The sequence below is a fragment of the Sphingomonas sp. NFX23 genome (assembly GCF_049887795.1).
Taxonomy (GTDB): domain Bacteria; phylum Pseudomonadota; class Alphaproteobacteria; order Sphingomonadales; family Sphingomonadaceae; genus Sphingomonas.
The window spans coordinates 282604-339925 of sequence record NZ_JAGEKH010000001.1 but is presented as its reverse complement, the minus strand read 5'-3'; the positions used below and the strand labels follow the sequence as shown (position 1 = coordinate 339925).

Annotated in this window: 51 protein-coding genes, 1 tRNA gene and 1 pseudogene (1 of these 53 cut by a window edge); 27 read left to right on the top strand and 26 right to left on the bottom strand. The window is 65.9% G+C overall.

The genetic code is table 11. The features are described from left to right. A protein-coding gene (locus tag J4O76_RS01580; protein WP_426279877.1) for a DUF2490 domain-containing protein crosses the window boundary here: on the bottom strand, positions 1–250 show its beginning. 440 nt of this gene lie to the left of the window's left edge; the window shows 250 of its 690 coding nt (coding positions 1–250); its start codon is at positions 248–250; its stop codon lies beyond the left edge, outside the window. 272 nt (positions 251–522) lie between these two features. Here J4O76_RS01580 and J4O76_RS01575 point away from each other — a divergent pair, with 272 nt between their 5' ends. From J4O76_RS01575 to J4O76_RS01565, 3 genes are all read left to right on the top strand, one after another. Then, positions 523–1272: an RMD1 family protein gene (locus tag J4O76_RS01575; protein WP_235524791.1), complete on the top strand. Its 750-nt coding sequence runs from the start codon at positions 523–525 to the stop codon at positions 1270–1272. Between the two features lie 97 nt (positions 1273–1369). Beyond that, the gene (locus tag J4O76_RS01570; RefSeq protein ID WP_426279876.1) at positions 1370–1630 is read left to right on the top strand and encodes a hypothetical protein; all 261 of its coding nucleotides are present in this window, start codon (positions 1370–1372) and stop codon (positions 1628–1630) included. 228 nt (positions 1631–1858) lie between these two features. Then, positions 1859–3133, top strand: a complete 1275-nt coding sequence (locus tag J4O76_RS01565) for a methyltransferase family protein (RefSeq protein ID WP_426279875.1) — start codon at positions 1859–1861, stop codon at positions 3131–3133. Between the two features lie 108 nt (positions 3134–3241). Here the strand turns inward: J4O76_RS01565 and J4O76_RS01560 are convergent, their stop codons facing one another. The 3 genes from J4O76_RS01560 to J4O76_RS01550 all read right to left on the bottom strand — a co-directional run bounded on the left by J4O76_RS01560 (position 3242) and on the right by J4O76_RS01550 (position 5929). Next, positions 3242–4615 carry a glutamate--cysteine ligase gene (locus tag J4O76_RS01560; protein WP_426279874.1) on the bottom strand — a complete coding sequence of 458 codons (1374 nt, stop codon included), beginning with the start codon at positions 4613–4615 and terminating at the stop codon, positions 3242–3244. Between the two features lie 73 nt (positions 4616–4688). Beyond that, entirely contained in the window at positions 4689–5438 is a 750-nt protein-coding gene (locus J4O76_RS01555) for a 16S rRNA (uracil(1498)-N(3))-methyltransferase (protein ID WP_426279873.1), read from the bottom strand. Between the two features lie 329 nt (positions 5439–5767). Beyond that, complete coding sequence (locus J4O76_RS01550) at positions 5768–5929, bottom strand: hypothetical protein (protein WP_426279872.1); 162 nt, start codon at positions 5927–5929, stop codon at positions 5768–5770. Between the two features lie 82 nt (positions 5930–6011). On the opposite strand from J4O76_RS01550, the gene ubiA reads away from it, so the two are divergent. From ubiA to J4O76_RS01535, 3 genes are read left to right on the top strand one after another with little or no spacing between them, the layout of a single operon-like run. Beyond that, complete coding sequence (gene ubiA / locus J4O76_RS01545; RefSeq protein WP_426279871.1) at positions 6012–6953, top strand: 4-hydroxybenzoate octaprenyltransferase; 942 nt, start codon at positions 6012–6014, stop codon at positions 6951–6953. A 9-nt stretch (positions 6954–6962) separates the two neighbouring features. Next, positions 6963–8309, top strand: coding sequence for a TldD/PmbA family protein (locus J4O76_RS01540; RefSeq protein ID WP_426279870.1), 1347 nt, complete (start codon positions 6963–6965; stop codon positions 8307–8309). Between the two features lie 43 nt (positions 8310–8352). Next, positions 8353–9117, top strand: coding sequence for a 3'(2'),5'-bisphosphate nucleotidase CysQ (locus tag J4O76_RS01535; protein ID WP_426279869.1), 765 nt, complete (start codon positions 8353–8355; stop codon positions 9115–9117). A 6-nt stretch (positions 9118–9123) separates the two neighbouring features. Here the strand turns inward: J4O76_RS01535 and J4O76_RS01530 are convergent, their stop codons facing one another. From J4O76_RS01530 to J4O76_RS01520, 3 genes are all read right to left on the bottom strand, one after another. Continuing rightward, positions 9124–10257, bottom strand: a complete 1134-nt coding sequence (locus J4O76_RS01530) for a hypothetical protein (RefSeq protein ID WP_426279868.1) — start codon at positions 10255–10257, stop codon at positions 9124–9126. 405 nt (positions 10258–10662) lie between these two features. Then, positions 10663–11370 (bottom strand): hypothetical protein, encoded by a 708-nt coding sequence (locus J4O76_RS01525; protein WP_426279867.1) that lies wholly within the window; start codon positions 11368–11370, stop codon positions 10663–10665. A gap of 5 nt (positions 11371–11375) precedes the next feature. Continuing rightward, a complete protein-coding gene (locus tag J4O76_RS01520; RefSeq protein ID WP_426279866.1) occupies positions 11376–12587 on the bottom strand; it encodes a toxic anion resistance protein in 1212 nt (403 codons plus the stop codon). Between the two features lie 152 nt (positions 12588–12739). On the opposite strand from J4O76_RS01520, the gene J4O76_RS01515 reads away from it, so the two are divergent. The 3 genes from J4O76_RS01515 (at position 12740) to typA (ending at position 17003) form a co-directional block, all read left to right on the top strand. Beyond that, on the top strand, positions 12740–13753 hold the full coding sequence (locus J4O76_RS01515; protein WP_426279865.1) for a zinc-binding alcohol dehydrogenase family protein: 1014 nt from the start codon (positions 12740–12742) through the stop codon (positions 13751–13753). A gap of 336 nt (positions 13754–14089) precedes the next feature. Beyond that, positions 14090–15067: a hypothetical protein gene (locus J4O76_RS01510; protein WP_426279864.1), complete on the top strand. Its 978-nt coding sequence runs from the start codon at positions 14090–14092 to the stop codon at positions 15065–15067. 91 nt (positions 15068–15158) lie between these two features. Beyond that, a complete protein-coding gene (gene typA / locus J4O76_RS01505) occupies positions 15159–17003 on the top strand; it encodes a translational GTPase TypA (RefSeq protein WP_056051990.1) in 1845 nt (614 codons plus the stop codon). A gap of 425 nt (positions 17004–17428) precedes the next feature. Here typA and J4O76_RS01500 read toward each other — a convergent pair whose 3' ends face one another. Next, positions 17429–18094: a L,D-transpeptidase family protein gene (locus J4O76_RS01500; RefSeq protein ID WP_426279863.1), complete on the bottom strand. Its 666-nt coding sequence runs from the start codon at positions 18092–18094 to the stop codon at positions 17429–17431. 212 nt (positions 18095–18306) lie between these two features. Here J4O76_RS01500 and J4O76_RS01495 point away from each other — a divergent pair, with 212 nt between their 5' ends. After that, the gene (locus J4O76_RS01495) at positions 18307–18711 is read left to right on the top strand and encodes a hypothetical protein (protein ID WP_132737344.1); all 405 of its coding nucleotides are present in this window, start codon (positions 18307–18309) and stop codon (positions 18709–18711) included. Between the two features lie 108 nt (positions 18712–18819). Next, entirely contained in the window at positions 18820–19140 is a 321-nt protein-coding gene (locus tag J4O76_RS01490) for a DUF3297 family protein (protein WP_132737347.1), read from the top strand. Between the two features lie 279 nt (positions 19141–19419). Here J4O76_RS01490 and J4O76_RS01485 read toward each other — a convergent pair whose 3' ends face one another. From J4O76_RS01485 to ligA, 6 genes are all read right to left on the bottom strand, one after another. Then, on the bottom strand, positions 19420–21288 hold the full coding sequence (locus tag J4O76_RS01485) for an ABC-F family ATP-binding cassette domain-containing protein (protein ID WP_426279862.1): 1869 nt from the start codon (positions 21286–21288) through the stop codon (positions 19420–19422). A 477-nt stretch (positions 21289–21765) separates the two neighbouring features. Further along, a complete protein-coding gene (locus J4O76_RS01480; protein ID WP_426279861.1) occupies positions 21766–22782 on the bottom strand; it encodes a cell wall hydrolase in 1017 nt (338 codons plus the stop codon). Positions 22783–23062: 280 nt separating this feature from the next. Next, positions 23063–23860, bottom strand: a complete 798-nt coding sequence (locus tag J4O76_RS01475) for a LytR/AlgR family response regulator transcription factor (RefSeq protein WP_031393111.1) — start codon at positions 23858–23860, stop codon at positions 23063–23065. Continuing rightward, a complete protein-coding gene (locus J4O76_RS01470; protein WP_082441718.1) occupies positions 23857–25002 on the bottom strand; it encodes a sensor histidine kinase in 1146 nt (381 codons plus the stop codon). The genes J4O76_RS01475 and J4O76_RS01470 overlap by 4 nt, the downstream gene beginning before the upstream one ends. 138 nt (positions 25003–25140) lie before the next feature. Further along, entirely contained in the window at positions 25141–27699 is a 2559-nt protein-coding gene (locus tag J4O76_RS01465; protein ID WP_426279860.1) for a TonB-dependent receptor, read from the bottom strand. 208 nt (positions 27700–27907) lie between these two features. Beyond that, positions 27908–30031: an NAD-dependent DNA ligase LigA gene (gene ligA, locus J4O76_RS01460; protein ID WP_426279859.1), complete on the bottom strand. Its 2124-nt coding sequence runs from the start codon at positions 30029–30031 to the stop codon at positions 27908–27910. Positions 30032–30144: 113 nt separating this feature from the next. Between ligA and J4O76_RS01455 the strand changes: the two genes are divergently transcribed. Then, on the top strand, positions 30145–31116 hold the full coding sequence (locus tag J4O76_RS01455; protein WP_133020412.1) for an SDR family oxidoreductase: 972 nt from the start codon (positions 30145–30147) through the stop codon (positions 31114–31116). A 127-nt stretch (positions 31117–31243) separates the two neighbouring features. Next, positions 31244–31588, top strand: a complete 345-nt coding sequence (locus J4O76_RS01450) for a hypothetical protein (RefSeq protein ID WP_426279858.1) — start codon at positions 31244–31246, stop codon at positions 31586–31588. A 132-nt stretch (positions 31589–31720) separates the two neighbouring features. Here the strand turns inward: J4O76_RS01450 and recN are convergent, their stop codons facing one another. Both recN and J4O76_RS01440 read right to left on the bottom strand, forming a co-directional pair. Beyond that, positions 31721–33385, bottom strand: coding sequence for a DNA repair protein RecN (gene recN, locus J4O76_RS01445; RefSeq protein WP_426279857.1), 1665 nt, complete (start codon positions 33383–33385; stop codon positions 31721–31723). A gap of 80 nt (positions 33386–33465) precedes the next feature. Next, positions 33466–34365: an outer membrane protein assembly factor BamD gene (locus J4O76_RS01440; protein WP_426280390.1), complete on the bottom strand. Its 900-nt coding sequence runs from the start codon at positions 34363–34365 to the stop codon at positions 33466–33468. A 244-nt stretch (positions 34366–34609) separates the two neighbouring features. Between J4O76_RS01440 and J4O76_RS01435 the strand changes: the two genes are divergently transcribed. Both J4O76_RS01435 and J4O76_RS01430 read left to right on the top strand, forming a co-directional pair. After that, on the top strand, positions 34610–35434 hold the full coding sequence (locus J4O76_RS01435) for a class I mannose-6-phosphate isomerase (protein ID WP_426279856.1): 825 nt from the start codon (positions 34610–34612) through the stop codon (positions 35432–35434). Between the two features lie 301 nt (positions 35435–35735). Then, complete coding sequence (locus tag J4O76_RS01430; protein ID WP_426279855.1) at positions 35736–36911, top strand: glycosyltransferase; 1176 nt, start codon at positions 35736–35738, stop codon at positions 36909–36911. A 139-nt stretch (positions 36912–37050) separates the two neighbouring features. On the opposite strand, the gene J4O76_RS01425 is transcribed toward J4O76_RS01430, so the two are convergent. Genes J4O76_RS01425 through yajC form a run of 4 tightly spaced genes read right to left on the bottom strand, consistent with a single transcriptional unit; the run spans position 37051 to position 40361 of the window. Continuing rightward, positions 37051–37425, bottom strand: a complete 375-nt coding sequence (locus J4O76_RS01425) for an MTH938/NDUFAF3 family protein (RefSeq protein WP_426279854.1) — start codon at positions 37423–37425, stop codon at positions 37051–37053. Positions 37426–37432: 7 nt separating this feature from the next. Continuing rightward, positions 37433–38398, bottom strand: coding sequence for a protein translocase subunit SecF (secF, locus tag J4O76_RS01420; RefSeq protein ID WP_426279853.1), 966 nt, complete (start codon positions 38396–38398; stop codon positions 37433–37435). A gap of 14 nt (positions 38399–38412) precedes the next feature. Beyond that, entirely contained in the window at positions 38413–40017 is a 1605-nt protein-coding gene (gene secD / locus J4O76_RS01415; protein ID WP_107954621.1) for a protein translocase subunit SecD, read from the bottom strand. Further along, positions 40017–40361: a preprotein translocase subunit YajC gene (gene yajC, locus J4O76_RS01410; protein ID WP_056066746.1), complete on the bottom strand. Its 345-nt coding sequence runs from the start codon at positions 40359–40361 to the stop codon at positions 40017–40019. The genes secD and yajC overlap by 1 nt, the downstream gene beginning before the upstream one ends. Positions 40362–40531: 170 nt before the next feature. On the opposite strand from yajC, the gene J4O76_RS01405 reads away from it, so the two are divergent. Next, positions 40532–40840 carry a putative quinol monooxygenase gene (locus tag J4O76_RS01405; protein WP_426279852.1) on the top strand — a complete coding sequence of 103 codons (309 nt, stop codon included), beginning with the start codon at positions 40532–40534 and terminating at the stop codon, positions 40838–40840. Positions 40841–40933: 93 nt separating this feature from the next. Further along, a tRNA-Pro gene (locus J4O76_RS01400) sits at positions 40934–41010 on the top strand. A 210-nt stretch (positions 41011–41220) separates the two neighbouring features. Here J4O76_RS01400 and J4O76_RS01395 read toward each other — a convergent pair. After that, entirely contained in the window at positions 41221–43503 is a 2283-nt protein-coding gene (locus tag J4O76_RS01395; RefSeq protein ID WP_426279851.1) for an NADP-dependent malic enzyme, read from the bottom strand. 482 nt (positions 43504–43985) lie between these two features. Here J4O76_RS01395 and J4O76_RS01390 point away from each other — a divergent pair, with 482 nt between their 5' ends. From J4O76_RS01390 to J4O76_RS01370, 5 genes and pseudogenes are all read left to right on the top strand, one after another. Beyond that, positions 43986–44522, top strand: coding sequence for a glycoside hydrolase family 108 protein (locus J4O76_RS01390; RefSeq protein WP_426279850.1), 537 nt, complete (start codon positions 43986–43988; stop codon positions 44520–44522). An 88-nt stretch (positions 44523–44610) separates the two neighbouring features. Continuing rightward, a pseudogene (locus J4O76_RS01385) lies at positions 44611–44844 on the top strand (3TM-type holin); the annotation flags it as partial. Between the two features lie 205 nt (positions 44845–45049). Beyond that, on the top strand, positions 45050–45592 hold the full coding sequence (gene hslV, locus J4O76_RS01380; protein ID WP_056053053.1) for an ATP-dependent protease subunit HslV: 543 nt from the start codon (positions 45050–45052) through the stop codon (positions 45590–45592). A gap of 119 nt (positions 45593–45711) precedes the next feature. Next, positions 45712–47007 (top strand): ATP-dependent protease ATPase subunit HslU, encoded by a 1296-nt coding sequence (gene hslU, locus J4O76_RS01375; RefSeq protein WP_426279849.1) that lies wholly within the window; start codon positions 45712–45714, stop codon positions 47005–47007. 100 nt (positions 47008–47107) lie between these two features. Next, entirely contained in the window at positions 47108–47773 is a 666-nt protein-coding gene (locus tag J4O76_RS01370; RefSeq protein WP_426279848.1) for a nitroreductase family protein, read from the top strand. Positions 47774–47994: 221 nt separating this feature from the next. Here J4O76_RS01370 and J4O76_RS01365 read toward each other — a convergent pair whose 3' ends face one another. The 4 genes from J4O76_RS01365 to J4O76_RS01350 form a co-directional block, all read right to left on the bottom strand. Then, a complete protein-coding gene (locus J4O76_RS01365) occupies positions 47995–48261 on the bottom strand; it encodes a hypothetical protein (RefSeq protein ID WP_132896051.1) in 267 nt (88 codons plus the stop codon). Positions 48262–48318: 57 nt separating this feature from the next. Next, positions 48319–49752 carry a DEAD/DEAH box helicase gene (locus tag J4O76_RS01360; protein WP_426279847.1) on the bottom strand — a complete coding sequence of 478 codons (1434 nt, stop codon included), beginning with the start codon at positions 49750–49752 and terminating at the stop codon, positions 48319–48321. A gap of 225 nt (positions 49753–49977) precedes the next feature. After that, positions 49978–50712 (bottom strand): Crp/Fnr family transcriptional regulator, encoded by a 735-nt coding sequence (locus J4O76_RS01355; protein ID WP_243650061.1) that lies wholly within the window; start codon positions 50710–50712, stop codon positions 49978–49980. Positions 50713–50889: 177 nt separating this feature from the next. Beyond that, complete coding sequence (locus J4O76_RS01350; RefSeq protein ID WP_056066769.1) at positions 50890–51120, bottom strand: DUF6894 family protein; 231 nt, start codon at positions 51118–51120, stop codon at positions 50890–50892. Positions 51121–51271: 151 nt separating this feature from the next. Between J4O76_RS01350 and J4O76_RS01345 the strand changes: the two genes are divergently transcribed. From J4O76_RS01345 to J4O76_RS01325, 5 genes are all read left to right on the top strand, one after another. After that, positions 51272–52291 (top strand): fumarylacetoacetate hydrolase family protein, encoded by a 1020-nt coding sequence (locus J4O76_RS01345; RefSeq protein ID WP_426279846.1) that lies wholly within the window; start codon positions 51272–51274, stop codon positions 52289–52291. A 139-nt stretch (positions 52292–52430) separates the two neighbouring features. After that, positions 52431–53720, top strand: coding sequence for a thiamine pyrophosphate-dependent enzyme (locus tag J4O76_RS01340; protein ID WP_056053050.1), 1290 nt, complete (start codon positions 52431–52433; stop codon positions 53718–53720). A gap of 56 nt (positions 53721–53776) precedes the next feature. After that, positions 53777–54784, top strand: a complete 1008-nt coding sequence (locus tag J4O76_RS01335) for an alpha-ketoacid dehydrogenase subunit beta (protein WP_426280389.1) — start codon at positions 53777–53779, stop codon at positions 54782–54784. Then, entirely contained in the window at positions 54784–56184 is a 1401-nt protein-coding gene (locus J4O76_RS01330) for a dihydrolipoamide acetyltransferase family protein (RefSeq protein ID WP_426279845.1), read from the top strand. Before J4O76_RS01335 ends, J4O76_RS01330 begins: the two co-directional genes overlap by 1 nt. 15 nt (positions 56185–56199) lie before the next feature. Then, on the top strand, positions 56200–56415 hold the full coding sequence (locus tag J4O76_RS01325) for a hypothetical protein (protein WP_426279844.1): 216 nt from the start codon (positions 56200–56202) through the stop codon (positions 56413–56415). A gap of 119 nt (positions 56416–56534) precedes the next feature. On the opposite strand, the gene J4O76_RS01320 is transcribed toward J4O76_RS01325, so the two are convergent. After that, positions 56535–57299: an SDR family NAD(P)-dependent oxidoreductase gene (locus J4O76_RS01320; protein WP_426279843.1), complete on the bottom strand. Its 765-nt coding sequence runs from the start codon at positions 57297–57299 to the stop codon at positions 56535–56537. Between the last annotated feature and the right edge of the window lie 23 nt (positions 57300–57322).

The following is a 57322-nucleotide window of genomic DNA, read 5'->3' as shown; positions in this document are numbered from 1 at the left end:
GGCGGTAGCCGAATCCAAGCTCGACGCCCTTGGCCAACTGCCAGCCGAGGAGCGCACCGAATTCGGTGGTGTAGATCCCGTCCTGGCGGTCGCTGGTCCGCGCAATCTCCTCCAGCGTCACCCGCAATTTGGGTGCGATGGGAACGACCAAGTTGAGCTGCTCCCACGCCTGCGTATCCTGTTGCTGTGCCCAGGCGGGGGCGGCAACCAGCAACAGCGGCAAAACCGCCAGGGATGGAGCGCGAGACATTGCATGGTGTTGGCACGGCTTTGCCGATGCAGGCAATGGACTGGCGTCGCCTCGGTCCTTTTCATCGATTGCATGCCTGGCAACAATCGTGTGACGCTACGGTGTAGCTCGGCAGCCGCTAAATCGGTTGCGAGAAGATGTGTCTGAAACTGATAAGGCCGGCCCCATGGTTGTGACGCGACATGGTTGAAGGCGGATCGCTGCGAACGATAAGCGTCGGGATCAGGGAGGTGCTGGGTGCACCCCTGCCTGGCGAACCCGCCAGGGGCGACGTGCGAGCGCTTCTGCTGGGTACGCGTATCGATACCCGCAATTTGCAGGACTTCGCGGAGCCCGAGACCCTCAACCTGTCGGGGGTCGGGGCCGCGTTCGTCTTTCGCTACGGTGTCCTGGTGCTGATCGGGGCGGCGGTCGAAACCGAGCGTCGGTTCATCGAAACCCTGTCCGAGCACATCATCGATCCGCTGGCCACGCCCGAAACGGAAACCGCCTGGATCGAGATTTCCGCGGACCGCGAGGAAACGGTCAGCGCAGACGGACACATACGATTGAGGGAGGCGTCGCGGGAACGCTTGTTGCTGACGGCCACCGTCGTCGCCCGGAGCGTCGTCCTCGCGCGGGATGAAGGCCGTATTGCCGAAGCGTTCGATCGCGTGGAGCCGCTCATCAACGAACTGCGCATCCACGGTCGTGCGGTGATGCCGATCCGACGCGTCATGCAGAGCATCGGTGACGTTCTCGCGGCGCAGCACCGCGTCGTCGGCCGGGCGCAAATCTCCGAGAAGCCGGACCTGCTCTGGGATCATCCCGAACTCGACCGGCTTTACGGGCGTCTCGAAGCCGAGTTCGAACTGGGCGACCGCGCACGCGCCATGGAACGCAAGCTCGAGGTGATCGGCGACGCTGCCGAATGGCTGCTCGACCTGGTGCAGGACAAGCGCTCGTTACGGCTCGAGCTTGCCGTAATCGGGCTGATCGCGTTCGAGGTCATCCTCAACATCTACGAATTGTGGCGTCACTGACGACGACACGCCGCCGGACCGGGCTTTAGTCCGTTCATCGCACCACCTCGCGGGCGATAGCGCGACGAGTACCACAGAACCTGCGGCCCCGCCTCGCATGCAGACGATCGGCTCAGTTCGAGTGTTCGACGACCCAGCCCGCCGGCGTACTCCGCATCGACGTCTTGCAGTAGCGGCAGATGCTCGTATCCGCGCCGCGACCCTTGAAGATGGTGTGTCTGCGAGACCGACGATGTATGCCGATCATGCATTTGGCGCGTCCGATAAGTCTTTGAAACATCGCGATCTCCTCGATCGCAACGTAACGCCCGCCGGGACGCCCGCGATTAAATTCGCGGTCATTCAGGTCCCGAAATAGAACATCTGCGCTCGTGATCCACAGGAGGCCGCCGAGTCCAGATTGCCCCTCATATTCAGCACCGAGCGAGTTTCTCTTCCCACCCAGCCCTGCCCGCGCGCTGCGTTATTTCGGATGCGATGCTGCCATTGCCGATCATCCTAAATCGAGGGGGATGACCTTGCTTCTGACTGGGCGGCCAAACATGCTTCATGGCTTGCTTACCAATCCGCGCTACGGATCACCGCTATGGATCACGACGCTCAGCTTGCCGGTACGGCCGAGACCGACCCTCGCCCGCAGTCGGCGGTCAGTCACGGCGCGGGTCTGTCGGGACTCGTCGGGGTGCTTGTCTGGATCGGGGTCGCGCGACACTACGGCATGGACGGGCCATATTCGGCGCTCGTCAACGTCGTCGCCTGCGGGTTGCCGATGATCGTCTGGTCTTTGCTGGTCGACAAGGTTCATCGCAATCCCAGTACCGGGATCGACTGGTCAGCGGGCCGGCCGTGGCGCGAGACGCTCGACACCAGTCTGACCAAGCTGGCTGGCTTATGGGCGACCTGGGCGGGGATCGCGGTGATCTACGGTGCCGGGCGATTTTACTGGGAAGGCAATTTCGCGTTTGCGATGTGGTGCTTCACCAATGCCGCACCGATCCTGTTCGTCGCGTCGATCCCCTATGTGCTGTGGATTGACCGCTATCTCGTCGAGCCGCGCGACGGCGCCTGGCATCTCGGCGCGTGGTTGACCGGGCAGGCCGGCGTCGACCGCGAGGCGATCTACGGCCATCTGCGCGCATGGGGGGTGAAGACGTTCTTCCTCGCCTTCATGCTGGCGATCGTCCCGCCGGGCTTCGGTAATTTCGTCCGCGGCGACGTCGCGTCGGTGCTGCGTGATCCGGTCGCGCTGTCGGGCTGGCTGGTGACGCTGATGTTCCTGATCGACGTGGCATTCGCGACGGTCGGCTATCTGCTCACGTTCCGGCCGCTCGATTCGCATATCCGCAGCGCAAATCCGTTCGCCGCGGCCTGGATGCCGGCGCTCATGTGCTATCCGCCGTTCATCCTGATGACCACGGGTGGCCCGCTCGATTATCATCCGGGCACGTCGGACTGGGCATACTGGTTTCAGGGGCATCCGATCCTGCTGGCGCTGATCGGCGCGGTGCTGGTCGGGCTGACCGCGATCTACGCCTGGGCGACGATGGCGTTCGGCTTTCGCTTCTCGAACCTCACCAACCGGGGGATCCTGACGCATGGTCCCTATGCCGTGTCGCGGCATCCGGCGTATCTGTCGAAGAACCTGTTCTGGTGGATCTCGACGATCCCGGTGCTGACGCTCGGCAGCATGGTCGACGCGGCCCGTGCGACGCTGCTGATGGCGGCGGTCAGCGGGGTGTATTATTGGCGCGCGAAAACCGAGGAGCGGCATCTGAAGCTCGACCCGGATTACCGCGTTTATTTCGACTGGATGTCGCGCAACGGCCTGGTGCCGCGGTTGTTCGCGAAGCTGCGCGGCTAATTCCCCTTCCGCTTGCGGGAGGGGTTAGGGGAGGGGCTGACCTATGCCTCTAGCGCGACGTCCGCGGCCAATCCCTCCCCCGCCCTCCCGTAAACGGGAGGGGAGCAATCAGAAGCTGGCTTCGTCATAGACCTTCGACACGTCGCCGTTCCAGGCGCCGTTATAGCGCTCCAACAGCACTTCGGCGGGCACCTTGCCGCTCCGCACGATCTCCCGCAGCGGATCGAGGAAGCCGGTCTCGTTGTCGCCAGCCCGATTGAACCGCGCGCGCGCCGACAACCCGGCGCCCGCGATGTCGAGCACCTGGCCCGCGATATCACGCAGCGTGCCACCACCCGCGATCGGCGCGTTCAGCGCGAGCCTCGGCACCGCATCGCGCAACGCCTGGCGCTCGTCGATCGTCCAGTCCTTGACCAGGTCCCACGCCGCATCGAGCGCACCCTGATCGTACAGCAACCCGACCCACAGCGCCGGCAGCGCGCAGATGCGGTTCCACGGCCCGCCATCCGCGCCACGCATCTCAAGGAACGTCTTCAACCGCACCTCGGGGAAGGCGGTCGACAGATGGTCGGTCCAGTCGTCGAGCGTCGGCTTCTCGCCCGGCAGCACCGACAATTCGCCCTTGAGGAAATCACGGAACGAGAGGCCGGCGGCATCGATGTACTTGCCCTCGCGGTAGACGAAGTACATCGGCACATCGAGCGCGTACTCGGCGTAGCGCTCGTACCCGAAGCCATCCTCGAACACGAACGGCAGCATGCCGGTGCGATGCGGATCGGTGTCCGACCAGATATGGCTGCGATACGACAGCATGCCGTTGGGCTTGCCTTCGGTGAACGGCGAGTTCGCGAACAGCGCGGTAGCCAGCGGCTGAAGCGCCAGCCCGACGCGGAATTTCTTCACCATGTCCGCCTCGGACGCGTAATCCAGGTTCACCTGGATCGTGCAGGTCCGCAGCATCATGTCGAGCCCCATGCTGCCGACGCGCGGCATGTGCCGCAGCATGATCGCATAGCGCCCCTTCGGCATCGTCGGCAGTTCCGCGCGCGTCTTGTCCGGCCACATGCCGAGCCCGAGAAAGCCGATGCCGAGCTTCTCGCCCGCGGCCTTCACCTGCTCCAGATGGCGCCCGGTCTCGGCGCAGGTCTCGTGCAACGAGTCGAGCGGCGCGCCGGACAGTTCGAACTGGCCCGCGGGCTCCAGGCTGATGCTGCCGTCGGGCCCCGACATGGCGATCGCGTTTCCGCCCTCCATGACCGGCTTCCAGCCATATTGCTCCAGTTCGCCGAGCAACGCGCGGATGCCGCTCGGCTCGTCATAGGACGGCGCGTGGTGATCGCCGTTCGCATAGACGAACTTCTCGTGCTCGGTGCCGATCCGCCACGCGTCCTTCGGCTTTTCGCCGCCCGCGAAGCTGGCGATCAACTGGTCGCGCGACTCGATCGTCGGGCTGGTCTTTTTCGGAGCGGGAATCGTCGTCATCGCCGCGCCTTACGCGTCGATGAACGAGGGTGCTAGAGGGTATCCGGACCAATCGGTAGCAATGTCGTATCGATCATTCGTCGCGCCAATCTCCCGCCGCCGCCATCCACAAGGCAACGGCCGCCCCCGCCGCGGTTTCGGCGCGAAGGATCCGCGGCCCCAACCCGATGCCGACCGCGTTCGGATGCGCGCGAATCGCCTCGCGTTCATCGGCATCGAAGCCGCCTTCGGGCCCGATCAGGATCGCCGCCGGACCGGGCCGCGACCGCATCGCTTCCAGCGCCGGCACTCCGCCGGTCTCGTCCGCGAAGAACAGCGCGCGGTCCTCCGGCCAGTCGCGCAGCAATGCGGCGAGCTTCACCGGCTCGGCGACTTCGGGCAGCGCGGTGCGCCCACATTGCTCGGCCGCCTCGATCATCTGAGTACGGAGGCGTTCGGTATTAGGCTTGTCGACGATCGTCCGCCGCGTGACCACCGGCACCAGCCGCGCGACGCCAAGCTCGCACGCCTTCTCCGCCATCCAGTCGACCCGGCCCTTCTTGAGCGGGGCGGCACACAGCCACAGATCGGGCACGTCCTCGCGCGGCCGCAGCAACTCGGTCACGTCGAGCACCAGATCGCGCTTGCCGACGCTCGACGCCACCCCGAGCCACTCTCCGGTCCGATCGTCGAACAGCTTCACCGGATCGCCCACTTTCATCCGCATCACCCCGACGAGGTAGTGCGCGGCGGGGCCGTCGACGTGGAGCGGACCAGCCGAAAGCGGTGTATCAACGAAAAGGCGCGGCGTGGATTGCGGCGGCCAGGCTGGGGTTGCAGGCATAGCTCGCCTCTAGCAAATCCTCCCCGGCACGGGGAGGGGGACCAGCGAAGCTGGTGGAGGGGGGCTTCCACGCAAGAGGCGCTTGCATTTGGCACTTCCGTCAGCGTTACGCTCGCGGCGATCCCCCTCCACCCTTCGCCGACGGCGAACGGTCCCCCTCCCCGTGCCGGGGAGGATGGCACTTCTCGCTCCCCTCCCTGGAAGGGAGGGGCTGGGGGTGGGTTGGCTCGGAACTGCCGGCACGTCCGCCAAGCAGCCGACCCACCCCAGACCCCTCCCTTCCAGGGAGGGGAGAAGATTAGCGCTTCCGGCATACGCGACAAGTCAGATCACCGCTTCCGCCGCGCCCACATTTTCCGCGCGATCACCCAAGTCACAACCAGGACCACAACGCCAAGGATCAACACCCCTGCAACCGCCCCTGCGACCCGGAATATCCCCCAGAACAACGCCTCGACGAAGCGGCCGACCGCGACCGAGAGGCCGATCATGCTGGAGGGTCCGAACGCGTCACGCCTCACCGGTACCCGGCAAAGGCTTGCGCGCCAAACCCCGTCTTCCTACGCCCCCATCATGCAGACCAAGCCGAGCCACGCTGAAATCGTCCCCGACAGCGAGCACAGGGGTTTAGTCGGCCGCCTTCCGCCAACCCTCCGCGGCCTCGCGCTGCTCGCCCGCTTCGATCGCCCAATCGGCTGGTGGCTGCTCTTCTGGCCCGGCGCGTGGGGCGTCGCGCTCGCCGGTGGCGCAGTCAAGCGCTGGGACCTGATCCTCTGGCTCCTGCTCGGCAGCATCGCGATGCGCGGCGCGGGGTGCGTCTTCAACGACATCGTCGACCGCGACCTCGACGCGCAGGTCGCGCGCACCCGCGCCCGACCGATCCCGAGCGGCCTCGTCTCGATCAAGCTCGCCTGGGTCTGGCTCGTCGCGCTCTGCCTGATCGGGTTCGCCGTCCTGCTGCAACTCACCTTCTTCGCGGCGATCGTCGCGCTCGCCAGCCTCGCACCCGTCGCCGCCTACCCGTTCATGAAGCGCATCACGTGGTGGCCGCAGGCGTGGCTCGGCATCGTCTTCTCCTGGGCGCTACTGGTCGGCTGGAGCGACATCGCCGGCGCGCTGGATACGCCGATGTGGCTGCTCTACGCCGGGTCGATCGCGTGGGTGATCGGCTACGACACGATCTACGCGCTGCAGGACCGCGAGGACGACGCGATGATCGGCATCCGCTCCTCTGCGCTCCGCATGGGCAGCCACGTCAAGGCCGGCGTCGGCATCTTCTACGCCGCCGCCGTCGCGTTATGGGCCGCAGCCTTCTGGCAAGTCCGCCCCGACCCGCTCGCGATTGCTGCGCTCGTGCCCGTTGCGCTCCACCTTGCATGGCAGGTCGGTACCCTCAAACCGAACACGCATGAGGGCGCCGGCACCGCAGCACTGGCCCGCTTTCGCGCGAACCGTTTCGCCGGACTGCTGATGTTCCTAGCCTGCGTGGTTGTCGGCACGAGCCTGCATCCTTAAGTCGCTGATATGCTGACCCCAGACCAAGCCCGCGACCGCGCCCACGACATCGTCCAGCGCGCGAGGGCGGCGGGCGCCGACGCCGCCGACGCGGTCTTCGCCGCCGACGCCGCGCTCGACGTGTCGATCCGCCTCGGCAAGCTCGAGGATATCGGCCGTTCCGAAAGCGAGGACCTCGGCCTGCGCGTGTTCGTCGGCCAGCGGTCCGCGAGCGTCTCCACCTCCGACCTGTCGACAGTAGCGATGGATGCGCTGGTCGAACGCGCGGTGGCGATGGCGCGCGAGGCACCGGAAGATCCTTGGGCCGGCCTCGCCCCCGCCGATCGCCTGCTCCACGGCATTACCCCAATGCTAGGCCTCGACGATGGCGGCGAAGCCAGCCCCGAGCAACTCCGCGACGCAGCGCTCGAAGCCGAAGACGCCGCCCGCGCCGTCCCCGGTGTCTCGAACAGCGAAGGCGGCGGCGCCAGCGCCTCGCGCAGCGTCTGGGCGCTCGCCACCAGCCACGGCTTCGCCGGCGCATACGCCGCAACCGGCTATGGCGTCTCGGCCAGCGTGCTCGCGGGCGAAGGCGGCGGCATGCAGCGCGATTACGCGCACAGCAGCGCCCGCCTCCGCGCGCATCTCGAATCCCCCGAAGCGATCGGCCGCCGCGCCGGCGAACAAGCCGTCGCGCGCCTCAACCCCGGTCGCGTCGTCAGCGGCGCTACGACGATCGTCTACGACCGCCGCGTCGGCGGATCGCTCGTCGGCCACATGCTCGGCGCGATCTCCGGCCAGGCGATCACGCGGAAGACCAGCTTCCTACTCGATTCGCTTGGCAGCCAGGTGTTCGCGCACGGCATCACCATCCGCGACGATCCGCACCGCCCGCACGGCCTGCGCTCGCGCCCATTCGACGGCGAAGGCTTGCCCGTCTCCCCGAGCGACATCATCGAGGACGGCATGCTCGAACGCTGGTTGCTCGACTCCGCCTCGGCGCGCCAGCTCGGCCTCGAACCCACCGGCCACGCCGCGCGCGGTGTCGGCGGCGGGCCTGGCGTGTCGACGAGCAACGTCTTCATGGAGCCCGGCCATGTGCCGCTTGAAACGCTCATCGCCGACATCGTATCGGGCGTCTACGTCACCGAACTGATGGGCGGCGGCGCGAACGGCGTGACCGGCGATTACAGCCGTGGCGCCGCCGGCTTCCGCATCGAGAACGGCCAGATCACCACGCCGGTCGCCGAGTTCACGATCGCCGGCAACGTCAAGGACATGTTCCTCGCGATGACCCCCGCCAACGACCTCGAATTCCGCTACGGCGTCAATGTGCCGACGCTCCGCGTGGAGGGCATGACGGTGGCGAGTGGCTGACCGGTATCGAGGGCCGGAGAGGTCGCCGGCATGGCTGCGCGCTATGGCGGACGCGGTAGCGAGTGTCGCCGCAGAGGCTGGCGCGATGGCGCTCGACCGCTTCGACACCGACTTCCAGCGCTGGGAAAAGACTCCCGGCAGCCCGGTCTGCGAACTCGACATCGCGATCGACCGGATGCTCAAGGCGCGGCTGTCGACCCTTCTCCCCGAAGCCGGCTGGCTCTCTGAGGAAACCGCCGACAACGCCGACCGCCTGGCCCACGACCTGCTCTGGGTCGTCGACCCGATCGACGGAACGCGCGACTATATCCGCGCACGTCCCGGCTGGTGCGTCTCGGTCGCGCTGGTCGACCGTGGCAAGCCGGTGATCGGCATCCTCGAAGCGCCGTCCCGCGACGAACGCTGGCACGCGGTCGCAGGGCAGGGCGCCACGCGCAACGGCATCCCGCTGAAAGCCGGTAACCGCACCGACTTCCCCGGCAGCCGCACCCCGGTGGACGCCCTCCCCAAAGCCGACCGAGACCTCGTCATGGTCCACAAACCCAACTCGATCGCCCTGCGCATAGCCATGGTAGCCGCCGACGAAGCCGACCTCGTTGCCACCCTCCGCTGGGGCAACGAATGGGACATCGCCGCCGCAATACTCGTCGCGAGCGAAGCGGGGGCGGTAGTGACCGATGCACTTGGTGCGCCGCTAATCTTTAACAAGCCGCGCCCGCAGGCGTTCGGCGTACTTGTCTCGACGCCGGGAATACATGCATCGGCAGTCCAGCGCCTGGCGGACCGAGCCCGCGCGATCAACGGCTAGTGCCGGTCAGCGACTTGCCGTTATCGTCGTATCCGGTAGCGTCAGGTCGAGCACCTCCAGTTCGCCGGGGCCGGCCCGTCTATTGATTAGACTCCCGGTAGGCGTTTGATACGTGCCGCGCAGCGAGAACCGCTCGACCCTGTAGACGCCCCGCGCGCCCGCCGCTCCGTCCGTACCCGTATAGCGGCGCGCGGATACCTGCTTGACCAGATACCCCGCCCACCCCGTCGACCGCGATCCGCGCAGGATCTCGGCATCGTCCGTCTTGCCATCGGGCTTGATCCAGAACCCGATATCGACCCACTGGATCGAGCCCACATCGGACGATCTGGCCGACACCGGGTTCCTGAGGTCGAATTTGGCGGCCGCGTCCCGTGCCGCCGCCTCTGCCGTTGGTTCATAGGGAGGGCCCCAGATCAGCACCGGTCGGGTCGTCGTGTCGTGGCCGATCTCCCGCACCAACCGGTCGACTTGACCATCATCGGCACGTTGCGCTGCCAGTCGCAAGCGGACCACCCGCGACACCGATCGAAGCGCGGGGTCGGTCGCGGCGGGTCTTGCCTCGGCTTCGGCGAGAAGGCGTGCGGCCCCGGCGGGATCGTTCCGCGCGTTGGCCAGTTCGGCGCGACGCAATGTCGCCAGCATCGCCAACGTCGCGTTGCCGTCGGCAAGCGCCTGCCGTTCGACCGCGCGATAGGAAAGCTCGGCCGTGCGTCCGTCGCGCAGTGCCAGCCACATGTCGCCGGTGGCGAACGCGGCGGCAGTCACCGCGGGATCGTCGCGCGGTAAATTCTCGCGCAGCGTGCGAACTTGGCCACCTACCGCTTTCTTGAAGACATCCATTTCGCCGTCGTGCAGCGACACCGTCGCATAGGCTTCATATAGCGCCGCGACCGGCTTTGGTGCGATCGCGGCATTCTGCTTGTTGCGCGCAACCGCGGCAGCGAGCGTCCGCCTGGCCCGCTGATAGGCGCCTTGGCGGAATTGCTGTTCGGCAAACGCGATCGAGACCTGCGCATCGCGAAGCGGCGGGCAACCTTGTTCGACGCAGGCCTGGTATGCTTCGTCCAGACGTTTGCCCGACACGATGATGTCGGGTGTAGCAGCCTGCATCGCCAGCACGAAAAGCAACCCGATCATGGTCCAGCCTCCGGATCTATCAGGCGACATCGTGCATGATTCGGATCAACGATCAAAGTCTAAATTCATCGGGTCTGATTACAGTTCGTGGCACGCGCTTGCGCTACTGCGCGCCATTTTTCTCGTATTCGATCTTATTTCAGAAACGTGCGCGTCGCGAGATTGTCGAGGTCGCTGAAAGCCAGACGAGCGCTTCTCATTGAAACACCGGCCGATCGGCGAAATGCCAGCTACCTGAGCACGCGCTTGCCCTTCGTGCGGCTGGTCAGGTGGAATTGCAGGCAGCGGTCGCACCGATAGGCTCTGAGCGGTACGCGTCCGGTATCCGCCACTGCCAGCGCGTCGACCTCTAAGACAAAGCGTGCCTTTCGGCGGCAGACGCTGAGCCGGGTGCGCTTCACCGCCTCAATCCTTGTACTTCATCTCCAGGAATCGGCCGCGGGTCGACAAATTGTCGAGGTCGCTCTGCGCGAGGCGAGCGGTCATTTCGCCGATCTCCTGCTCGATCAGCTTCAACCCGTCGACCAGCTCGGCGTCGGGCGAGCGGCCGTTACGCGGGGTGGTGCGGAGCGACGCCGGCACCTTCTCGTAATCCTTGACGAAGGCGGGGAGCTGTTCGCCGATCAGTTTCCGGACGTCGACCGCTTCCTGCGTGTTCGCGTCGAGCGTCGCGAGCTGCGGGGTCAGCGTTTCGAGACGCAGGCCGATCCGGTCGACCAGGGTCATCGCCGGCGCGGGGAGGGCGGGGCGTTGCGCTTCGAGCCAGCGTTCGGTCTGCGCGGGGAGCGCGCGGATGTCGACCGCCGCGAGCCGCTCGGGCGTGGGTGCGCGTTCCGCCGGCCAGACCGCGAACAATACCGTGGCGGCGACCAGCAGCGCCATCACCAGCATCGCGCCGCCGATCCCGAGCGGCACGATCCAGCCGATCACCATCGCCGCGATCAGGATCGAGACGTCGGCGACCGCGATCCGGGTCAGTCGCTTGCCGATCGCCTGAGTCTGCCTTGCCCGCCCCCGCGATGGCGAGCGTGCGATGACGGTGCCCGTCCGGTCGTCGGAAATGCGCGACCAGGAGGCGCGGGCGCTGGCGATGGCGTCGTCGACTTCGCTCACGAGGGTTACATCGCCTCCAGCTTGAACGGGCTGGCGGACGGTCCGCCCAACTGCCCCTGCGTCGCGCCTTCAGCCCGCGCAATGTAGCCACGCGACTTGTCGACCTCGTTCGACAGCGCGCCAACCGTCACCTTCATCGAATCGAGCGCCTTCAGCTTGAACACATCGATCGCGTCCATCGTGTCGTAGATGTTCTGGAACGCGCGTTGCAGCGTTTCCAGAGGGATCGTCGCCGACGCCGCCTGCTCATGGATCTGCGCGGTCTGCGATTTGAGCAGTTTGCCGGTCGAGTCGATGATGTTCGCGGTCGTCGTGTTGAGCGCGGTGATCTGCTCCAGCACCAGCTTCTGGTTGGTCAGCGCCTGCGCCACCGTCACCGCGGTGCGCAGCGCGGAGACGGTCGTGGTCGAGGCGCGATCGACGCCCTTCACCAGCTCGACATTGTTCTTCTTGACCAGATCGAGCGCGAGATAGCCCTGCACGGTCACCGCCATCTGCGTCAGTAAGTCCTGCGTGCGCTGGCGCGTGTAGAACAGCGCCGTCTCGCGGATCGCCTTCGCCTTGGCCGGATCGGTGTGGTCGAGATCGTTGGCAACGTCCTCAAGCTTGGCGTCCATCGTCTTCGACAGGTGGATCATCTGCTCGAGCCGGCCCATCGCCGCCCACAAATTCGCGCGCTCGGTATCGATCGCGGCATTGTCCATCAGCAGCTCGTCCTTGCCCGAGCTGAGGCTCTTCAGGATCTGCGCGATGTGTGTCTGCGACGATTTGTAGCCGTCGAAATAATTGCGCATCTTGCCACCGAACGGGATGATCCCGAACAGCTTTTGCGGCGCGGTGAGGTTGCCCTTCTTGCCGGGATCGAGATCCTCGACGACGCGGCGCAGCTCGGCCAGATCCTTGCCGACCCCGGTCTCCTGATCCATCGCCTTCACCGGGCGATCGAGGAAGCGGTTCGACTGGCCGGCGGCGTCGCGGATTTCCTTCGCGCCCATCGCGGTGATCGCATCGACGCGCTTGCCGAATTCGGGCGAGTTGACGTCCTGCGCGACGAGATCGGTGACGAAGCCCGACACGCGCTCCTCCAGCTGCGACTTCACGCCGGCATCGACGGGCACCAGCCCGGACGCCTTCGCGGCCGCGACCGTGGGCACCGGATCGGGCGGGGTCAGCACCAGGCCCGGCTCTTCCGTCAGCGTGTTCGGGGTCGTCGCCATGCTCGTGTCTCCGTTCGGTGGGGCATCGTGGCTGCAACCCGCCCCGCATTCAAGTGGCGTATATAGATAATACACCGAGGCTTGCCAACAGTTCTCCTTGAAACCGGGCGGCCGCGTGGACAGCTTGGTCGCGCCATCACAGGAGTTCCAGCATGCGCGCCATCGGCTATACCAAGTCGCTCCCGATCGACGATCCGCAGTCGCTCGTCGCCCTCGATCTTCCCAAGCCTGAGGCTATTGGCCGCGACCTGCTGGTCGAGGTGAAGGCAGTGTCGGTCAACCCGGTCGATACCAAGATCCGCCAGCGTCGCGAAGATCCCGACGGCAAGTCGCAGGTGCTGGGCTGGGACGCATCGGGCGTCGTCGTCGCGGTCGGCGCGGACGTGACCGGGTTCAAGGTCGGCGACGAAGTGTTCTACGCAGGTGCGATCGATCGGCCCGGTACCAATTCCGAATATCATCTCGTCGACGAACGCATCGTCGGCCACAAGCCGCAGTCGCTCGACTGGGCGCAGGCGGCGGCGCTGCCGCTGACCTCGGTCACCGCGTGGGAGACGCTATTCGACCGGCTCGACGTGCGGAAGCCCGTCCCCGGCGCGGCGAACGCGATCCTGATCATCGGCGGGGCAGGCGGGGTCGGCTCGATCACGATCCAGCTCGCGCGGCAGCTCACCGATCTGACCGTGATCGCCACCGCGTCGCGCGACGAGACGCGCGGCTGGGTCGAGGATCTCGGCGCGCATCACGTGATCGATCACCGCAAGCCGCTCGCGGCGCAGGTCGAGGCGCTCGGGCTCGGCGCGCCGGGGTTCGTGTTCTCGACCACGCATACCGACGAACACATCGCCGAGATCGGCGAACTGCTGGCGCCGCAGGGCCGGCTGGCGTTGATCGACGATCCGAAGACGCTCGACATCGTGCCGCTGAAGCAGAAGTCGATCTCGGTGCACTGGGAGCTGATGTACACGCGCTCGCTGTTCCAGACCGCGGACATGGGCGAGCAGGGCAAGTTGCTCGACGAGGTCGCGCGGCTGGTGGATGCGGGGACGATCCGGACGACGCTCGCGGAGAATTTCGGGAAAATCGACGCGGCGAATTTGCGCAAGGCGCACGAGCGGATCGAGAGTCACACGGCCAAGGGGAAGATCGTGCTGGAGGGGTTCTAAGTTCGAGGAACGCCACCACCCCGGCGAAGGCCGGGGCCCAGTTGGAGGACGTTGCTGACGGGTCGCGGTACGCTGTTATTGCCACCTTCCCAACTGGGCCCCGGCCTCCGCCGGGGTGGATAGAATGGAGGGTGGGGCGTTGCAGGTCGCCGCCACCTAACGATCCTCCCCCGCAAGGGGGAGGTGGCAGGCTCTTGCCTGACGGAGGGGGAGGCGCGCCCCAACCTTTGTTCCGTGTCCTCCCCCTCCGTCACCTTCGGCGACACCTCCCCCTGGCGGGGGAGGATTGCGATATCCGCTCTGGCGCCCCGGCAAACACACGATACGCTGCGCCTCATGCTCCGCCCGCTGATCCTCGCGCTCGCCTTCCTCCCTGCGGCCGCCACGAATCGCCCCCCGCCAGCCGACCCGCTCACCGCCACGATCCACACCGAAGACGCCGACCGCTTCGCGACCCTCTTCGCCAAGACCAAGGGCAAGCCCACCGCCGCGCAACTCAAACGCGACTATCTCGACAAGGGCAGTTTCGGGATCGGCGTCTTCACCCCCGGCCGGATCGTCGACGCGGACAATCTCGCGCGTGCCATCGCCGCCAACCCGATCCGCTACGCGCAGGCGATCAAGACCTGTCTCCCCGCCGCCAAGGCCGCCACCGCCGATCTCCGCGCGATCTACCTCGGCCTTCACGGCGCACTTCCCGACGTGAAGCTCCCGCAAGTCTATATAGTCTTTGGCGCGAACACGTCCGGTGGCACCGCGAAGCCGGGCGCCCAGGTACTCGGTCTCGAAGTCCTCTGCCGCATGTCGCCGACGCCCGAGAAACTCCGCCAGACGCTCCGCCATTTCTTCGCGCACGAGACGGTGCATTCCTTCCAGCAGGACGCCGGGATGACGCTCGCCCGCGACCCGCTGCTCACCGCGATCCTGGTCGAGGGCGCCGCCGACTTCATCGCTGGGCTCGTCACCGGCGAGGAGCCCGACGCCGCCCGCGCCGCCTGGGCCACCCCACGCGAGGCCGAACTCTGGCGCCAGATGCAGGCCGACATCGCGCTCACCCGCAAGCTCACCGACAAGGACGATCCCGAGGAAGGCTCGCCCGAAGCCAAGGCTTACGCGCGCTGGATTGGTAACTACTCCACGCCGCCCGCCGGCTGGCCGCCCGAACTCGGCTATTGGATGGGGCTGCGGATCTGGCAGCGTTACTATGCCGCCGCACCCGACAAACACGCTGCGCTGAGGGCAATGCTGGCGGTCCGCGATCCTCGTGCTATTCTCGCCGCCGGAACATACAAGCGCCGCGGAGGTTCCCTCTAAAGGCGACGAAATGCCGCTGCGTCTTCCCGCGGCGCAACAATTACGCTATGGCGCGCGCCAACCCCGTTCCTCGTTTCAAGAGAATACATTCATGAGCCTCCGCAACGTGGCGATCATTGCGCACGTCGATCACGGCAAGACGACGCTGGTCGACCAGCTCTTCCGCCAGTCCGGCACCTTCCGCGACAACCAGCGCGTCGAAGAGCGCGCAATGGATTCGAACGACCTCGAAAAAGAGCGTGGCATCACCATTCTCGCCAAGCCGACCTCGGTCGACTGGACCCCTCCCGGCGAGTCCGAGAGCATCCGCATCAACATCGTCGACACGCCCGGCCACGCCGATTTCGGCGGCGAAGTCGAGCGCATCCTGTCGATGGTCGACGGCGTCGTCCTGCTGGTCGATTCGTCGGAAGGCGCGATGCCGCAGACCAAGTTCGTCACCGGCAAGGCGCTCGCACTCGGCCTGAAGCCGATCGTCGTCGTCAACAAGGTCGATCGTAACGACGCGCGCATCCAGGAAGTGCTCGACGAAGTGTTCGACCTGTTCGTGTCGCTCGACGCGAACGACGACCAGCTCGACTTCCCCGTGCTCTACGCATCGGGTCGCAACGGCTATGCATCGACCGACATGGACGCGCGCGAAGGCACGCTGATCCCGATGTTCGAGACGATCGTGAAGCACGTGCCGCCGCCCGCCGTGGAAGTCGCCGGCGTGCCGTTCACCTTCCTCGTCACGCTGCTCGACCGCGATCCGTTCCTCGGCCGCGTCCTCACCGGTCGCGTCAATTCGGGTACCGTGAAGACCAACCAGGCGATCCACGCGCTCGATAACGACGGCAAGATCATCGAGACCGGTCGCGCGTCCAAGATCATGTCGTTCCGTGGTCTCGAGCGTGTTCCCGTCGACGAAGCCAAGGCCGGCGACATCATTTCGCTGGCAGGTCTCTCGGTCGCCACGGTTGCCGACACGATTGCCGACATCACGGTGACCGAGCCGCTGCACGCGCAGCCGATCGATCCCCCCACGCTGTCGATGCGTTTTGCCGTCAACGATTCGCCGATGGCGGGCCGCGAGGGCAGCAAAGTGACGAGCCGGATGATCCGCGAGCGCCTGTTCCGCGAAGCCGAGTCGAACGTTGCCGTGAAGGTGACCGAGGCGGCCGACAAGGACAGCTTCGAAGTCGCCGGCCGCGGCGAGCTTCAGTTGGGCGTGCTGATCGAGACGATGCGCCGCGAAGGTTTCGAGCTGGGCATCTCGCGTCCGCGCGTGCTGTTCGGCGAGGACGAGAACGGCAAGAAGACCGAGCCGTACGAGACCGTCATCATCGACGTTGACGAGGAGCATTCGGGCACCGTCGTCGAGAAGATGAACACGCGTAAGGCCGAGCTGACCGACATGCGTCCGTCGACCGGCGGCAAGACCCGCATCACCTTCTCGGCGCCGTCGCGCGGGATGATCGGCTATCATGGCGAGTTCCTGTCCGACACGCGCGGCACGGGGATCATGAACCGGCTGTTCGAGAAGTACGGTCCGCACAAGGGCGCGATCGAGGGCCGCAAGAACGGCGTGCTGATCTCGAACGGTTCGGGCGAGGCGAACAACTACGCACTGGGCCCGCTCGAAGAGCGCGGCATCCTGTTCGTGGGCCACGGCGAGGCGCTCTATGAGGGCATGATCGTCGGCGAGAACGCCAAGCCGGACGACCTCGAGGTCAACCCGATGAAGACCAAGGCGCTGACCAACTTCCGCGCGTCGGGCGGCAAGGACGACCAGGTCCGCCTGTCCCCGCCGAAGCGCGCGACGCTGGAGCAGGCGATCGCGTACATCGACGACGACGAGATGGTCGAAGTCACGCCAAAGTCGATCCGCCTGCGCAAGCGCTTCCTGGATGCGAACGAGCGCAAGCGCGCTAGCCGGGCTAAGCAGAGCGCCTGAGGCCAGCGAAGGCGAAGCCGGCTGAGCCTCAGGCGCTCGGCCGGCCTCGCTCAAGCGAGGTCCGACGACGCGGCTTTGCCGTGTCGCGCTGGGCGAGAAATGCAGAAGGGCCGGGGGGAAACCTCCGGCCCTTTTCTTTGTGCGAGAAAGCCCGAGGGCAGCATTCAAGCTGGCGGCAACGCGAGCGGTCAGGACTCAATAGGTGCACCACCCCGGCGAAGGCCGGGGCCCAGGTGGAAAGGTCGCAGTAACTGAGCGCTGCCCTGCGTTAGCGACGTCCCCCAACTGGACCCCGGCCTTCGCCGGGGAGGTGCCTGCTGCTAGGACTTAGGACGTTCCCAAATTCCTCTACCATCGGGAGAGGAAGAGACGCCAAAGGCGGCGAAGGTGAGGGCACGGAGCGCTACCGCCCACTGCCCCCACCCTCAAGCAGCGGTAATCCGCCCACCTCGCGCCAACATCTCCCCACTCGTAACGATCACCCGATCCCCAAGCTTAACCTGCTCGAAAATCAGCTTCGCAAACGCAGTCGGCACCCCAACGCACCCATGCGTAGCGTACTTCCCATCCATCAACGCGCTGCCGTGGATCGAAACCCCATCATTGGTCAGCCGCATCATGTACGGCATCGGCGCCCCGTACAGGTTCGACACATGATGCGCGTCCTTCTGCGTGATTTTGAACACGCCAAGCGGGGTAGGCTTCTCATCCGCGCCATAGATCACGGCCGCCGTCCCGATCTCGTACCCGCCGCGAAAGATCGACAAGGTCTGCGCCACCAGGTCGACCGTGATCACGATCGGCCCCTGGGGCACACCCTCGGTATCCCAGTAATACGCGCCATGCCGCAAAGGCTCGGGCACGTTCAGCACCCGCTTCACGACATACGCATCGGCCGGGTCCTCCGCAGCGACCGCAACCGGCTTCGGCGTCGCTTTCGCAACCGGCCCGGCGATCCGAGCCACCCGAGCAGGCGCCTCGACCGCCCGTACCTTCACCGGCGACCCGGACAAGGCCAGTCCACCGATCAGCACCGCACTCCCGCCGAGCACGGCAAAGGCGATCGCTCGCGTCGTCATCATCCTGCGCATCGCCGCACCTTATCCGATATTCGTAAACATTGCCCCGCAAGCGCACCGCCAGCCGTGTCCCCGCACGGGACCACCTCCGCCAGCTATACCGTGGGTTAACAAGCCGTTCCGAACCAGTTCAGGCCGAATCGCCTAAATCCTGAAACACGGTCGGACACTTATGCGTTTGTCCCAAGCGGACCGGGCGTAACTAGTAACGGAGTTCGGAAGAGATGAACGGATTTTTCAAGAAAGCAGGCCTCGGCGTAGCACTCGCCGCAACGGCTCTGACGGCAGCAGCACCAGCCGACGCGCAGCGTTGGGGGCGCGGTGGTTATGGGCGCGGCTACGGCGGCGGCTGGCACGGCCATCGTGGCGGCGGCAATGCGGCCGGCGCAGCAGTGCTCGGCGGCATCCTCGGCCTAGGTGTAGGTGCGGCGATCGCCAGCAGCAACAACCGCAATCGGTACTATGACCGCGGGTACTACAACGGCGGCTATTACGCGCAGCCACCGGTGGCGTATTACAGCCCGCCGGTGCGCACCTACTACCGCGAGGATTACCGCCCGCGGTGCTGGAACGAGTGGCGCGTCGACCCCTATTACGGCGACCGGGTCGCGGTGCAGGTTTGCAGCTGATCCGATCATGAGATCGCGGAGAGGCGTCGGGAGCAATCCCGGCGCCTCTTTTGCGTCCGGTGCCTTTTTTCTGGCGCGCCCCCAGTGCTTGCCGCTAGACGCGCGACCATGACCGACACGCCAAACACCCCCGAGACCGAAGCCGCCGCCACCCCGGCCGCAACCGGCGACACGCCCCCCGATCGCCTGTCGATCAACCAGCGCAGCCCGTTCTTCCAGCAGGACCTGCTCGAACGCGGCATCGGCATCCGCTTCAAGGACAAGGTCCGCCACGACGTCGAGGAATATTGCATCTCGGAAGGCTGGATCCGAGTCGCGCTCGGCAAGAAGGTCGACCGCAACGGCAACCCGCTGACGCTGAAGCTGGTCGGGCCGGTGGAAGCCTGGTTCGAGCGTCCGGCAGCGGGCGCGGACACCGACGAGGGCTGAGCCAAATAGGTTTGGCGCTTATTTCCCAAAACGTGGAAAGCATGTTTCCCCGCGAAGGCGGGGACCCAGACTGGGCTCCCGCCTTCGCGGGAGAACATAGAAGCGCGAACCGTTGCTGAGTTACTGGCGCGCTGGAATACGGCTGCCCCCTCACAAATCCCGTCACCCCAGCGAAAGCTGGGGTATCCCGCTTGGCGGATGGTGCGACCCGAATGGAGAGATCCCAGCTTTCGCTGGGATGACGGCGATGGCGAGGGACGTTACGCGGGGCGGGGGGCCTTAAGCCTCCACCCCCTCCAGCGCCTCGCTAGCCTCGAGCCACTTCGCCTCGCTAGCCTCGAGCTTCGCATGCACCTCGGCGCGACGCTTGCTCAGATCCCCCATCGACATCCGCGAAAACCGCGGCTCCGCATTGGCCGGATCGACCATCGCGCGGTCCAGAGCATTACGCTCCTTGGTGAACTTCGCGGTCTGCTCCTCGATCTCGCGCAGAGCCTTCCGAAGCGCCGCATCGTTGCTCTTCGCCTCGGCCGCCGCCTTCTTCCCGGCCTTCTTGTCCGCCTTCGACGCCGCATCGCCCTTGCCGCCGTCGCCCTTCAGGACGAACGCGATGTAATCGTCGAGGCTGCCGTCAAATTCCTTCGCCGTCCCGTCATCGACCAGCACAAGCCGATCCGCGGTCAGCTCCAGCATATGCCGGTCATGGCTGACCAGCACCACGGCGCCGGTATAGGCGTTAAGCGCCTGCACGAGCGCCTCACGCGCATCGACGTCGAGATGGTTGGTAGGCTCATCGAGGATCAGCAGATGCGGCGCATCGCGCGTGATCAGCGCCAGCGCCAGACGCGCCCGCTCGCCACCAGACAGCTTGCCGACCCGCGTCGTCGCCTTGTCGCCGGAGAAGCCGAACCGCCCCAGCTGCGCGCGCACCGCAGCCGGCGTCGCGCCCTTCATCAGATACGACATGTGCTCGATCGGCGAGTCGGTCGGATCGAGTTCCTCGACCTGATACTGCGTGAAATACCCGACCTTCATCTTGCCCGACGACGACATCTCGCCATCCATCGGCGTCAGCTGCGCCGCCAGCAGCCGCGCGAGCGTGGTCTTGCCGTTGCCGTTGCGGCCGAGCAGCGCGACCCGGTCGTCGGGATCGAGCCGCATGTTGAGCCGCTTCAGGATCGGCACGTCGGCATAGCCCACCGTCGCCATGTCGAGCGTGATCAACGGCGGACGCAGCTCGGTCGGGTTGGGGAAGCCGAACGACAGCGTCGGATCGTTGTAGCTCTCGGCGATCGGCTGCATCTTCGACAGCATCTTCTGCCGCGACTGCGCCTGCTTCGCGGTCGACGCACGCGCGGAGTTCTTGGCGATATATTCCTGCAGCTTCTCGCGCTGCACCGCTTGGTTGGCGCGTGCCGCCTCGATCTGCGCGAGTCGCTCGGCGCGCTGTCGCTCGAACGCGTCGTAGCCGCCCGGATACAGCGTGATCTTGCCGCCCTGCAGATGCAGGATGTGATCGACCACGTTGTTGAGGAAATCGCGCTCGTGGCTGACCACCACGATCGTCGCCTTGTAGCCCTTGAGGAAGTCCTCGAGCCACATCACCGCCTCGAGATCGAGATGGTTCGAAGGCTCGTCGAGCAGCAGCAGGTCCGGCTGCGAGAACAGCAGCGCGGCGAGCGCCACACGCATCTTCCAGCCACCCGAAAAGCTGTCGAGCGTCCGTGCCTGCATGTCCTCGTCGAAGCCGAGGCCGAGCAGGATCTGCGCGGCGCGCGCGGGCGCGGTATAGGCGTCGATCGCGATCAGCCGCTCGTATACGTCGCCGAGCCGGTCGGGATCCTCGCTCGTCTCGCTTTCGATCATCAGCGCGGCGCGCTCCAGATCGGCTTCGAGCACAGTCTCGAACGGGGTCTTCACGCCGTGCGGCGCTTCCTGCGCGAGGTAGCCGATGCGGGCGCCCTTCGGCATGTCGGCCGAGCCGTCGTCGGGCTCCAACTGTCCCGCGATCACGCGCACCATCGTCGACTTGCCCGCGCCGTTGCGCCCGATCAGCCCGACGCGCGAGCCGGGCGGCAACGCAGCGGTGGCGCCATCGAGGATAACGCGTCCGCCCAGGCGCACCGTGATATTGTTCAGGTTCAGCATGGCCGTGCCGTTAGCAGATGCAGCATGGTTTTGCGAGGGGAGGGGCAGGGGGAGTTTGCCGGCCGGTCCCTGGTCGATGCGCTCTCGATCCTCCCCCGCCAGGGGGAGGTGACGCCGAAGGCGACGGAGGGGGAGGACCACGCAACAGACGTTTCGCATGCCTCCCCCTCCGTCTGGCAAGCGCCAGCCACCTCCCCCTTGCGGGGGAGGATCAGATTGCCGATCCGTTCTCTATATAAGCCACCACCCCGGCGAAGGCCGGGGCCCAGTTGGAAAGGTGGTCGTAACGAAGCGCGGTTCGCAGTTGGCGACGTCCCCCAACTGGGCCCCGGCCTTCGCCGGGGTGGTGCAGGTATTGGAATACGGAGTCTCTAAAACTCCCTTCCCTTTAGGGGAGGGCTGGGGTGGGGCTTGTCCGCGAACGTGTCGCTCGGGGCAGTGCGCCACCCCGACCCTCCCCTGAAGGGGAGGGAGCTATCAGGTTTCGTCCGACACTACCGCATCGTCCCCGGTACCACTGCCGATCATCGCAGCCGCCCGCCCACCAACGTGAACTCGCACTCCGGAAACCAACCGCGTCTGCACAACCGCCGCACCCGCAATCGCCGGACCAGAACGCAACACACCCCGGTGCACCGTCACCCCATGCGGAGCATCGGCCGGCTCCGCACTCGATTCCGCAACGTCGTCCCGATTGCCATAATGCACCGAAACCCCAGCAACCTGCGCCGCAACCGCCGCCACGCCACCACCGCTCGCTAAACCCACACCCCGAACCCCAGGCTCGACCCCGGCATAAGCCTGCCGAAACGTCAGAGCCCGCTCCAACGCCCCCTGCCAGCGATAGAACACGTGCGCCCCAACCGTCGTAATCCGCGCAAGGCTCGACGCCCACCACGGCAAAATGCTCGTCGTATGAAACGACGTCGCCGCCCCGACCGGCGCATACACGCTCCCCCCAAGCGCCGCGCTCGCCACCGCCCGTGCCCGATCCCAGGCCCCCGGCTCCCGCGCCCGGTTCATCGAACCGTCGCAGGTAAAGCTGAACTGGCACCCGGTCCGCCGCTCGGCCCCCTGGTACACGACTCCGCAAACGCTGTTCGGAAAAGCCCGGTCGCGCACCCGGTTCAACACCACCTGCGCCACCGCCCGCTGCCCATCCTCCGACTGCGACCGCGCTTCATAGTACACCGCCGCCGTCAGGCACTCGGCTGCTCGGCTCGCGTCATCGACAGAGTTCGAAGTCAAAAACGGCGGAGCAACGAACGGCGCCGCAGCGGCAGACAGCGCATCGGGTGCGGCCGTCGCGATCTTTGCGGAGATGTCATCCGGCACATGTAACGCCATTCGGCTCAGCAAGGCTCGCGAGTTCCGCTCGGGCTGGACCCGGGCGATCGCCGCCGGCCGATCCGCCGGCACGCACGACGTCGCCATCACCAGAGCGGGCAGGCTGATCAGCGCATGGGGATAAAGGCCGTAACCCGACGTCTTCATCCCCCCGCTCTAGGCCGCGGGGTTTAGGGACTGGTTAATGGCCACGGGAAACGGGGGAAGCGCCCGCTAAGGGAGCTCCCCCGTCATCCCGACGAAATCGGGACCTCGATCGGCAAGGACGGACGTGGAAGAGCACGCTCCCGAAAGCCGCCCCGACCACACCCCCGCGTCCGTCATCCTGACGAACGTCACGATCCAGATTAACGAGCGTGCCCTCAGTGACTCTGGATCCTGACGTTCGTCAGGATGACGGGGACGCGGCTAGGACGACGGCTCGAACTCAGTGAACGAACCGCGCCACCACATCGCGATACGACCGCGAAACCTTCACGCTCGCACCAGAATTCAACACCAGGAAGCATTCCCCGTTGGTATGCGGCTTGACCTGCTTCACCAGATCCAGGTTCACGATCGTCGAGCGATGCACGCGCTGGAACCGCCGCGGATCCAGCCGCTTCTCCAGATCCTTCATCGTCTCGCGCAAGATCAGCGTATTATCGCCGGTATAGATGCACATATAATCGCCGGCCGCATCGATCCGCTCGATCGTGTCCACATCGACGCGGAAGATCTGCCCGCGATCCTTGATGTTGATAAGCTTCTCGAACCGGTTCGCCGACACCGCATCGCCGTCCGGCATATCCGCCGCCGCATCCGGCGCGACATCGGCGAGCACTTCGCGCAACCGATCCACTTCCTCGACGCCGCGTTTTTCCGACAGACGCTGCCGAACCCGCTCGATCGTATCGGCCAACCGCGATTCCTCGACCGGCTTCATCAGATAATCGACCGCCTGCGCCTCGAACGCGCGCAACGCGTGGTCCGAATACGCGGTCACGAACACGAACAGCGGCGGCTCGACCTCCATCAGGCCCTGCACGACGGAGAACCCGTCGAACCCCGGCATCTGGATATCGAGGAAGACGAGGTCGGGCTTGTGCGTCTTGATCGCGCGAATCGCCTCGCGGCCGTTCGAGCATTTTTCGATGATCTCGACGTCTTCATGGGCCTGGAGTCGGAGTTCCAGCCCCTGGATCGCCAGCGGCTCGTCGTCGACGAGAATGGTACGGATGGTCATGCGGCCTCTCTGTTCACGTCTTCAAGCTGATACGGAATCTCGATCTCGACCGAGAAGCCGCCAGCGGGCGTGGAGCGGGTTTCGAAACGGTGGTCGGGCCCATATGCCTGAGCCAACCTGTCTCTAATATTAGCGAGCCCCACGCCTGTGGATTGGCTTGAACCGATCCGGCCCTCGATCAAGCCCGGACCGGTATCGGATACGGCGATCTGCACGCGTTCCCCGGCGAGCCGCACTTCGACGCAGATTTCGGCGCCTTCCTCCTGCGGCGTAACGGCATATTTTATCGCGTTTTCGACCAGCGGTTGCAGCAGCAGCGACGGTAGGCGCGCGCGTTCGGCGCGCGGATCGATGTCGAACTTGGGCCGCATCCGATCCTCGAAGCGCATCTTCTCGATCTCCAGATACAGCTTCAGCTGGTCCACCTCCTGCGCGACGGTGACATGCGCGGTCGGCTCGTTCGCCAGCGTATAGCGCAGGAACGACGACAGCCGGCTGAGCATCGCGTTCGCCCGCTCGGTCTGCTTGAGCAGCACCAAGGTCGAGATCGAGTTCAGCGTGTTGAATAGGAAATGCGGGTTGAGCTGGTACCGCAGCATCGCCAGCTGCGCCGACGACGCCTGGTTCTCCAGATGCTCCATCTGGTCGATCTGCTGCTCGACGATCAGGTAGAAGTTGATCCCGAAATACAGCGCCGACCACCCGAACAGCACCGTGAACGTGACGTACACCGACCCGAGCAGCCGCGTGAGAGTCACCCCCGGCGTCGCGGTCGCGATGAACGAGAAGGTGAATGCGTCAAGCACCGCGTACAGGAACGTCGCGGCGGCGAGCGTCGCGATCGTCAGGAAAATGCCGACAAGCCGGTTCATCCGCCGATACTGGCCGTACATCGTCGAGAGCAGCAGCGTGATGCAATATCCGACGATCGCCTCGACGATCACCGGGATCACCCCGTCGAGCGACAGCCCGTTCGAGATCGACACCACGCCGCGCAGCAGCAGATATCCGCTCCACCCGACCGCCTGGAGTATCCAGAACGCCCGCGCCTTGTTCTCGAAAAACGGCCGCGCCGTGAAGGGCAAGCGCCGGGTCGAGTTCAAGGCGGACGAGCCGGGGGGCGGGACGGAAGAATTAGCCATTGGCCCACCGTCTTACACGCCGCGCAAGGCACACGCAAAAGCCGAACGGTTTGGTCGGGCGCTAGGCCGCCAAACGAAAAAGTCCGCCGCATCCCGAAGGAAGCGGCGGCCAATTCGACCGACTAGTTCAGTTATATTTTAGAAGCCGAAGTGCACCGATCCGATGAACGTACGCGGTGCACCGAAGGTGAAGCGCGGGTTGTTCGATGCAACGGTGTTCGTGCTCAGGTTGCCGAAGTAGCGCTCGTTCAGCAGGTTCGACACGTTCAGCTGGAAGAACGTGTTGTCCAGGCCGAACCGCTTCATGTCGAAGCGCGCATCGAGATCGACGATCGTGTAGCCCGCCGACTTCAGATCGTTGACGTCGGTGACCCAGCGGCTGCCGGTACGCTTGACCTGCACGCCGACCGAGACCGGCTCGAACGACACCTGCGCACGACCGCCATACTGCCACTCAGGCGTCTCGACGACGAACTTGCCCTTCGTTGCGACGATGATCGCACCCGTGATTGGATCGGTCGCGTCGTTCTTCAGTTCCGAGTCGAGGTACGAGACGAACCCGTAGACCGAGATGTGCTTGATCGGCTGGATGCCGAGGCTGGCATCGATGCCCTTGCTCTCGACCTTGCCGACGTTGCGATCGAGGCTCTGCGTGCCGCCACCCTCGAGCTGCACCGTCGAGCTGATGATGCGGTTCTTGTACGAGATGTACCAGGCTGCGACCTGCGCCTGGATGATCCGCGAGCTATAGCGAAGGCCAAGATCGAACGAGTCGGTCTTTTCCGGCTTCACTTCGGCGACCGGCGCGATCTTCACGTCGTCGAACGAGTAGAGGTTGTCGGTCTTGGGAACCGAGACGCCCTTCGCATAGCTGCCGAACATGCCGAGATGATCGAAGATGTTGTAGGTGAAGCCGACGTTCGGAAGCACCGCGTCATAGGCCTTGATGCGGTTCTTGTACGGGAGGCCAAACCCAGCAGTAGCGGGCGTTGCGCCAACCTGTGCCGCGGTCTGCGAGGTGCAGTATGCGTCGCTCGAGTTGCCGGGGATGGTGTAGCAATAGTTCGACAGGTTGCGACGGAAGAACGGTGCGCGGACACCGAGCGTCAGGTCCAGCTTGTCTTCGAAGAACGTGCCGCGATACTCGCCCGAAACCTGGTGGAGGATCGCGTAGGACAGACGGTTGCGCTTGTTCAAAACGTTCCCGGCGGCATCGTTGACCGCATAGGGACCTTCGCCGTCCAGAGCGCTGAACACTTCATAGGGGCGGCCAAACGGATCGAGCAAGCTAGCTTCGCCGGTCTGGCGGTGACGGGCGCGATCCCAGGTGTAGGCGAGGCGGACCGCGTTATGCGAGTCGAACTCGTAGCGCAGATTGGCGATCGCGGTGAAACGCTGCGTGCGCGTGTTCGATGGCCAGTAAACGCGGACAAAATCGAGCTGGTCGCCATCGCCGTTCAGATCCGCACCCGCTGCGATCCCGGCGCCGACGCGCTGATACTGCTGCGCATAGGTGCCGTTGGCGGTCGTCGCCCCGGCATTGCTCTCGGCCATCAGCGTCGATCCGCCGCCGTTCGCGCGCGTGAAGCTGTACGCACCGTCGAACGTGAAGGTCAGCTTGTCGGTGATGCCGAAGCGCGAATTGACACGGACGTTGCCCGTGTTCGACGGGTTGATCGCGGTGCCGGCGACATTGTTGCACGAGTTACGATCGTTCTGCACCGTGCCGCGAACGCCGGCAGCCGATGCCAGGTTGCAGCTGCGGTCGTACAGATACGTGGGCGACGTGTCGTCGAACACATAATCGTACTGCGAATTGCTCAGGTCGAGCGTGTACGGGTTTGCAGCCGTGATCGCCGTGGCGGCTGGGATGGTCGTTCCGCCAGCGGCGAGCCGGGTGCGGATGTTCGCGATCGTCGGGTTGCTGTACGAGCTGTTGCGGTTCTGGTTGTAATGCGCTGCGATCGAGATGAAGTCGCGGCCGCTGCCGATCGGCTGGTAAATCTTGCCGTTGAACTGCTGCTTGTTGATCTTCCCGTAGCCACGGAACTGGTCATAGGTCTGCGTGCTGGCCGACAGCCATGCCTTGGTGCCGAACGACGTGAAGGTACCAGTGTTCAGCAGCACGAACGCACGGTTCATGTCGTTCGTGCCGTGCGAGAATGCGCCAGCCGCGCTGATCTTGTCGGTCGGCGTGAGCGAACGGTAGTTGACCGTACCGCCCGAAGCGCTGGCGGTGGGCGAGTCAACGTCGGTGGCGCCGAAGTTGACGTTGACCTCCTGGATCAATTCCGGGTCGAGCTGCTGGTTCGAATAGATCGAATAGTTGCCCGAATCGTTGAGCGGGATACCGTCAAACGTCAGCGAAACGCGGTCACCACTGAAACCGCGAATACGCAACTGGCCACCCGAACCGCCGTAAGGGTCGCTGTTGGTAAAGCTGACGCCAGGGACGAGGTTGATCGTATCGAGGATGGACTGGCCCGGCGTGCGACGCTCGATGAGTTCCTGCGTCAGAACGGCCTTGGCTTTGGGCGTATCGGGCGTCTGGATACCGTTGACGCTTGGCGTGCCGCGCTGGCCGCTGACGACGATTTCTGGGTTTTCTGCTTCGATCGTGGCGGTCGACTGAGCGAAGGCTGCAGCCGGAATCATGAGCGCGGCGAAAGCAACGCCGCAAGCAAGCATGGTACGCATCTGAATAATGTCCCCTTAGAGCCCGTAGCTCTGGATGTCGGCTTTCCCACCGGACATCCGTGCCCCTGCACGCCGGATATTTCGGTTCTGTGACATTGGCGAGTCGGTAAGTGTCACAGACGCACTCCGTCATGGTGCGTTGCAAAAAAGCCACGCAATCGAACCCTTTCGGGGCAGTTGGAACCAATACCGAGAGTGTGGGCCGCGCCTAGCTGGCGGCGACGATCGCGGCCCATTCGGCTTCGGTGATCACCCGGATGCCGAGGTCGGTGGCTTTCTTGAGCTTCGATCCTGCGCCGGGGCCGGCGATGACTAGGCCGGTCTTGCTCGAAACCGACGCGGCAACGCGGGCACCGAGCGCTTCCGCCTGCGCCTTCGCCTCGTCGCGGCTCAGCGTTTCGAGGCTGCCGGTGAAGACCAGGATCTGGCCCGTCACCGGCGACTCGCGCGTCTCGTGTACGACGTCCGCGGGCTTCACTTCGCGCAACAGGTCGAACACGACTCGGCGGTTGTGCGGCTCGGCGCAGAAGCCGACGAGTGCGCTCGCGACCTCGGGGCCGATCCCCGCGGTCTCGATCGCGCCGACCAGCAGCTTGTCGCGGCGGAGCACGAATTTCCGCTCGGGTTCGCCGATGACCGGTTCGATCTGGCCGCGCAGGAACACCGCGTGACGGAGCACCGTGCCGAGCGCGCGTGCGGACACATAGCGTCGCGCAAGGTCTCGTGCGGTAATCTCGCCGACGTGGCGGATGCCGAGCGAGAACAGGAAGCGGTCGAGCGGGATCGTCCGCTTGGTCTCGATCGCCGCGATCACCTTGGCCGCCCAGACGCGCCCGTCCTTCTTGCGCGCGGCGAGTTGCTCCTCGGTCAGGCGGAAGATGTCGGCGGGCGATTCGATCAGCCCGTCGCGGAAGAACGCCTCGATCAGCGTCTGGCCGAGGCCGCCGATGTCGAACGCATGGCGCGACGCGAAGTGGATCAGCCGCTCGACTCGCTGCGCCGGGCAGATCAGTCCGCCGGTGCAGCGATAGACGACCTCGCCTTCCTCGCGTTCGGCCGCCGACCCGCATTCGGGGCAGACATGCGGAAAGACATACGCTTCGCGCTTGGCGTCCGGGGTCAGGTTCTCGACGATCTGCGGGATCACGTCGCCGGCGCGCTGGACGAGCACGCGGTCGCCCGGCCGCACGCCCAATCGCTCGATCTCGTCGGCATTGTGGAGGGTCGCGTTGGTCACGACGACGCCGCCGACGGTGACGGGGGACAGCCGCGCGACCGGGGTCATCGCACCGGTCCGGCCGACCTGGATGTCGATCTTCTCGAGTAAAGTCTGCGCACGCTCGGCGGGGAATTTGTGCGCGATCGCCCAGCGTGGTGCCTTGGCGACCTGACCCAGCCGCGCCTGCCAGTCGAGCCGGTCGACCTTGTAGACCACGCCGTCGATGTCGAACGGCAGGTCGGCGCGCTCGGCTTCGATCTTGCGGTACACGTCGAGCGCCGCGGCCGTTCCTTCGACCCGCGCGAACCCTTCGGCGATCGGGAAGCCCCAGCCGCGCAACGTGTCGACGACTTCGGCCTGCGTTTCGCCCGGCACGACGCTCGCCTCGCCCCAGCCATGCGCGAGGAACCGCAGCGTCCGGCTTGCGGTGACGCTCGCGTCCTTCTGGCGCAGCGATCCGGCGGCGGCATTGCGCGGGTTGGCGAACTGTCGCGCGTCCTTGCCGGTCTCCTTGGCCTCGGCGAGCAGGCGCGCGTTCAAGGCGGCGAAGTCGTCCTTCGCCATATACACCTCGCCGCGAACCTCGAAGACTGCGGGCGCTTCGCCGTTCAACTGTTGAGGAATGTCGCCGATGGTCCGGACGTTGGCGGTAACGTCCTCGCCGACCTGGCCATCGCCACGGGTCAACGCCTGCACCAGCCGCCCGTCCTCATACCGCAACGAGCACGACAGCCCGTCGATCTTCGGCTCCGCGGTCAGCGCGACCGGTTCGTCGTCCGCCAGCTTCAGGAACCGGCGCACGCGCGCGACGAACTCCTCGACCTCATCGTCCGCAAACGCGTTGTCGAGGCTCATCATCGCCTTGGCATGCGCGACTTTCGCGAGGTGTCCCGCGGGTGCAGCACCGACCGTCCGGCTCGGCGAATCGCTCCGCACCGTAGCCGGAAACGCTGCTTCAACCGCCGCATTGCGCCGCACCAGCGCATCATACTCGGCATCGCTGATCTCGGGCGCGTCGTCGGTGTGATAGCGCGCGTTATGATACGCGATCAGCGCGGCGAGCGTCTCCAGCTCGGCGGCGGCTTCGGTTTCGGTCGCGGGAAGGTCTGACATCGCGCCGGGTTAGGGGAGGGGGCCACCTTTCGACAAGACCTCGATCAACATGGCGTGAACATTCGCCCGAGTTGCGCGCTGACATCCCAAGGCATTTTCAGGGAAACATGATCATGACAGACACCAGCCGTCGAGACCTCTTCAAGGGCGCCGCCGTCACCGGCCTCGCCGCCGCCGCCGCACCCGCCTTCGCGCAAGGTGCTGCTCCACTCGCCGATCCGAAGACCAAATATCCTTCGCAACCGTTCCCCGAACAGCGCCAGAAATGGCCCGCGCTCCAGCGCAACATGCACCCCGTTCCCGATTGCGGGGAGGCAAGCTATCGCGGGTCTGGGCGCCTGGCCGGTCGCAAGGCACTCGTCACCGGCGGCGATTCGGGGATCGGTCGTGCCGCCGTCATCGCGTTCTCGCGCGAAGGCGCCGACGTCGCGATCAACTATTACCCGACCGAGGAACCCGACGCGCAGGACGTCGCCAAGCTACTCCGCGCGGAAGGGCGCAAAGTCGTCCTGATCCCCGGCGACCTGACCGATGCGAAATTCTGCAACGACCTGATCGCGCGCGCCAATCGCGAGCTTGGCGGGCTCGACATCCTCGTCAACAACGCGGCCTATCAGCAGTCGAAGGACTCGATCGCCGAGATCAGCTTCGAGCAGTTCGATCGCACCATGAAGACGAACGTCTACGCGATGTTCCACCTCTGCAAGGCGGCGATCCCGCTGATGAAGCCAGGCGCCTCGATCATCAACACCGCGTCGGTCAATTCGGTCAGCCCGGAGAAGGAGCTGCTCGACTACGCCTCGACCAAGGGCGCGATCCTGATCTTCACCAAGGCGCTCGCCAAACAGCTCGCCAAGCAGGGCATCCGCGTCAACGCGGTAGGGCCGGGCCCGATCTGGACGCCGTTGCAGGTCGCGGGCGGGCAATTGCCGGGCAAGATGGGCGAATTCGGGCAGGATACGCCACTCGGTCGCGCCGGTCAGCCGGCCGAACTGGCGGGCCTCTACGTTGCGCTGGCGGACCCGAGCGACAGCTACACCACCGGCAGCTTCTTCGGCGCGAACGGCGGCACCGGCGCGTCCTGAATTCGCCCATCACCCCGGCGAAGGCCGGGGGCCAGTTGGCAAGGTCGTTGTAAGGGAGCACCGTGTTCCCCAGCTAAACTTTCCCAACTGGGCCCGGGCCTTCGCCGGGGTGGGATCGGGGGGTGCGATGAAAACAGCAGTTACGATCATCGCCATAGTCTTTGCCGCGCCCGCTGCCGCCCAGCAGACTCACGTCTCCCCTGAGCCCGCCCCGGCGATCGGCTATGACTGGAACGACGATTCGTCCGCGGACGACCGTGTCCAGCAATCGCTATGGCCGCGCTCCGACGCCAGTGCCGCCGGGCTCGGCGACATGATCCACGCTGAACAGGCGCCGGTCCGTGCGGTGATCCACGAAGACGGCGATTTCGGCAGCCGGGCGCTGCACGGCCTGCGCAAAGTCGGCGGCGATTACATCGTCGTGCCGGTGCTGAAGATCCACTTGGGTCACCCGCGACAGGCGATGCCCTGAGATCAGCCTTTCGCGGCACCGTTCTCCCGCGAACGCGGGAGCCCAGGGTCAAGGACGCTGTGGGTGGTATCCTGGGCCCCCGCCTTCGCGGGGGAACAAGACCGGTGGTAAATCCATCTGAACCTGAGCGCGTTAAGCCCGCTCGAGCAACCGCTCCGCCTGAGCCCGCGCTTCATCCGTAATCTGCGCGCCCGACAGCATCCGCGCGATCTCTTCCCGCCGCTCGTCCTCGCTCAAGGCCCGCACGCCGGTCCGGGTGACCGTGCCGTCGCTGCTCTTGGCGATCAGCAGATGCTTCGCCCCCCGCGCCGCGACCTGCGGGCTGTGCGTCACCACCAGCAGCTGCGTGCTCAATGCCAACCGCGCGAGTCGTTCGCCGATCGCGCTCGCCACCGCCCCACCGACGCCGCGGTCGATCTCGTCGAACACCATCGTCGACGCGCCGCCCTCTTCCGCCAACGCCACCTTCAGCGCGAGGATGAAGCGCGACAACTCGCCGCCCGACGCGATCTTGGTCAGCGCCGCGAACGGCGCACCGGGATTGGTCGAGATCTCGAACTCGACCCTGTCCTTGCCCGCCGCCGACCAGCCCTCTTCACCCAGCGGCGCGACCACCGTCTGGAACCGCGCCGCGTCCAGCTTCAACGGCGCCAACTCACCCGCAACCGCCACGTCGAGCCGCTTTGCCGCAGCCAGCCGCCGCTTCGTCAAAGCATCGGACGCCGTATCGAACGCCTTCCGCGCAGACGCCACCCGCGCCTCGATCTTCGCGATCCCGCCTTCGCCGGCATCGAGCCGCTCCAGCCGCGCGCGCATCTCGTCCGCCAGCGCTGCAAGATCATCCGGCTGCACGCGGTGCTTGCGCGCCATCGCCCGAAGCTCGAACAACCGCGCCTCGTCATCCTCCAGCGCGCGCGGATCATACGCCATGTCCGCCCGCGCATCGCGCAGGCTCTCCTCAGCAACCGACGCCTCGATCACCGCGCGATCGACCGCCGCCAACGCATTGCCGAGCGCGACATGATCTTCAGCGATCCGCTCGAGCACACGCGCGGCTTGGCGCAGCTTTGCCATCCCGCCGTCCTTGCCCTCGAGGAAATCGTCGATCGCCGCCAGGTCGTCCGCGATCTTCTCCGCGCGCTGCATCGACCGCCGCGTATCTGCCAGCGTCTCCTCCTCGCCGGCGACTGGCGCCAGTGCAGTCAGCTCTGCAACCGTATGCTCAAGCCATTCGCGATCCCGCGCCGCCGTCTCGATATCCGCCCGCGCAGCCGCTAACTCGGCTTCGGCCGCACGGAAACCCGCATACGCCTTGCCCGTAGCCCCAAGCTCGGTCCGCCCGAAAATATCCAGCAACGCCCGGTGCCCGCGCGCATTCAGCAACCCGCGCTCGTCATGCTGCCCGTGGATCTCGACCAGATGCGGCGCCATCTCGCGCAGCAGCCCCGCCGAAGCTGGCTGGTCGTTGACGAAGCCACGACTGCCGCCGTCCGCCTTGACGATGCGCTTCACGATCAACGGCTCGCCGTGCTCGATCTCCAGCCCGTTCTCGTCGAACAACAGCGCGAGTGGCGACTCGGGGGCAGGGGCATCGAACGTCGCGGTCACCACCGCCTGCGCCGCGCCGTGCCGGACCAGCCCGCTGTCGCCACGTCCGCCCAGCGCCAGCCCCAGTGCATCCAGCAGGATCGACTTGCCCGCGCCGGTCTCGCCGGTCAGCACGCCTAGCCCTTCGCCGAATCCCAGATCCAGCGCCTCGATGAGCACCACGTCGCGAATGGAAAGATCGGTCAGCATTCCGCGCGTCTTAGACGATCCGCACGCGAAGTTGATCCCCCATTGTTCTCACGCCCGGGTTCTCATGGCGTATTCCCTGATCAGTTGCCGGGGCCGGTCCGCGTCGCGCTGCCCGGACCGACGGGTGCGGGGCTGGAAACGCTGCCCGCGCCCGTGCCACCGGTGTTGCCGTTCGCCTTGGGAAGCTCCAGCGCCCCGGTACCCGGCGTCCCTGCGGTTCCTGTCGGCACGACTGCCTCACCCGGTGCCAGCGGTGCAATCGGCTTTACCGGATGGTCCTGCATCAGCTTGTAGGCGTGATCATACCAGTCGGTGCCCGGATAGTTGCGACCCAGCACCGCGGCGGCCTTCTCGGCCTCGATCGGCACGCCGAGCTGCAGATACGTCTCGGTCAGCCGCATCAGCGCCTCGGGCGTGTGCGTGGTCTGCTGGAACTTGTCGATCACGGTGCGGAACCGGCCGTTCGCTGCGAGCCACTGGCCGCGCGTCTCGTAGAACCGCCCGATCTCCATCTCCTTGCCGGCGAGATGGTCGTTGACCAGATCGATCTTCAGCCGGGCATCCGATGCGTAACGCGTGTTCGGATACCGCCGCATCAGCTCGCCGAGCGAATCGAGCGCCTGCCGCGTGATCTTCTGGTCGCGCGTTACGTCGGTGATCTGCTCGTAATAGCCGAGTGCGATCAGGTAATAGGCATAGGGCGCGTCGCGGTTACCCGGATGCACCGCGAGGAAACGCTGCGCCGAGCTGATCGACGCGGTGTAGTCCTTCGCGAGATAATAGCTGAACGCCGACATGATCTGCGCACGGCGCGCCCAGATCGAATAGGGATGCTGGCGCTCGACCTCGTCGAACAGCTGTGCCGCCTCCTTGTAGCGCCCCTGGTCGAGCCGCGCCTTGGCGGTCGAGTACAGCGTGCCCACGTCGCGCGCGACGTAAGGAAGGTCGCCCTTGGCGGAACGACCCGCACAACCGGCCATGGGGAGCGCAAGCGCTGCGATGAGCGTGACAGCAAAGGCACGCGACATGCTCGGAAGGGACTGGGGGATACGCATCGGCGTTGTCCTTAGCGTATGCGGGGCTTCGCGAACAATCCCTTTCGCCACCCCCGTTCGGCGCCTGAATACCGGCCCTGCGGTTGTCGACCATGGGGGCTTTCCGTGAGCCGGATCACACGGCAATAGTCGTGCGTTGCCGACCCGTCATTCCAGTCGAGGATATCCCATGCCCGCCACCCTGCTGCACACCCACCGCGTCGAGAAGCCCTGGGGTCGCGACACGCTCTGGCCCGGGTTCGAGGATGCCGCCCCCGGCACGCCGCCGATCGGCGAAGTCTGGTTCCAGGAGCCCGGCAACACCACGCCGGACCTGCTGATCAAATACCTGTTCACCAGCGAGAAGCTGTCGGTCCAGGTTCATCCCAACGACGAACAGGCACACGCCCGCGGCCTGCCGCGCGGCAAGGACGAGTGCTGGACGGTCCTCGCCGCCGAGCCGACCTCGACGATCGCGGTCGGCACGAAGCAGCCGATCTCGAAGGACGAACTCCGGCAGTCGGCGATCGACGGCACGATCGAGGACAAGCTCGACTGGAAGCCAGTCAAGCCGGGCGACTTCATGTACTGCGCGTCGGACACGATCCACGCGATCGGCGGCGGCCTGACCGTGATCGAGGTCCAGCAGAACTCCGAGACCACCTACCGCCTCTACGATTACGGCAGCGACCGCGAGCTTCACCTCAAGGACGGCATCGAAGTCGCCGACCCCACGCCCTACGTCCCCGTCGCGCCGCCGATCGAAGTCGAGACCGGCCGCACGATCATGGTCGAAGGCCCCAAGTTCGTGCTCGAGCGCTGGAAGGGCGGCGACCACGTCGTCAACCTGCCCGAAGGCACAACCGGCTGGGTGATCCCGATCACCGGCTCGGGCGATGTCGCAGGCGTCGCGTTCAAGGCTGGTGAGTGTGCGACGATGACGGGCACCGAAACGGTCTCGACGAGCGCGGATGCCGACGTGCTGTTCGCGTATCCGCTGGCGAAGCGAATCTGAGCAACACCTTCACCTCCCACCTCCTTGTTCTCCCGCGAAGGCGGGAGCCCAGTCTGGGTCCCCGCCTTCGCGGGGAAACAATGTAATCGAGGGCAACCACTCCTCATATGAACACCACCCCGGCGAAGGCCGGGGCCCAGGTGGAAAGGTGGCAATAATGGAGAACTACGCTCCGTTAGCTACGTCCCCCAACTGGGCCCCGGCCTCCGCCGGGGTGGCGTCTTGTGAGCAAGTTCGCGTTCCACGACATCGAGCCCCCAAACTCACCCCACATTAACCCGCCCCCTGTAACCCCCAAACCATGCTCCGCATCCTAACCCTCTCCACCCTGTTCCCGGATGCGACCCGCCCCAATTTCGGCGTCTTCGTCGAACGCCAGACGCTCGGCCTCGCCGCGCACCCCGACGTTTCATTGCAAGCGGTAGCACCGATAGGCCTCCCCCCGGGCCCGCTCCGCCGCCTCGGCCACTACGCGGCCCTCGCCACGCTCCCGACGCACGAACGCTGGAAGGGCATCGACCTCCACCGCCCGCGCTTCACCGTCCGCCCGTTCCTCCAGGGCCGCCACCACGCCGCAGCGTTGCAGCGCGCGCTCATCCCCGTCCTCGACACGATCCGCGAAGACTTCGCGTTCGATGTCATCGACGCCTCGTTCTTCTTCCCCGACGGCCCCGCCGCGGTCGCACTCGGCAAGCGCTACGGCGTCCCCGTCTCGATCAAGGCGCGCGGGTCCGACATCCACATCTGGGGCAACGCGCCCGCCACCGCCGCGCAGGTCCGCGACGCAGGCTGCAACGCCGCGGGCATGCTCGCCGTCAGCGCCGCGATGAAGGTCGACATGGTCGCGATGGGATTGCCCGCCGACCGCATCCGCGTCCATCACACCGGCGTCGACCAGGACCGCTTCCACCCCGTCGACCGCGCCGCCGCCAAGGCAGCGCTCGGCGTAGCGGGCCCGCTAGTCGTCTCGGTCGGCGCGCTGATCCCACGCAAGGGCCACGACATCGTCATCGACGCGGCCGCCGCGCTCCCCGGCGTCACGCTCCTGATCGCAGGGCAGGGCCCCGCGCGATCGACACTGGAAGCACAGATCGCGCGACTCGGCGTAGCCGACCGCATCCGCCTGCTCGGCGCCGTGCCGCACGCCGAAATCCCGAAGCTGATCGCCGCTGCCGATGTCAGCGCGCTTGCCTCCGAGTCCGAAGGCCTCGCCAACGCCTGGGTCGAATCGCTCGCCTGCGGTACCCCGATCGTCATCACCGACGCCGGCGGCGCGCATGACGTGGTGACATCCCCCGAAGCTGGCCGCGTCACGATTGGCGACTCGCTAGCGTTCGCCGCCGCGATCGGCGCCCTACTGGCCGATCCGCCGTCGCCCCAGGCGACGCGCGCCACAGTCGCCAGCTTCACCTGGGAAGCCAACACCGCCGCGCTCTACGAGCATTTGGCGACGCTAGCCGCGAATCACCGAATCTAGAATCCTCCCCCGCCAGGGGGAGGTGGCACCGAAGGTGACGGAGGGGGAGGAACTCGCAACGACCGTTGCCCTTTCCTCCCCCTCCGTCTGGCAAGCGCCAGCCACCTCCCCCTGGCGGGGAAGGATCAGCAGTCTCAGCTCACCCCTCGAGCGGGTACAGCGCCGCCACGATCCAGCGACCTTCGCCGCGCAGAACCGCCCAAGCCCGAGCGGCAGCACGGCTATCCATGGCCTCGATCCCGAACCCCCGTGCCTCGACCGCCTTCTTGAACGCAAGCGGCGGCTGACGCAGCGCGGAACCGGTACCCAGCAACAGGAACTCCGGCGGCGGATCGAGCGCCAGCAACGCCGCCACATCCGTCGCGCTCAGCGTCTCGAACGCCGGCGGCTCCCAGCCATCCGCGCGCTCGGGACTGATCGACAAAGCGGTATAATAGCCGTCGTCGACCTTGAACCCGGCCCGACCGATTGCCGAGATCATCGGCCCATCAGTCTTCTCGCGGTCCATCCTCATGACGTGATCAACGCTCGACCTTCGGGCCAACCCGCTCGGCACCGTCCTGCACGCCGCCCTTGCGCGGAGCAGGATCGGCCCGCAGCCCCAGCGTGATCAGCAGCGACGACGACACGTAGATCGACGAATACGTGCCGACGACGATGCCCAGGATCATCGCCGCGGTGAACCCGCGCAGCACGTGGCCGCCCAGCACCAGCATCGCGACCAGCGCGAGCAGGATCGTCACCGACGTCATCACCGTACGTGGCAGCGTCTCGTTCACCGACAGGTCGGTGATCTCGCGCATGTCCATCTTCCGATAGCGGCGCATATTCTCGCGGATACGGTCGTCGATGACGATCTTGTCGTTGATCGAGTAGGAGATGATCGTCAGCACCGCCGCGACGATGTTCAGGTCGAACTCGAACTGCGTCAGCGCGAAGAAGCCGAGCGTCATCAACAGATCGTGGACGATCGCGACGACGGTCGACACGCCGAACTGCCACTCGAACCGGACCACCGCGAACAGCGCGATGCCGAGGATCGCGAGGCCGACCGCGAGCAGACCCTTGCTGATCAGCTCGTCCGAGACCTTGCCCGAGATCGTGTCGTACTTGGAGAACGTTGCGCCGGGGAACTTCACGGCGAGGTCGTCCGACACCTTCTTGACGAGGCGGTTGGTAGCACCTTCGTCGCCGGCGGGCACGGGCAGGCGGATCGACAGCGTCTTGGGATCGCTGAACGACTGGATCGAGGCTTCGCCGACGCCGAGCCGATCGACTTCGGTACGGACCGCGTCGATCGACGGCGGGGTCGCGAACTTCTCCTCGATCAGGACGCCGCCGACGAAGTCGACGCCCATGTTGAGGCCCTTCGTCACGACGAGGCCGACCGCGAGCAGGGACAGTAGCAGGGTCAGCCCGAACGCCCATTTGCGGAGCGAGACGAACTTCAGGTTCGTGTTGTCGGGTACGAGTTTCAGCAGGCGCATGGTTATCTCCCGCCTCAAATATTGATCGTGGTGGGGCGGTTCTTCCGCAGCCACAGCGCGACCATCATCCGCGTGAACGTGACGGCGGTGAACACCGACGTGCAGATCCCGATCAGCAGCACGACCGCAAAGCCCTTCACCGGACCCGAGCCGAGCAGCAGCATGATCACGCCGGTGATGGCGTGCGTCACATTGGCCTCGAAGATCGTCCGCGATGCTTCCTTGTAGCCGAGCTCGACCGACTGGACGACGCTACGCCCGCGTCGCCGCTCCTCGCGGATACGCTCGTTGATCAGCACGTTGGCATCCACCGCGGTACCGATCGTCAGCACGAACCCGGCGATACCGGGCAACGTCAGCGTCGCGTTCAGCATCGCCATGACCGCGACGATGACCAGGATGTTGATGACCACCGCGAGGTTAGCATACAGCCCGAACCGCCCGTAGGTGACGAACATGAACACGATCACGAGCAGTGCGGCGACGATCGATGCCAGCACGCCGGCGCGGATCGAATCCTTGCCGAGATCGGGGCTGACGGTGCTCTCGGCGATGGTCTTCAAATTGACCGGCAGCTTGCCCGACCGCAGCGAGATCGCCAGCGCGTTCGCCGACTCGACGGTGAAGTTGCCCGAGATCGACGCACGACCGCCAAGGATCGGCTCGTTGATGTTCGGCGCGGAGATCACCGAATTGTCGAGGATGATCGCGAACGGCTTGTTGGTGTTCTCGGTCGTGACCTTGGCGAAGCGACGGCCACCGACCGCGTCGAACGTGATCGCCACCTGCGGCGCGTTGGTCTGCGGTTCGAACTCCTGGCGCGCATCGGCGAGCTGGTCGCCCGAGATGATCACCGAACGCTTGACCGCGATGAACGGCACGCCGCGCGGATTACCCGGATACGGCAGCACCTGGCTGCCGACCGGGGCGATCCCCTTGACCAGATCGGCCGGGTTCGCGGTCTCGTCGACCAGCTTGAACTCGAGCTTGGCGGTCTTGCCGATCAGCTCCTTCAGCGCCTGCGGGTTCTTCAGCCCCGGCACCTGGACGACGATCCGCGTCGCGCCTTGGCGAACGATCGTCGGCTCCTTGGTCCCGAGCGCGTCGATACGACGACGGACGACTTCGGTCGCGTCCTTCATCGCTGTGTCGACCGCCTGCGTCAGGCCGGCCTGGGTCGGCTTGAGCACGAACCGGCTCGTGTCGACGACGTTGATGTCCCATTCGCGCTGGCCGCTCATCCCGGCGCCGCCGCCGGTGATCGCCAGCAGGCGCTCGCGCGCCGCATCGACCTGCGACGGATCGCGCAGCAGGAAGGTCAGCTGGCCGCCCCGCGTCGAAATGTCGCCGATCTCGATCCGCGGCGTCCCGTTGCGCATCGTCCCCGCGACGCTGTCGCGCATCGCCTCGATCCGCGTCGCGGCGAGGTCGGCGGTATCTGCCTCGAGCAGCAGATAGCTGCCGCCGGCGAGATCGAGCCCGAGGTTGATGTGCGGATGCGGAATCCGCCCCCATTGGCTCGTGGTGCTCTCGGGGAGGAAGCTCGGGATCGCCAGCAGGCACAATGCCGCCAGCAACCCGATGATCGACCCGATTTTCCAGCGCGGGAAGTCGAGCATCAGTCGTTCGCCGGCTTCGTGTTCGGGCTGGTGATGTCGGTCAGCGTCGCCTTGACGACGCGCACGCGGACATTCGGCGCGATCTCGACCTCGACGACATTATCCTCGACCTTGGTCACCTTGCCCAGGATCCCGCCCGACGTCACGACGCTGTCGTTCTTCTTCACCGCAGCGACCGACGCCTGCAGCGCCTTCATGCGCTTTTGCTGCGGACGGATCATCAGGAAATAGAACACGACGAACACGAGGAAGAGCGGCGCGAGGCTCAGGAACGAGGCGATCCCGCCTCCCGCCGTCGTGGCGGCGCCGTCTGCGGCCTGGGCGTATGCTGGTGAGATGAACATGGAGTTCCGTATCTGTGAAGGGTGGCTCGGTTCGCGCGCCGCGCGGCCGGTCGCATTGGTCCGCCCGCTATCATCGCTTGGTGTCCCGTGCAACTGACGCAGGCGCGGACGGTTCGTGTAGAGACCACGATGAAGTCACGGCGAAACCGGGGCGAAACAGGAGAGATGCGATGATTCTGGTGATGGGACATATCAAGCTGGCCACAGGCGAGGGCGCAAAGATCGCCGATACGTTGATCGCGCACATGGCCGCCTGCGCCAAGGAAGACGGCTGCGAGTTCTACAATCTCGCGCTCGACCTGGTCGATCCCGACCTGATCCGGATTTCCGAACGCTGGGCGAGTCCCGAAGCGATCGCCGCGCACGGTCAGGCCGATCACCAGAAGGCCTTCGGTCGCGCCCTGCGCGCGTACACCATCGAGCAGGTCAGCGTGAAAGCGTATGACGGCAGCTTCTGGCGCACGCTGATGGGCGACTGAGGCAATTCTTGCGGGCAAGCGGCGTTGCGACTTGCATCGCGCGCCGACCCTGCGTAGAGCGCGCGGCTCGGGCTGCTATGCGGCCCGTTCGGTCGGAGCGTAGCGCAGCCTGGTAGCGCACCACACTGGGGGTGTGGGGGTCGCAGGTTCGAATCCTGTCGCTCCGACCATTTTCTTACATCGATGAAAAGACGCAGCGCTGCTGGCCAAGCCGCGCGCGTTGGTTTTTACGCGACGCTCGCCCCGCCCACAACCGCGCTCCCCTCCCTGAAAGGGAGGGGCTGGGGGTGGGTAGGCCGGCTTGAGTCTCACCGGTCCGAACAGGCGGAAGCCGACCCACCCCCAACCCCTCCCTGCCAGGGAGGGGGGCAGAAGAAGGTTTACGCCGTCTCGCTCACCGTCGCCGCATGACCCACGGCCACCGCGCTCAAGTTAACGATCCCCCGCGCGGTCACGCTAGGCACCATCATCTGCAACGGCTTGGCGAGCCCCAGCAGCATCGGCCCCAGCGGCAGCGACTCGGTCGATGCCGACAGCAACGACACCGCGATGTTCGCCGCATCGATGTTCGGCATCACCAGCAGGTTCGCCGACCCGGTCAAAGGGCTGTCCGCGACCAACCGCCGCCGCAGCGCCTCGGACAACGCCGCATCGCCGTGCATCTCGCCATCGAACTCGAACTCCGGCGCCGCGTCCTTCAGCAACGCATGCCCGGCGCGCATCTTCTGCGCCGAGGGCGACCGCGACGCACCAAAGCTCGAATGCGACAGCAACGCCGCCTTCGGCTCGATCGCGAACGCGCGCACAGCCTCGGCCGCCAGCAACGTCATCTCGGCGATCTGCTCGGCGGTCGGATCGACCGTCACGTGCGTATCGCAGAAGAACAGGCTCCCGGTGCGCAGGATCACCGCCGACATCGCATACAGCCGCGAGACGCCCGGCATCCGCGGTATCAGCGGCATGACGTAGGTCATCTGCGTCCACCAGTCGCCGATGCCACCACAGAGGGCCGCATCGACGCGACCCTCGCGCAGCAGCATCGCCGCCGCCACGCTCGGCCGAGTCCGCAGAGCGCGCTCGGCGCTATCGGGCGGCGATCCGCGACGGCCGACCAGCGCGTTATACCCGGCGAGCAACGGATCGAACACTTCGCGGTCGGTACCCGGATCGAGCACTTCGACATCGGTGCCGATCGCCATCCGCAACCCGCTCGACTGGATCTTCTCGGCGATCACCTCGCGCCGCCCGATCAGCACCGGCCGCCCAATACCCTCGTCGATCACCGTCTGCACCGCGCGCAGCGTGCGGTCGTCCTCGCCCTCGCCATAGGCGATCGAGCGCCCCGCCTGCTTGGCGCGCGCGAAGATCGGCCGCATCAACTGGCCCGAGCGATACACGAACACTTCGAGATCGCGCAGATACGCATCGAAATCCTCGATCGGCCGCGTCGCTACGCCCGAGTCCATCGCCGCCTTCGCCACCGCCGGCGCGACATGCAGGATCAGCCGCGGATCGAACGGCTTGGGAATGATGTAGGTCGGCCCGAACACCGGCGTCGCGCCGCCGTAAGCGGTGACCACCACATCGGACGCCGTCGCACGCGCCAGGGCCGCGATCGCATCGACCGCCGCGACCTTCATCGCCTCGTTGATCTCGGTCGCGCCGACGTCGAGCGCCCCGCGGAAGATGAACGGGAAGCACAGCACGTTGTTGACCTGGTTCGGAAAATCCGAGCGGCCGGTGGCGATGATCGCGTCGGGCCGGGTCGCATGCACCAGTGCCGGCTGGATCTCCGGCTCCGGATTCGCCAGCGCCAGAATCAGCGGATCGGGCGCGAGCAAATGCAGCCATTCCTGCTTCAGCACGCGCGGTGCCGACAGCCCGAGGAAGATGTCCGCCCCCTCCAGCACGTCCGGCAGGGTCCGCGCGTTGGTCGTGCGCGCGTACCGCGCCATGTTCGGCGGCATCACGTCGCCGCGATCCTTGTGCACGACGCCGGCGATATCGGTCAGCGTGACGTTTTCGGGATTGAGCCCCATCGACACCAGCAGGTCGACCGTCGCCAGCGCCGCCGCGCCCGCGCCCGACGTCACCAGCTTCATCTGGTCGAGCCGCTTGCCGCGCAGTTCGAGCACGTTGCGGACCGCGGCTGCACACACGATCGCGGTGCCGTGCTGGTCGTCGTGGAACACCGGGATGTTCATGACCTCGCGCAGCTTCGTCTCGATCTCGAAGCATTCGGGCGCCTTGATGTCCTCGAGGTTGATCCCGCCGAACGTCGGCTCGAGCACGCGGACCGCCTCGATGAACGCCTGCGGATCGAGCTGGTCGATCTCGATGTCGAAACAGTCGATCCCGGCGAATTTCTTGAAGAGCACCGCCTTGCCCTCCATCACCGGCTTCGACGCGAGCGCACCGATCGCACCGAGCCCGAGCACCGCGGTACCGTTGGTGATGACCGCGACGAGATTGCCCCGCGCGGTATAATCCCGCGCCTTGTCCGGATCCGCGGCGATCTCCTCGCACGCTGCGGCGACGCCTGGCGAATAGGCGAGCGCGAGATCGCGCTGCGTCGCCATCCGCTTGGTCGCCTCGACCGAGAGCTTACCGGGCTTGGGATAACGGTGATAATCGAGCGCGGCTTTGCGGAAATCGTCTTCCATGGTCTTCCTAACCTGTCGGCCGCGGCGGCGACCGGGTTGAGCGCGCGGGCAAGGCCCGCGGCGAATGTTCAAGGGAGCGCATAGCCTTAGGCGCACCGATCCGCCAACCCCGCGCGGACGTAGCGTCGGTTTGGGTGGGGAGGGTGCACCATATGCCACCACCCCGGCGAAGGCCGGGCCCAATTGGAACGTCGGACCTAACGAAGCGCGGTCCTTCGTCAGCATCGTCCCCCAGTTGGACCCCGGCCTCCGCCGGGGAGGTGCAGACGAGGGAAGTGGCAATCCTCCCCCGCAAGGGGGAGGTGGCACCGAAGGTGACGGAGGGGGAGGCAAGCGGTCACCTCCGTTGCGTGTCCTCCCCTCCGTCTGGCAAGCGCCAGCCACCTCCCCCTAGCGGGGGAGGATCGAAGAACCGCCAAATTCCCCTGTCCTACAACGAACCAATATGGTTCGCTCGCCCCCAACAAAACCGGGAGCCAGCCATGACCATCGACCACCTCATCGACGCCGTCATCGACCGCGAAGGCGGCTACTCGAACCACCCCGCAGACCGAGGCGGTCCCACCCGCTACGGCATCACGGAAAGCGTAGCCCGCACCAACGGCTACCCCGGAGACATGCGCAATTTCCCCCGCGACCAGGCGGAAACCATCTACCACCGCCTCTACTGGACCCGCCCGGCCTTCGACCAGATCGCCCCCCGAGCCCCGAAAATCGCCGAAGAACTCTTCGACACCGGCATCAACATGGGCCCCGCGGTCGCCGCCACCTTCCTACAACGCGCCCTCAACGCGCTGAACCGCGGCGCCACCGACTACCCGGACATGATCCTCGACGGCCGCATCGGCCCCGCCACGCTCGCCGCGCTCGAAGCCTTCCTCGCCCGCCGCAAACCCGGCGGCGAAACCGTGCTCCTGAAAGCGATCGAGGCGCTCCAGGGCGAACGCTACGTCGCCCTCGCCGAGACGCGCCCGGCGAACGAAGCCTTCCTCTACGGCTGGCTCGCGAACCGCGTCTGAGGCCCCTGCGAAAACGCTCCCAGCGTGTGAACTTTGTGCACTTCCAGATTTCCGGAGACAGCCAATGACCCCACAACCCCTTGATCCAGCGCCAGACCCCTGGATCACCCGAGCCCGCCCGACGTTCCTCTACGTGATGTACACATTGCTGCTCGGCGCGATCCCCGCAGGCCTGATCGCCGCCGTCCGTCCGCAGATGGCGCAGGCGATCGCGGCGGGCATGGCGGCGTATTTGAACGCCATCCCCGAACCGCTCTACGCGCTCTTCGGCACGGGGTATCTCGGCTACACGGTGGCCAGGGAATGGGGGAAGGGGCGGTAACCACCCGAGCCTCCTTCGTCATTCCCGCGGAGGCGGGAACCCATACTGGCAAACCTCAGTGATGAACGGGTGAGGTCCGAGGGTCTGGATCCCCGCCTGCGCGGGGATGACGGATGATGGGAGAGGGGGATGGGAGGCGGCAGGGGGGCGTTGCACCCCCAAAACCAAACCCTACATCGCTGCCATGAGCAACGACCCCCAAGCCATGCCGACATGGCACGGCACCACGATCCTCTCGGTCCGCCGCGGCGGCAAGGTCGTCGTGATCGGCGACGGCCAGGTCTCGATGGGCCAGACCGTCATGAAACCCAACGCGCGCAAAGTGCGCAGGCTCGGCGACGGCAGCGTCATCGGCGGGTTCGCCGGCGCCACCGCCGACGCCTTCACGCTGTTCGAACGCCTCGAACGCAAACTCGAAGCACACCAGGGCCAGCTCCTCCGCGCCGCGGTCGAGCTCGCCAAGGACTGGCGCACCGACAAGTTCCTCCGCAACCTCGAAGCCATGATGATCGTCGCCGACAAGGACGTGACGCTGATCCTCACCGGCAACGGCGACGTCCTCGAACCCGAAAACGGCGTCGCCGCGATCGGCTCCGGCGGCAACTACGCGCTCGCCGCTGCCCGAGCGCTGGTCGAATACGAGACCGACGCGGAGGTGTTGTGCCGCAAGGCGATGCACATCGCGTCCGAACTCTGCGTCTACACCAACGACCGCCTCACGGTCGAAACTATGGATTCGACTACGTAATCCCCCTCCCGCTTGCGGGAGGGGTTAGGGGAGGGGCTGAAATACACCCCACCCACGCCTTCCGCTGCGGCCACGCCCTCCCCCGACCCCTCCCGAGCGGGAGGGGAGAAGGTAACAAAATGAACGACCAGCTCACCCCCAAGGCCATCGTCGCCGCGCTCGACGCCCACATCATCGGCCAGGCCGCCGCGAAACGCGCGGTCGCCGTCGCGATGCGCAACCGCTGGCGCCGGCAGCAGCTCAGCGAAGACCTTCGCGACGAGGTCACGCCCAAGAACATCTTGATGATCGGACCGACCGGCTGCGGCAAGACCGAGATCAGCCGCCGTCTGGCGAAACTCGCCGACGCGCCGTTCGTGAAGGTCGAGGCGACCAAGTTCACCGAGGTCGGCTATGTCGGCCGCGACGTCGAGCAGATCGCCCGCGACCTCGTCGAGGAAGCCATCCGCCTCGAAAAGGAACGGCGTCGTATAGCCGTCAAGGACAAGGCGGAGGAGGCAGCGATGGGTCGCCTGCTCGACGCGCTGGTCGGCAAGGATTCGAGCACCGCAACGCGCGAAAGCTTCAAGCAGCGCTTCCTCGACGGTCACTTGAACTCTGCCGAAGTCGAGATCGAGGTCGAGCAGGCGCCGACCACGCCGTTCGAAATCCCCGGCGGCGCGCCGCAGATGATCAACCTCGGCGAGATGATGAAGTCGTTCGGCGGCGGCCAGCAATTGAAGCGGCGGAAGTTCACCGTCCACGCGGCCTGGGACAAGCTCGTCGAGGAAGAGGCCGACAAGCGGCTCGACCAGGACGAGGTCAGCCGCGCGGCGCTTGCCGACGCGGAAGCCAACGGCATCGTCTTCCTCGACGAGATCGACAAGATCGCGGTGTCGGACGGCCGCGGCGGTTCGATCAGCCGCGAAGGCGTCCAGCGTGACCTGCTCCCGCTAATCGAGGGCACGACGGTTGCGACCAAGTACGGCCCGATGAAGACCGACCACATCCTCTTTATCGCCTCGGGCGCGTTCCACGTCGCAAAGCCGAGCGACCTGCTCCCCGAATTGCAGGGTCGCCTGCCGATCCGTGTCGAACTGAAAGGCCTCACGGAAGCCGACTTCGTCGCGATCCTGTCCGACACGAAGGCGTCGCTGCCGCTGCAATACAAGGCGCTGATCGCCACCGAAGGCGTCGGCATCGAGTTCACCGAAGACGGCATCGCCGCGATTGCGCGCATCGCCGCCGAGGTGAACTCCGAGATCGAGAACATCGGCGCGCGGCGTCTGCAGACGGTGATGGAAAAGCTGCTGGAAGAGGTAAGCTACAACGCCGAAGACCGCGGTGGCTCGAACCTCGTCATCGACGGTGCCTACGTCGACAGCCAGCTCAAGGAAATCGCCCGCAACACCGACCTGAGCCGCTTCGTGCTGTAATTGTTTTCCTGCGAATGCAGGAATCCAGGGTAACAAGGCAAAACGCTCGTAAACCCTGGACTCCTGCGTGCGCAGGAGAACAAATTGGCGAGGAGAAACCATGGACGTGACTGAAGCCATAGCCGCTCGCCGCTCAGTCCGAGGCTTCCTCGACACCCCCGTCGATCCCGCGCTACTCCGCGACCTCGCGATAAAGGCGTCCCGAGCGGCAACCGGCGGCAACCTCCAGCCCTGGCACATCGCCATCGTCCAAGGCGAACCCCTGGCCCGCCTCAAGGCGACGATGGTCGAAAAGCTAGCAACCGGCGCAACCGAAACCCCAGCCTACGACGTCTACCCAAAAGACCTCGCCGCTCCCTACCGAGACCGCCGTTTCTCGGTCGGCGAAGCGATGTACGCCCACCTCGGCATCCCCCGCGACGATAAGCCGGCGCGGCACAAATGGTTCGCTCGGAACTTCGAATTCTTCAGCGCCACCGCCGCCTATTTCTGCACGGTCGACCGCCGCATGGGCCCGCCGCAATGGTCGGACCTCGGCATGTACCTGCAAAACCTGATGCTGCTCGCGGTGGAAGCCGGCCTCGCCACCTGCCCGCAGGAATGCTGGGCGATGTACCCGGAGACAGTCGGGAGGGTCTTGGATCTGCCCGAAGACCGCATGCTCTTTTGCGGCATGGCGATCGGCTACGAGGACAAGAGGGCACCTGCCAATGCGTTGCGCACGGAGCGTGCGGACGAGGCGGAATGGCTGACAACGATCCGCTGATTTAGGCCATCGACCCTAACCAAGACATCACCCCGGCGAAGGCCGGGGCCCAATTGGGTGACGATGGTAACGGAGCGAAGCACCTCGTCACGTCGGCTTACCAATTGGGCCCCGGCCTCCGCCGGGGTGGAGTGCATGTGCTGAGTGCTCGTCGCCAAGCTTGTTCACCCGCGAAGGCGGGTGCCCAGACTGGGTCCCCGCCTTCGCGGGGAAACAAGTTTTTAGAGCACCACCGTCACCGGCTTGGCCCCCTTGATCCCCGCAAGGATCATAGCCTCCCAAACCGCAGGGTCACCCGCCGCGGCCATCGCCTTGTCAGGCTCGCGGAGAGTCTTCAGCACTGCCAGCGCATCGGGCAGATAATCCGCCCACGCCGCATCGATCAACCGCGAAGCCGACTCGGCATCGCCGCCGGCGTTCGCGCTGATCCGCTGTCCCGCCAGCACGCGTGCGACGCGTTCGGCGACAGGTGTAGTGGAAACGTCCATGAGCATTCTCCTCGCGGGACCGGTCTACACCAAACCCGCGAGGCGAACGAATGCTCCTTAGCGTGCCGAGCTCGGACCCGCGCCACGGCTCGGACCACGGCCGCCGCCACCAGCCGGACGACCACCGCCGCCCTGACCACCAGGACGACCACCGCCCTGCGGACGACCGCCGCCACCTTGGCCGCCGCCGCCACCCTGGCCACCACGGCTCGCACCCGCATAGTTACGGCCGGTCGTCCCGGTCGCCCGCGGCGAATGCGTCGCGCGCGGCCGTGCCGGATCGCGCGGACGATCGATCCGAACCTCGGGATCGGCACCCATCGTCTTCACGCGCGTCTGCTTGATCTGGTTCGACAGGTTGACGAAATCGTCCGGCAGCGACCGGACCTGGACCTTCTGGCGGGTGATCCGCTCGATGTCGCGAAGGTAAGCCTTCTCGTCATCCGCGCAGAACGCGACGGCGATGCCGCTCGCGCCCGCACGCGCGGTACGGCCGATGCGGTGGACATACTGCTCGGCGACGTTCGGCAGCTCGAAGTTGATGACGTGGCTGACGCCCGAGACGTCGATGCCGCGTGCGGCGATATCGGTCGCGATCAGGACCTTGACCTTGCCCTGCTTGAACTCGCCGAGAGCCCGCTCGCGCTGGCCCTGGCTCTTGTTGCCGTGGATCGCGTTCGACGCGATGCCGTTGCCCGCGAGCAGCTTCACGACGCGGTCGGCGCCATGCTTGGTGCGCGTGAACACCAGCGCGCGGTCGATCGCAGGATCGGCCAGCGTGATCGTCAGCAGCGCCTGCTTCTCCGACTGGTTGCAGAAGGTGACATACTGGTCGACGCGCTCGGCGGTCGTCGCGGCCGGCTTGACCGACACGGTCTTCGGGTCGAGCAGGAACTGGCTGGCCAGCTCACGGATCGCGACCGGCATCGTCGCCGAGAAAAACAGCGTCTGGCGCTTCTTCGGCAGCATGCGGACGATCTTCTTCAGCGCGTGGATGAAGCCCAAGTCCATCATCTGGTCGGCTTCGTCGAGCACGAGGATCTCGATCATCGACAGGTTGCAGAAGCCCTGCTCGATCAGGTCGATCAGGCGGCCCGGCGTGGCGACGAGAATGTCGACGCCGCGGCTCAGGTCCTGGCGGTTCTTGTTGATACTGGTGCCGCCGAACACGGTGGTCACCGACATCTTGCTGAACTGGCCGTAGGCGCGGGCGCTGTCGGCGATCTGGCTGGCGAGTTCGCGCGTCGGCGCGAGCACCAGCATGCGGCAATGCGTCGGCAGGACGCGCTTCTGGGTTTCGGTCAGGCGCTGGATCGACGGCAGCACGAACGCCGCGGTCTTGCCGGTGCCGGTCTGCGCGATGCCGAGCAGATCGCCGCCCTCGAGCAGGATCGGGATCGACTGCGCCTGGATCGGCGTCGGCTCGGTATAGCCCTTGGCTTCGAGCGCACGGACGAGCGGCTCGGCAAGGCCGAGGTTTGCAAATGACATGTAGAGTCTCTCAAATAGATGCCGGGCTCGCGAACCCACACAAGGACGCGCGAGGGGCGGTGGTGTTTTGACACCCCGCGTGAAAAGGGAAGCCCGTTGGAAACGACCGAGGCGGAGCTAAGACCGTTAAAGGTCCAATCACGCTGCATTACGCCTCGATAGCGGCCATCTGGCGTATCACGGTCGAAAAGTCAACCTTCGGCCCGTTTTTCACTCATGGCGGAGTCAGCGGCGGATCTGCCCAAGGTGCAGATAGCGCTCGTTGAACTCGGCCGCATCGCGCAGGCGGGGCCAGTCGATCACGCTTACTTGGCGCTTCTTGCGCGCGATCAGGCCGTCGGTCTCGAGCGATTTCAACACGCGATTGACGTGGACGGGGGTGAGGCCGAGCGCATCGCCCAACTGCTCCTGCGTCATCGGCAACTCATACGCCATCGCATCGGCGAGCGTCGATTTCTGGAACCGCACCGAAAATTCACATAGCAGATGCGCCAGCCGGCTCCGCGCATTGCGCCGCCCGACATTCAACAGCCACTCGCGGTGGATCGACGACTCGATCAGCGCATCGATCCACAAGGCCTGGCCCGCCGCCGGACATGCCTCGATGAAAAGACGCAATGCCGCGATCGGCACTTCGGCAAGCGTCAGCCGCGTCAGCGCCTGGATGTCATGATCGGATTCATCGAGGAACAGGTTCTGCAGATCGACGAACTCGCCCGGCATCAGGATCGACACGATTTCGCGCTCGCCGTTCGGCGTCAGCTTCTGTCGATAGGCCAGGCCGTCCAGAATGAACGCGCACCGCGTCGGACGCTGGCCCTCGCGCAGCATATAGGTCGACGCATCGATCGTCCGGACCTTGAACGGCAAGGCCGCGATCTGCGCACGGTCGTCCGCACCCATCGCCATCCGCGATTCGAACTTCCGTAACACCTTCTCAGTCACGGTGGAGATATCCACGTGCACTCTCCGCATCCAGTGCAGGAGCACTCGTTTCTCGCTGTCACCCTCTCTGGAATAGCGCGTTGCAACAATACGCACCTTATCCCAGGATTGACCGGGCCGACAAAACCCATGTTATGACATTTATGCGCCCGATTGCCGGGACCGTGGCGAAAAACGAGGCTAGCCGTTCGCCTAGCTCGTTTCGTCGATCGTCACCGTGACCGTCAGCAGAACGCTACCCGCCTCGTTCCGTACGGCGACGCTGAACCGAGCGCCGTCGCGTGCGATCCCCGGATGATCGCTCAGATAATCACCCGCGAAAATCACCGCCTGGACGCGTGCTTCCTCGTCGTCCGCCAGATTCGTGCCGTCGTCGTCGTTCACGTGTTTATGGTTGTCGATATCGAAGAAGTATCTGGGCATGCTCACCTTCCTCGACCGTTACGCAAGTTCGAACCTATCAGGTCGACATTGGCTCCGCTCTTACCAAAATCAGGTTTGCTGCGCGCTGCATGCTCGACTTGAACTCCGTCACGGGCGTAGGATGCGTGCAAACATATAGAGGATCCGCCCCATGAAACTGGCCAGCCTGAAGCATCCCGACGCCACCCGAGGACGAGACGGCAAGCTCGTCGTCGTCTCCAACGACCTCGCCTGGTATGCCGATGCGAGCCACATCGCGCCGACGCTGCAGGCCGCGCTCGACGACTGGGACCGGCTTTCGATCGACCTCAAGAACCTGTCGACCGATCTTGAGCACGAGATGATCCCGATGCGGCGCTTCCACGAGCATGACGCCGAGTCGCCGCTGCCACGTGCGTATCAATGGGCCGACGGCTCTGCGTACGTGAATCATGTTGCGCTCGTGCGACAGGCGCGCGCGGCGGAGATGCCCGACAGTTTCTGGCATGATCCGTTGATGTATCAGGGCGGTTCGGATGGGTTCCTCGGACCCCGCGATCCGATCCCGCTCGCCGACGAGTCCTGGGGTTGCGACATGGAGGCCGAGGTCGTTGTCGTCACCGGCGACGTGCCGCTCGGCGCGAGTCGCGAGGAGGCGCTGGCGGCGATCCTGCTGGTCGGGCTGACCAACGACGTGTCCTTGCGCAACCTCATCCCCGGCGAACTCGGCAAGGGCTTCGGCTTCTTCCAGTCGAAGCCGGCCAGCGCGTTCTCGCCCGTCTTCGTCACCCCCGACTCGCTCGGCGACTGGTGGAAGGACGGCAAGCTGCACCGCAAGCTGATGGTCGACCTTAACGGCCAGCCGCTCGGTCGCGCCGAGGCCGGCGAGGACATGACGTTCGACTTCGGTACGCTGGTCGCGCACGCCGCCAAGACCCGGAAGCTCGGCGCGGGGACGATCGTCGGATCGGGCACCGTCTCGAACCGCGGCCCCGATGGTGGTCCCGGCAAGTCGGTAGCCGAGGGCGGCGTCGGCTATTCCTGTCTCGCCGAAGTGCGGACGATCGAAACGATCCAGGGCGGCAAGCCCGTCACGCCGTTCCTCAAACAGGGCGACGTCGTCCGCATCTGGGCGGAAGACGACAAGCGCCATCCGATCTTCGGCGTGATCGAGCAGACCGTCGGCGGCTGAATTCTGCGGAGGGGGAGAAAAAATCCGCGCGGCACATCGTGAATGCGCAACTCCCCCTCGCAATCTGCGTTGAAATTTTATAACAAGCCTCGGTAAGAGTGTTCCGCGGTCACAGCGGCCTCATGGAGATGGAATGACGATGGCAAGCGAGCATCCGCGCGCCAATTTGCAGCCACTTACGCTGCATATCCCCGAGCCGAAGTTCCGCCCCGGCGACGCGGTGGACTTCGCCGAAGTCGACGTGCCGCCCGCCGGCGAGGCGCGCCGCCCCGACACCGCGGACAAGGCGTCCGATTTCATCGATCTCGCCTATACGCTGGTCCGCGTGCTCGACGACGACGGCAACGCGGTCGGCCCGTGGGACCCCAAGCTTTCGCCTGACGTGATGCGCCGCATGTTGCGCAGCATGGCGCTGCTCCGCGCGTTCGACGAGCGCATGTTCCGCGCGCAGCGGCAGGGCAAGACCAGCTTCTACATGAAGGCGCTCGGCGAGGAGGCGGTCGCAGTCGCGGCGGCCTATGCGCTCGACTACGAGGACATGTGCTTCCCCTCGTATCGCCAGCAGGGCCTGCTGATCGCACGGGGCTGGAGCCTCGTCGACATGATGAACCAGATCTATTCGAACACGGCCGATAGGCTCGGCGGCAAGCAGCTGCCGATCATGTATTCGGTCAAGGAAGCCGGCTTCTTCTCGATCTCCGGCAACCTCACCACGCAATATCCGCAGGCCGTCGGCTGGGCGATGGCCTCGGCCGCCAAGGGCGACACGCGGATCGCCGCAACCTGGTGCGGCGAAGGCTCGACCGCTGAGGGCGACTTCCACTCCGCCTGCACGTTCGCCGCGGTCTACCGCGCGCCGGTGATCTTCAACGTCGTCAACAACCAGTGGGCGATCTCCAGCTTCTCCGGATTCGCCGGCGCCGAGGCGACGACCTTCGCGGCGCGCGCGGTCGGCTACGGCATCGCCGGGCTTCGAGTCGACGGCAACGACGCGCTGGCGGTCTACGCAGCGACCGAATGGGCCGCCGAGCGCGCGCGTACCAACCAGGGGCCGACGCTGATCGAGCATTTCACCTACCGCGCGGAAGGCCACTCGACCTCCGACGACCCCGGCCAGTATCGCAGCGAGGGCGAACCCAACGCCTGGCCGCTCGGCGACCCGATTAAGCGCCTGAAGGACCACCTCATCGCGATCGGCGAATGGGACGACGAGCGTCACGCCGCGCAAGACAAGGAGCTCGCCGAGCAGGTCAAGGCCGCGCAGAAGGAAGCCGAGAAGAACGGCATCCTCGGCCACGGCCTGCACCAGCCGCTCGAGTCGCTGTTCGACGGCGTGTTCGAGGAGCTGCCGTGGCATCTGAAGGAGCAGCGTCAGCAGATGCTCGATGAGGAAACGGCCAGCGGCCGTCCATGGGATCGCAAGGCATGAGCGACATGATCGAGGCACCCGTGTCCGAAACAACGGACGCCGAACCCACCACCCGCATGAACATGATCCAGGCGATCAACTCCGCCATGGACATCATGATGGAGCGCGACCCCGACGTGATCGTCATGGGCGAGGACGTCGGCTATTTCGGCGGCGTCTTCCGTGCGACCGCCGGGCTTCAGGCCAAGTACGGCAAGACCCGCGTCTTCGACACCCCGATCACCGAATGCGGCATCATCGGCGTCGCGGTCGGGATGGGCGCGTACGGCCTGCGCCCGGTCCCCGAGATCCAGTTCGCGGATTACATCTACCCCGCACTCGACCAGCTCGTCTCCGAAGCGGCGCGTCTGCGCTACCGCTCCGCCGGCGAGTTCACCTCGCCGATCACGGTGCGCTCGCCGTTCGGAGGCGGCATCTTCGGCGGCCAGACGCACAGCCAGTCGCCGGAGGGGCTCTTCACCCATATGTCCGGCATCAAGACGGTGATCCCGTCGACGCCGTATGACGCCAAGGGCCTGCTGATCGCCGCGATCGAGGATAACGACCCGACGCTCTTCTTCGAACCCAAGCGCATCTATAACGGCCCGTTCGACGGCTACTGGGATCGCCCGTCGCAGAACTGGTCGAAGCACCCGGCCGGCGAAGTTCCGACCGGCTACTACAAGATCGAACTTGGCAAGGCGAAGATCGTCCGCGCCGGCGAGGCGCTCACCATCCTCGCCTACGGTACGATGGTCCATGTCTGCGCGGCCGTCGTTGCCGAAGCCGGGATCGACGCCGAGATCGTCGACCTGCGCACGCTCGTTCCGCTCGACATCGAGACGATCGAGGCCTCGGTGAAGAAGACCGGCCGCTGCATGATCGTTCACGAGGCGACCCGCACCAGCGGCTTCGGCGCGGAGCTGTCGGCGATCGTCCAGGAACGCTGTTTCTACCATCTCGAGGCGCCGATCGAGCGCGTGACCGGGTTCGACACGCCGTACCCGCACAGCCTCGAATGGGCGTATTTCCCGGGGCCGGTTCGCATCGGCGAAGCCCTGAAAAAGATCATGAAGGACGCATAATGGCCCGCTTCACCTTCAAGCTGCCGGACATCGGCGAAGGCATCTCCGAGGCCGAGATCGTCGCGTGGCACGTCGCCATCGGCGACCGCGTCGAGGAGGATTCGCCGATCGCCGACATGATGACCGACAAGGCCACCGTCGAGATGGAATCGCCGGTGACCGGCATCGTCGTCGAACTCGCGGGCGAAGTCGGCGACCAGGTGTCGATCGGCGCCGCGCTGGTGGTGATCGAGACGGACGCGGTCGATACCGCGGACGAAGTTGTCGCCGCGCCACTGACCTCGGCACAGGCCGAGACCGCCGAACAATACGAAGCCGAGAACCCGGGCGTCGAAGAGGTCGCAACAGAAACTCCCTCTCCCCTACGGGGAGAGGGTCGGGGTGAGGGGCAGCCCCAGGCTGAAACGCCGGCAACTGCCCCGACCCCTCACCCCAGACCTCTCCCCAACGGGGAGAGGGAGCAGCAAGCACGTGCTCTCCCCAACGGGGAGAGGGAGCAGAAGGCGCAACCCGTTCCTGCTGCTGAGGCGGAGCAAAAGGCCCACGCGCTCGCATCCCCCGCAGTCCGAGCCCGCGCCCGCGACCTCGGTATCGACCTCGCCTCGGTCAAATCCGACTCCGACCGCGTCCGCCACGCCGACCTCGACGCCTACCTCCGCTACGGCGCCGGCGAAGGCTACCACCCCCCGCACGCCAGCCGCGCCCGCGAAGACCAGCCCATCAAGGTCATCGGCATGCGTCGTCGCATCGCCGAGAACATGGCCGCCTCGAAGCGCGCCATCCCGCACTTCACCTATGTCGACGAGATCGACGTCACCGCGCTGGAGGCGATGCGCGCCGACCTCAATGCCAACCGCGGCGGCCGCCCCAAGCTGACGATGCTGCCGCTGATGATCGTCGCGATCTGCAAGACGATCCCCGACTTCCCGATGCTCAACGCGCGCTACGACGACGAGGCCGGCGTGGTCACGCGCCACGGCGCCATCCACCTCGGCATGGCCGCGCAGACCGATGCGGGCCTCACCGTCCCCGTGATCCGCGACGCACAGGACCGCAACGTCTGGCAGCTCGCGACCGAGATCACGCGCCTCGCCGAAGCCGCCCGCGCCGGCAAGCTCGCCCCCAACGAAATGGGCGGCGGCACGATCACGGTAACCTCGCTAGGCCCCCTCGGCGGCATCGCCACGACCCCGGTCATCAACCGCCCCGAAGTCGCGATCATCGGCCCCAACAAGATCGTCGAACGCCCCGTCTTCAAGGGTGACGAGGTGGTTCGCGCGAAACTGATGAACCTGTCGATCAGCTGCGACCACCGCGTCGTCGACGGTTGGGATGCGGCAAGCTTCGTCCAGGGCCTCAAGAAGTACCTCGAAACCCCCGTCCTGCTCTTCGCCGACTAAGCGAGAATGAAGGGCATGCACCGCGGAAACCTGACGATCGAGGGTAGATTCGAGGGCATGCTCGCCGGCACCGCGATCGTCCCGGCCGGCGCTACCGCCGAGATCGCCGGGATGATCGACGGCACGCTGATCGTCGAACCCGGCGCAACCGTGCTCGTCAGCGGGATGATCGACGGCGAGATCGTCGATCGCGGCGGCCAGATCACCGTAACCGGCATGGTCAGCCGCTAACCGCCGCCCTCCTACGCAGCGGAAGCGAAGAACCCAGACAATCCTCCCCCGCCAGGGGGAGGTGGCAGGCAAAGCCTGACGGAGGGGGCGGCAAGCGGAACCGCTGTTTAGGTCGCGCCTTACCCCCGGGCTTTCTGCAAGGACCCCGCAATCCGCCGCGCAAGACTGCGTGGCGTAAACCGTATCCCCTCGGCCATCGCGAAGTTCAGCGCACCCGACACCTTCACCGCCCGGTTTGCGGCCAGCGCCGCCAACCCGTCGCGCACCACCGCCGCCGGATCGCTCGCCAATCGCTCGAACAGCGCGGTATCGCCAAGCCCCGCCACATCGGCGAACTCGGTCCGCGTCGGCCCGGGGCACAGCGCCGCCACGCGCACGCCCTTGTCCTTCACCTCCTCGTGCAGCGCTTCGGAAAAGCTCAGCACGAACGCCTTGCTCGCGTAATAGACCGCCATCCACGGCCCCGGTTGGAACGACGCGACCGAGGCAAGGTTGAGTACCCCGCCAGACCCACGCGCGATCATCTGCGGCAGCACGGCATGCGTCAGCGCCACCAATGCACGGCAATTGAGGTCGATCATGCCCAGTTGCAGCGCGCTATCGAGGTCCGCGAAATCGCCCCGTGCACCGAACCCCGCGTTGTTGACGAGTATGTCGATCGGCAACGCCGCAGCTGCGATGGCAGCAATGAGCGTGTCCGGACCAGCCTGATCCGCAAGATCGGCGGCAAAGACATGCACCGTGACGCCGTGCGCCGCACGCAGTTCGGCCGCCAGCGCCTCCAACCGATCGACCCGACGCGCGGTCAGGATCAGCGCATTGCCCTGGGCCGCAAGCGCCCGCGCAAAACCTTCGCCCAACCCCGCCGATGCGCCGGTGATCAATGCCGTCGTGATAGGCCCGCACC

Bases quoted from the DNA above. Each gene is read 5' to 3' on its own strand.
- J4O76_RS01435 (WP_426279856.1), top strand. From the start codon at position 34,610: ATGCCCGCCACCCTGCTGCACACCCACCGCGTCGAGAAGCCCTGGGGT.
- J4O76_RS01450 (WP_426279858.1), top strand. From the start codon at position 31,244: ATGAAAACAGCAGTTACGATCATCGCCATAGTCTTTGCCGCGCCCGCT.
- J4O76_RS01520 (WP_426279866.1), bottom strand. From the start codon at position 12,587: ATGGCGACGACCCCGAACACGCTGACGGAAGAGCCGGGCCTGGTGCTG.
- J4O76_RS01470 (WP_082441718.1), bottom strand. From the start codon at position 25,002: ATGGCTAATTCTTCCGTCCCGCCCCCCGGCTCGTCCGCCTTGAACTCG.
- J4O76_RS01570 (WP_426279876.1), top strand. From the start codon at position 1,370: ATGCAGACGATCGGCTCAGTTCGAGTGTTCGACGACCCAGCCCGCCGG.
- J4O76_RS01330 (WP_426279845.1), top strand. From the start codon at position 54,784: ATGGCCCGCTTCACCTTCAAGCTGCCGGACATCGGCGAAGGCATCTCC.
- J4O76_RS01555 (WP_426279873.1), bottom strand. From the start codon at position 5,438: ATGCCTGCAACCCCAGCCTGGCCGCCGCAATCCACGCCGCGCCTTTTC.
- J4O76_RS01530 (WP_426279868.1), bottom strand. From the start codon at position 10,257: ATGATCGGGTTGCTTTTCGTGCTGGCGATGCAGGCTGCTACACCCGAC.
- J4O76_RS01395 (WP_426279851.1), bottom strand. From the start codon at position 43,503: ATGGAAGACGATTTCCGCAAAGCCGCGCTCGATTATCACCGTTATCCC.
- J4O76_RS01455 (WP_133020412.1), top strand. From the start codon at position 30,145: ATGACAGACACCAGCCGTCGAGACCTCTTCAAGGGCGCCGCCGTCACC.
- J4O76_RS01540 (WP_426279870.1), top strand. From the start codon at position 6,963: ATGCTGACCCCAGACCAAGCCCGCGACCGCGCCCACGACATCGTCCAG.
- J4O76_RS01495 (WP_132737344.1), top strand. From the start codon at position 18,307: ATGAACGGATTTTTCAAGAAAGCAGGCCTCGGCGTAGCACTCGCCGCA.
- hslU (WP_426279849.1), top strand. From the start codon at position 45,712: ATGAACGACCAGCTCACCCCCAAGGCCATCGTCGCCGCGCTCGACGCC.
- J4O76_RS01350 (WP_056066769.1), bottom strand. From the start codon at position 51,120: ATGCCCAGATACTTCTTCGATATCGACAACCATAAACACGTGAACGAC.
- J4O76_RS01510 (WP_426279864.1), top strand. From the start codon at position 14,090: ATGCTCCGCCCGCTGATCCTCGCGCTCGCCTTCCTCCCTGCGGCCGCC.
- hslV (WP_056053053.1), top strand. From the start codon at position 45,050: ATGCCGACATGGCACGGCACCACGATCCTCTCGGTCCGCCGCGGCGGC.
- J4O76_RS01335 (WP_426280389.1), top strand. From the start codon at position 53,777: ATGAACATGATCCAGGCGATCAACTCCGCCATGGACATCATGATGGAG.
- J4O76_RS01430 (WP_426279855.1), top strand. From the start codon at position 35,736: ATGCTCCGCATCCTAACCCTCTCCACCCTGTTCCCGGATGCGACCCGC.
- J4O76_RS01425 (WP_426279854.1), bottom strand. From the start codon at position 37,425: ATGAGGATGGACCGCGAGAAGACTGATGGGCCGATGATCTCGGCAATC.
- ubiA (WP_426279871.1), top strand. From the start codon at position 6,012: ATGCAGACCAAGCCGAGCCACGCTGAAATCGTCCCCGACAGCGAGCAC.
- J4O76_RS01390 (WP_426279850.1), top strand. From the start codon at position 43,986: ATGACCATCGACCACCTCATCGACGCCGTCATCGACCGCGAAGGCGGC.
- J4O76_RS01345 (WP_426279846.1), top strand. From the start codon at position 51,272: ATGAAACTGGCCAGCCTGAAGCATCCCGACGCCACCCGAGGACGAGAC.
- typA (WP_056051990.1), top strand. From the start codon at position 15,159: ATGAGCCTCCGCAACGTGGCGATCATTGCGCACGTCGATCACGGCAAG.
- J4O76_RS01480 (WP_426279861.1), bottom strand. From the start codon at position 22,782: ATGAAGACGTCGGGTTACGGCCTTTATCCCCATGCGCTGATCAGCCTG.
- J4O76_RS01325 (WP_426279844.1), top strand. From the start codon at position 56,200: ATGCACCGCGGAAACCTGACGATCGAGGGTAGATTCGAGGGCATGCTC.
- J4O76_RS01340 (WP_056053050.1), top strand. From the start codon at position 52,431: ATGGCAAGCGAGCATCCGCGCGCCAATTTGCAGCCACTTACGCTGCAT.
- J4O76_RS01440 (WP_426280390.1), bottom strand. From the start codon at position 34,365: ATGGCCGGTTGTGCGGGTCGTTCCGCCAAGGGCGACCTTCCTTACGTC.
- J4O76_RS01465 (WP_426279860.1), bottom strand. From the start codon at position 27,699: ATGCGTACCATGCTTGCTTGCGGCGTTGCTTTCGCCGCGCTCATGATT.
- secD (WP_107954621.1), bottom strand. From the start codon at position 40,017: ATGCTCGACTTCCCGCGCTGGAAAATCGGGTCGATCATCGGGTTGCTG.
- J4O76_RS01360 (WP_426279847.1), bottom strand. From the start codon at position 49,752: ATGTCATTTGCAAACCTCGGCCTTGCCGAGCCGCTCGTCCGTGCGCTC.
- J4O76_RS01500 (WP_426279863.1), bottom strand. From the start codon at position 18,094: ATGCGCAGGATGATGACGACGCGAGCGATCGCCTTTGCCGTGCTCGGC.
- yajC (WP_056066746.1), bottom strand. From the start codon at position 40,361: ATGTTCATCTCACCAGCATACGCCCAGGCCGCAGACGGCGCCGCCACG.
- J4O76_RS01560 (WP_426279874.1), bottom strand. From the start codon at position 4,615: ATGACGACGATTCCCGCTCCGAAAAAGACCAGCCCGACGATCGAGTCG.
- J4O76_RS01370 (WP_426279848.1), top strand. From the start codon at position 47,108: ATGGACGTGACTGAAGCCATAGCCGCTCGCCGCTCAGTCCGAGGCTTC.
- J4O76_RS01365 (WP_132896051.1), bottom strand. From the start codon at position 48,261: ATGGACGTTTCCACTACACCTGTCGCCGAACGCGTCGCACGCGTGCTG.
- J4O76_RS01550 (WP_426279872.1), bottom strand. From the start codon at position 5,929: ATGATCGGCCTCTCGGTCGCGGTCGGCCGCTTCGTCGAGGCGTTGTTC.
- J4O76_RS01485 (WP_426279862.1), bottom strand. From the start codon at position 21,288: ATGCTGAACCTGAACAATATCACGGTGCGCCTGGGCGGACGCGTTATC.
- J4O76_RS01490 (WP_132737347.1), top strand. From the start codon at position 18,820: ATGACCGACACGCCAAACACCCCCGAGACCGAAGCCGCCGCCACCCCG.
- ligA (WP_426279859.1), bottom strand. From the start codon at position 30,031: ATGTCAGACCTTCCCGCGACCGAAACCGAAGCCGCCGCCGAGCTGGAG.
- J4O76_RS01565 (WP_426279875.1), top strand. From the start codon at position 1,859: ATGGATCACGACGCTCAGCTTGCCGGTACGGCCGAGACCGACCCTCGC.
- J4O76_RS01515 (WP_426279865.1), top strand. From the start codon at position 12,740: ATGCGCGCCATCGGCTATACCAAGTCGCTCCCGATCGACGATCCGCAG.
- secF (WP_426279853.1), bottom strand. From the start codon at position 38,398: ATGCGCCTGCTGAAACTCGTACCCGACAACACGAACCTGAAGTTCGTC.
- J4O76_RS01535 (WP_426279869.1), top strand. From the start codon at position 8,353: ATGGCGGACGCGGTAGCGAGTGTCGCCGCAGAGGCTGGCGCGATGGCG.
- recN (WP_426279857.1), bottom strand. From the start codon at position 33,385: ATGCTGACCGATCTTTCCATTCGCGACGTGGTGCTCATCGAGGCGCTG.
- J4O76_RS01405 (WP_426279852.1), top strand. From the start codon at position 40,532: ATGATTCTGGTGATGGGACATATCAAGCTGGCCACAGGCGAGGGCGCA.
- J4O76_RS01475 (WP_031393111.1), bottom strand. From the start codon at position 23,860: ATGACCATCCGTACCATTCTCGTCGACGACGAGCCGCTGGCGATCCAG.